Origin of the sequence: Lysinibacillus sp. OL1 (assembly GCF_004332175.1) — a bacterium.
Taxonomy (GTDB): Bacteria; Bacillota; Bacilli; order Bacillales_A; family Planococcaceae; genus Lysinibacillus; species Lysinibacillus capsici.
In genome coordinates, this window is the sequence record NZ_SJDS01000020.1 from 1 (window position 1) to 52,301 (window position 52,301).

The window sequence follows — 52,301 nt, forward strand, 5'->3', positions numbered from 1 at the left end:
TAATTAACGACTGAGCAAATGAGCTTGGTCGTTCTTTTTTTTGCGTCGAAAGTGCGTGACCCCAAGGCCACCGATTCTGACAGGCGCTTTCTGCTGTTCTGACCTTACATACAATTTTTAAACATTTGGGGGGTATAAAAGGAAAAATAAATAATAAGTAGAATAAATAGGTAGGAGGAGATGTGAATGTTATCCATTTTCAAGAAGGAGCCAGGCGGAATTATCCGTCACTTAGCGTTAGAGGATTTTTATAGTACGTTATCCGAGTCGGAAATCGAGGAAATTAAAGACTCGCTAGCTCTTCCATATCAACTATCGAACAGGCCGTATGTGCGTGATGATTTCGATAAAGGAAATCGTACTTACAGCGGAAGCGCATCACAGTTTTTAGAAAGTTTATCTGAGGGCTTATCGCCTGATCTCCGTAAACGAGTCTTAATTGAGGCTATAAAACGTGCTACAAATTCTGTGGACAAGCATTTTCCTCGAACAAAACTCGCAGAAATGGCATACAAAGCCGGAGATTTCGACGAATGTGAGCGATATTGCCTTGATGTTATTAACGAATTGGACTTAATTGCGTTTAAAGGTGCGAGAGTAGTTGCGTTTAGCAGGCTCGCTATTATGTACGAAAAGCAAGGCCGGATACAAGATGCGCTTAATATATCCGAACAGGCGTTGAAAATTGGTCAACATGACAATACTAAAGGCGGTTACGAAGGTCGCATCGAGAAACTAAAACGTAAAGCAAGTAAAATGAAATAACCTTAAACGTTATAAATTACAGAAAACGTAATTAACGCAGTAGTGACGCGGGTTTACGAGGGTTGCGTATTTTAATTAGGTGGTGTATAGTTCGTATTGTTAACGAGTAATTACCGACCATATCGCGCGCGTGTTTCGGAAGAATGGGGACACAATCTATGGATGAAAAATTAATTAATCAGACAGAATTAGCAAAGATGTTAGGTGTAAGTGTATCGACTATTGCTAGGTATAGAGAAAAATTTCAATATTTTCTTGGTACATTCTCGCAACCTATGGGGAATAGTGTTCTATTTAATGAATTGGAAGTCGATGCTATGACGTATGCTAAACATAGAGTATCCGGTACAGTTTTTATGCTAGACGCAGTTAAAAAGGCTATAAAGAAGTTTTACGGTATAGATGTTCAAGATGTGGGTTGTGAAAATTGTGCGATGTTAGAAAGTGAAATCGCTTATAAAGATGAAGTGATAAGGCAGCAACATACGTTACTTTCAACGTTAACAGCCAGGTCTATTAAATAGTTACTTGCGGTTCTAGTAAGTCTACATATATAATGTAAGAAAGTAATCTATCGTTTTAATAATACGTAAGTGTTGTAAAATACGTCGTATTCAAATACCGATAAAAAATACGTACAGTAGGCGTTCATGCTTACGAATAGTATACCGTTCAATTCACCATCGATAATCCAAATGCCATCGCATCATGTGGTTGCGGTACTTCATTTAGAACAGCAAAGCGTGAAGGTACGCCTGAGGTTTGTGAATAAAATTAAATAAATCCATTCGAATAATGGGCTAACCATAATAGGCTTCTTTGATTGATGATGTTGCAAAACATGATGAATGAAAGGAGCTTTTTTCTTTCTTTTTATTTTCCTGTTTGTAAGTAACGATGTTAAAATCATCTACTTAAATGACACTTCCAACCAATTTTTATGAACGTATTTAATGAAATTCTAGGCAGTGTATTATAGCTTCTTTCACTGAGGTTGAATGAAAGAAGCATTTTCACTGTGGATTAGCTGTAAAATTCTGAATTAATGCTTCATTCCATAGAAAGCGAGCAGGTATAATAGGTAGATAGAGGTGAAGGTTATGAAAAAAGATCGTGGGAAAATATGGTTAGGTGTATCGGGTGTTACAGTGAATGAGCTTGGGCAATGGTTGGTTGTAAAGAAGGCTTATAGTGGCTTGAAGGGGCGTTGGTCATTGCCAGCAGGTTTTGTTAATGCAGGAGAAACGGTGGATGAGGCGGTCATTCGTGAAATCAAAGAAGAAACAGGCATCGATTGTAGAGTCTCAGGCTTAATTGGATTTAGAACAGGTGTCATCCGTGATGACATCAGTGATAATATGGCCATTTTTTATTGTCGAATGCTAGATGAGCAGCAGCAGGTTTCCATTCAAGAAAAAGAAATTTTAGAAGCTAAATGGTTATACCCTCAGGAGCTAGCACAAGATGAAACAACCTCTGTGATGTTAAAGGAAATGGCTTCCAATCAATTTGAAAGACATCAATTAGAGGCGATAGAAGGGATTAATCCAGGTGATATTTTTGGTTATACCTCTTATCGTTTATTCTTTAAAAAATAATATGACTTTTAGGAGGTGACCTTTGATGGAGCTGTTTTTATTTATGTTAGAGCGAGTTGGGCTGATCATTGTGTTTGCCTTTTTAATGTCAAGATGGCGACTCTTTCGAGAAAAGCTGTTTCAGGAGCAAGGAACGAAAGAGAAAATATGGCTCATCATTATCTTTAGTAGCCTATGTATTATCAGCAGTTATACAGGGATTAAAATTGAAAGTGGGACAATCCATCCTTTAAATCAGATGATACATAGCACAATCAATGCGGAGGAGGCCATCGCTAATACGAGATTAATTGGTGTCGCTATTGCAGGAATTTTTGGTGGACCACTTGTTGGTGTATGTGTAGGAATTATTGCAGGTATTCACCGAATTACACTTGGTGGTTTTACAGCAATAGCCTGCGGTGTTTCAACGATTCTAGCTGGCTTCATTACAGGTGGTTTAAGTAAACGCTTTAAAATACGTCAAACTTTTTCTTATAAGAAAGCAGTCATTATCGGCATCTGTGCAGAAACGATTCAAATGCTGGTAATTTTAGTAGTAGCGAAGCCATTTGAGCAGGCCTTGCAGTTAGTTTCATTAATTGCAATGCCGATGATTTTAATGAATGCCTTTGGGATATTTTTATTTTTCATGATTATTAAAACGTTTATTGATGAAGAGGAGCGAACAAAGGCATTACAAACCCATCAAGCTTTTTCAATTGCCCAACAAACAATTGAGCATTTTCGAAAAGGCTTGAATGAAGAATCATGCCAAACGGTTGCAGAAATTATTAAAAGAGAAATAAAAGTAGATGCGGTCGCTATTACCGATAAAAATGGGGTGTTAGCACATGTTGGCGTTGGTGAGGATCATCATTTAATTCATCGTGAAATTATGACGGCTTTGACGAAACGGGTATTAGAGGAAGGCAAAATTTTAATGGCTACATCTGAAAAGGAAATTCAATGTCCACACGCTAGCTGCCCATTACGTGCTGCCATTGTCCTGCCCTTGAAGGTACAGCATCGAACAGTTGGAAGCTTAAAGCTTTATTTCACTAAAGCGGATTCTTTGACAGGGGTGAAGAAGGAGCTAGCAGAGGGCTTAAGTAGACTTTTCTCCTCACAGCTTGAATATGCTGAAATTGAACAGCAGCGGAAATTATTAAAGGATGCTGAAATAAAAGCATTACAAGCACAAGTCCATCCTCATTTCTTCTTTAATAGCCTTAATACTATTTCGAGCTTGATTCGAACAGATGCAGATGAGGCGAGAGCGTTGTTAATCAAGCTTAGTACATTCTTTAGAAGCAATCTGCAGGGCGCACGACAAATGCTTATTCCATTAAAAAATGAAATTGATCATGTTGAAGCCTATTTATCCATTGAGCAAACAAGATTTCCGAATCGCTATGAAGTTGAGTTTATGATGGATGAATCGCTCTTTGATGTCCAGATTCCTCCATTTACCTTACAGCCTCTTGTCGAAAATGCTATTTATCATGCCTTTAAAAATCGTAAAGAAGGCAAAATTTATGTCAAAGTACAACGCGTGAACGATAAGCTACTGCTGTTGACCGAGGATAATGGGTGTGGCATGAGGAAAGAACAGGTGAAACAACTAGGTAAACGTATTATGGAATCGGAACAAGGGACAGGCACGGCTTTATGGAATATTTATCAGCGAATTCATGAAATTTACGGTTCGGAGGCTGATTTTCATATAACAAGTACGTTAGATGTGGGCACAAAAATTATGATTCAACTGCCGTTAAAGGCGACTAGATGGGAGTAGAAAAATTTGAATGTATATATTGTGGATGATGAACCGTTAGCACGAGCGGAACTGCGTTATTTATTAGAACAAACAGCATTAGTGAATGTTTGTGGTGAATCTGAAAATCTTGAGGAGTTGTGCAAAGCGGCACAGCTTGAAGAAGTCGATTGTATATTTTTAGATATTGAATTAGGCATAAACAATGGACTTGACTTAGCTAAACAATTATTACGGAATGCACAGAGACCTGAAATTATTTTTGCTACAGCCTACGATGACTATGCTTTACAGGCATTTGAAGTCAATGCATTTGATTATATATTGAAACCCTTTGAGGCAGAAAGGGTACAAACAGCTGTGGAAAAACTGTTAGCTAAAAAAAGAGCTGCTCAGGCAAAAACAATGGAGGAGTTAAAGGTGTCGCAGCTGGATAAGCTCGATAAGTTAACAGTTTATGCAAACGATCGAATTTTATTATTGAAAATACAGGATATTTTATATTGTACCTCTGAGGATAGTAAAACGGTTGTTGTAACAGAGCAGGGACGTTTTATTGCTTCCGAATCATTGGCAGCGTTAGAAAAAAGACTTACTTTAAAAGGCTTTGTACGTGTCCATCGCGCGTATATTGTCAATTTAGAGCATATTGTGGAACTTGAGCCTTGGAGTAGTTCTAAATTTAATTTAATTGTGCACAACAGACATTCTATTCCTGTCAGTAGGCTGTATATGAAGGAGGTACGGAAAATTTTTGACCTATCAAAGTAATTGCATTTCAACGGACAAATACAACCTTTCAGCTTTAAATTCTGACATTTCAGTTATTTTATGAATAATAGGGACATTCCTTTGCTATGATGTGGAAAAAGTAAAAGGGGTGTTTACATGAATGCGATTACAATAGTGATAGGGTCTATTTGTATTTTGATGATCAGCTATCGTTTGTATGGCATTTTCTTTACAAAGAAGGTACTTAAAATAAAAGATGATACGCCCACCCCAGCCCACGCTTTGGAAGATGGTAAAGACTATGTTCCGACGAATAAGTGGGTAACCTTTGGGCATCATTTTGCAGCGATTGCAGCAGCAGGGCCTTTAGTTGGACCAATCCTAGCGGCACAATTTGGGTATTTACCTGGACTTCTATGGCTATTAATCGGGGCAGTAATTGGCGGGGCAGTTCATGATGCTGTTGTTTTATTCGCTTCCATGCGTCATGGTGGTAAATCCCTATCGGAAGTGATGAAGGAGGAGTTAGGTCCTATCGCAGGTTTCTGTACAGGCCTTGCGATGCTATTCATTATTACGATTACAATGGCAGGTCTCTCGATGGTGGTGTTAGGTGCTTTAGAGCGCAATCCATGGGGAACGTTTGCGGTAGGTATTACGATACCAATCGCCATGCTTGTGGGTATTGCCTATCGTAAAACAGGTAATTTAATTGTTACATCTACTATAGGCTTTATTTTATTAATGATTGGGGTATTTATCGGACCGCTGATTCAAGGCACAGCATTCGGTGATTTTTTAACATTTGATCGGGATACATTAGCTATCATCTTACCGATTTATGCCTTTTTCGCCGCTGCATTACCTGTGTGGCTATTATTAGCACCTCGTGATTATTTAAGTAGTTTCATGAAGATTGGGGTATTTATTGCACTAATTATTGGCGTTTTCTTTGTTAATCCTGCTATTCAATTCCCTCCATTGACAGAGTTTATTCATGGTGGTGGACCAGTAATTGCCGGTCCTGTGTGGCCGTTTGTTTCTATTACAATTGCTTGTGGTGCCATTTCTGGCTTCCATGCTTTTGTAGGCTCAGGAACAACGCCTAAGATGATTGATCGTTGGGAGGACATCCGTATTGTAGGCTTTGGTGCTATGTTAGTAGAGTCACTAGTAGGTGTAATGGCTTTAATTGCAGCTACTGCTCTTCATCCAGCCGACTATTTTGCGATTAACTCAGCACCAGCTGTGTTTGCTACATTAGGAATGGAGCCCGTTCATCTACAAGCATTGTCTCAAAGTATCGGCATGGACTTGGAAGGACGAACAGGAGGTGCTGTAACGCTAGCAGTTGGTATGACAGATATCTTTACAGGTATTCCTTGGTTCGCCGAGTTATCTTCGTACTTCTATCAATTTGTCATTATGTTTGAGGCGGTTTTCATTCTTACAGCCATTGATGCTGGAACAAGGGTAGCTCGTTATTTAATACAAGATTTTGGTGGCAATGTTTATAAACCACTGAAGCGTACCAATTGGGTACCAGGTACAATTTTTGCTAGTGCACTTGCCTGCTTTATGTGGGGCTATTTATTGTATTCAGGGGATATAAGCTCAATCTGGGTATTATTTGGTGTATCCAATCAGCTAATGGCAGCCATTGGTCTAGTATGTGGCGTGACGATGGTATTGAAGGTCGCAGATAAACGCATCTATGCATTGACATGCTTTATCCCATTGGCTTATTTATACATTACGGTCAACGTTGCAGGCTATTGGATGATTAAAAATGTATACTGGAATCCAGCCGCTGCAGGCTTTAATATGTTAAATGGGATTTTATCTGTTATCATGTTAATGCTTGGCTTCTTAATTGTGCTGACAGCATTTAAAAAATGGGCACAGCTTTGGAAATCACCAAAGTTTTTAGTAGCTCAATCAACTTCATAAAATCATAGAAACTATTGAAGATAAGCATTTGTCTTCAATAGTTTTTTGGTGAAAAAAGCATCTACGACGAAGGAGAAGCAAATACCCGCGGAAGAAGCATATACCCCTAAATTCAAAGATCAACCATAGATGATCGATTGATGATTTTCCTAAATATGACGAACAAGCGAAAACAAGGATATGTTCATTGAAAGCGGTGTCGTAATCATGTAAACTAATGAGAGGAAAACGGAGGTTATACATACATGGATGGTCCAGTTTCATTAGTACAGTTAATCATTTCTATTTTGTTATTTTTCGTCATGTTCTTTGGTATCGGATTCTTGTTAAATATGCTGTTACGAATGACATGGTTAATGGCAATTGTGTATCCAATTGTTGTCATCTTTATTGTAGATGAAGTAAGCTTCTTAGATTATATTTTTAAGCCAGGTTCTGCATTCCCAGCATTAATTGATAAATTACAGGCACTTCAGTTTGTGGATATTGCTATTTTATCAGGTGGCTTTGCAGGTTCTATTGTGGCGGGTATCGTGATGATTTATTTACGTAAAAGTGGCTATCGCATGTTCTAACATGCTTAGTATTCTTTCTTCAATTGAAGGGGGAATACTTTTTTTATACAAAAAAACACAGCCTCCTCTAGAGGATGTGTTGATGTCTGTTAGATGAAAAACTCATAGGCTATGATAGCGATAAAAATACCCGTGAGAGCCCCAAAAAATACTTCACTTCGTTTATGGCCTAATAATGTTTTTAATTCCTCCATTTTTTCTTGTCCGTCCATCTGTGGCCATTTTTTTAAATCATGAAGCAATGTTTGGAAATCCTTACGCAGTTGATTTAAAATGGCTGCATGCTGCCCTGCTTGGTAACGAACACCACTAGCATCGTACATTACGATAATGGAAAACATGGCGGCTACCGCAAAAATTGGGGATTCCAAACCCGTCTCATAGGCAATTGAGGTTGCCAAACCAGTGACAGAAGCAGAGTGAGAACTAGGCATTCCACCCGTTGAGGTAAAAAGCCCCCATTTTACTTGTCTGGTCATTAAAAAATGAATGGGAATTTTAACAAACTGTGCAAAGAGAACCGCAAAGAGGGCAATTAGTAATGGGGTATTTTGGAGTAAACTCAATCTCATCACAACCTTCGTAAATAATTGCTTTTATTATAACATTCATTATTTTCTAAAAGAAGATTTAGGCAAATATTACGCGCTTTTCAGAAACTTCGTTATAATAGTATATGGAATGGAGGAATTTACATGCATATTGTAAAAGAAGCAAAAACATTTGAAACGATTTCTACTGAACTATTAGTGGTAGGAGTCACAAAACATCGTGAACAAATGCAGGACTGGGCAAGCTTTTCAACTTTTTACGGTGAAGCCCTTGATACATGGATTAGTGCAGGGGACGTCTCAACTGAATTAAAGAAATTAACGAAATTACCATTTGTGAAAGACCATGCCAACCTGAAACGTATTGTATTCGTAGGTTTAGATGAGCGTAAAAACCTAACAGAAGGTGATATTCGCGCAGCATTTGGTTTGGTAGGAAAAGAATTAAGATCTTTAAAAGTAAAAGAGTATTCCATCTGGCTTGAATCATTTACAACAGAGTCAATTTCAACAGCAGATGTAGCATTTTTAGCGGGTGAAGGAATTGGCCTTGGCTATTATGCTGTCCCACATTATAAAACCACTTCAAACGAAGTAGATAAACGTATTGATGCTGTTCACCTTGTGACTACAGCAGAGGATTTAGATGAAGTGGTGGCAAGCTTTGAGGTAGGTGTGATTTACGCGGATGCTGTCAATGAAGCTCGTAGCTTAATTAATTTACCTCCAAATCTACTAACAGCTACGGATTTAGCTAACTATGCACAATCTCTTGCTGTGGAATACGATTTTGAAGTAGAGATATTAGATAAAGCACAATTAGAGGAACTAGGTATGGGTGGTATATTGAGTGTTAACCAAGGCTCTTATGAAGAACCACGATTAATTACCTTAAAATATAAAGCGACTGAAGATTTTGAAGATCCAATTGGCCTTGTTGGTAAGGGTGTAACGTATGATACAGGCGGCTATTCTTTAAAACCAAAGGACTCTATGGTTGGTATGAAAGGTGATATGGGTGGTGCTGCTGCTGTACTTGGTGCGATGAAAATTATCGGAGAATTACGTCCAAATAAAAATGTTGTAGCCGTTATCGGTTCTACAGATAATATGGTGTCTGATACAGCGTTTAAACCAGATGATGTGATTACGACGTACAGTGGAAAAACGGTAGAAGTATTAAATACGGATGCAGAAGGGCGTTTAGTTCTGGCAGATGCGACTACATATGCTAAACAGCAAGGGGCTACATCACTGATCGATGTTGCTACTTTAACTGGAGGCGTTATTACTGCACTAGGTATGGATAAAACAGGTGCTCTTGCAAATGATGATGCATTTTTTGAAGCATTTATGGAAGCTGCAAAAGAGACAGATGAATTTGTTTGGCGCATGCCTTTAACAGAGAATGATAAAAAAAGAATTCGAAAATCAGATGTAGCTGATTTAAATAATTCACCTGGTCGTGATGGTCATATGATTTTCGGCGGTGGCTTTGTGGGCGAATTTGTTGGTGATACACCATGGATTCACCTGGATATAGCAGGCACATCTGATGCAGTAGCTGTACATGATTTAGGACCTAAGGGTGGTACTGGTGTTATGGTCCGTACACTCGCGAATTTTGTCCAACGTTTAGGGGAAGAAAAATAATAAAGTATGTCAATCAGCGGGAGTTTATTCTCGCTGATTTTTTGTGATTTATGCACTAATCCCGATAGAATAGGCATTCTACATATGATAGATGTATCTTCCTTCATACGATAGAGTAAAAAGGGGAGGTAGCATATGCGCAATTTCGGAGGTTATCCAGGCGGAGGATTTGGAGGCTTTATTTGGCCATTTGGCGCACCGTTTTTTGGTGGTTTTTTAGGCAGTTTCCTTGGCTCTCAATTTAATCAATATCCTTACAATCCATATTATCCAAACTATCGACCATATCCACCAGGTCCATATTTTCGACCAGGTCCGCGATATCGTAGACCATGGTAAGCACATAATTACATCAGCCAGTTGTCGATCTTCATATCGACAACTGGTTTTTATTGTGCCTAACGAAGTATCAAATTTAGTGTTGACAGAATATACTAAATTATTTATTATTCTTATTATATTACTAAGAATTAAATATGTGGCTGACTAGCAAACTAGAGGCTTTTATTATTCATAGGCATTTTTGTGCCTAAGGATAATATTAGCCTTTTTTCTTTATCTTAATTCAGTAAAGGTTTTTGTACCGAAAGCAAAGTGTCAGGTATAGAAAACTCCCTATTTTGCGGAGGACCTTTATTAGCAGTTTTAATAAATCTGAAATGCCATGACAACGAGGCGTAATTGACAGAAGGAGTGAGATGAAATGGGGAAAGTTTATATTGTCGGTGCAGGTCCTGGAGATGTTGACCTCCTTACGATTAAAGGATTACGTTGCATTGAATGTGCAGATGTCATTTTATATGACAGACTCATTAATAAAGAGCTGTTAGCCTATGCCAAGAAAGACGCTAAATTAATCTTTTGCGGGAAGTTGCCTCAGCAACATGCCATGATTCAGGAGCAAATCAACCAAACGCTTGTTGATTATGCCCAACAAGGATATGTTGTCACAAGATTAAAAGGAGGAGACCCATTTGTTTTTGGTAGAGGTGCAGAGGAGGCAGATGTGCTGGCGAAGCATCAAATTCCCTTTGAAATTGTGCCTGGTATTACGTCAGGTATAGCAGCTCCAGCATATGCAGGTATTCCTGTCACACATCGTAACTTAGGTTCGAGTTTTGCTATGGTTACTGGGCATATGCAGGACGGAAAAGAAGATGCTATCCGTTGGGAAAGTCTTGCAAAAGGGATTGATACAATTGCTATTTATATGGGTGTTGGTAATCTTCCGTATATCCGTCAACAATTACTCAAATATGGCCGTGATGAAAAAACGCCTGTGGCTGTTATTCACTGGGGAACAGTTTCTACTAAGCAAAGAACTGTTACGGGTACTTTAGCTACAATTGAGGAAATTGTGCGTACAGAAAATATTCATAACCCTAGCATCATATTAGTAGGGAAGGTTGTGACCTTAAGAGAAACCATTCATTGGTTTGAGCAAAACCCAGCACAGCCAATCCAAATAACGGGATAAGGTTGTGGGATTATGCAGGCTATTTTATATATTGCACATGGCAGTCGTGTCAAGGAAGGTGTAGAGCAGGCCGTAAACTTTCTTCACGGCGTTCAACAAGAAGTGGCAGTACCTATTCAGGAAATATGCTTTCTAGAGCTGGCAACACCAACCATTGCAGAAGGCATTGCTAGCTGTATTCGGAAAGGGGCAACAGCGATTGCCGTAATGCCTATTCTCCTACTAGCTGCTCAACACGCAAAGCATGATATTCCGAAAGAAATGGCAAAAGCTCAAAAACTATATCCATATGTAAAGTTTACATATGGTGAGCCTCTTGGCATTCATGAACGATTAATTGACACGTTACAAGCTAGGATAATAGAAAAACAGCAACCTAACAGCAATGCGAGTGTTTTACTCATTGGACGGGGGAGTAGTGATCCAGCCGTTAAGAGGGATTTAGCCAAAATAGCCAAAAGGCTACGTACTAAATATCACTATAAAGCCGTTGATACATGCTTCTTATACGGAATGGGACCAACCTTTGAAGACTGGTTGCTGCAAGCTAAGGGGAAGCAACAGCAAATTTTTATTGTCCCTTATTTATTATTTACAGGGATTTTAAGACAAAGTATTGCCAAGCGATTACAAGGCTTTGACAGCCATAACATTTTGTTATGTGAAAGCTTAGGCTATGACAACAATGTGAAAAAAGTATTAGTGGAACGTATTGATGAATTACTACATTTTAAAGAGGAAGGTGTTTCGTAATGGTAGATAAAAGAACTGAAAATGTAAATCTAGCATTAGATAATGTCCGCCAAATGTTAAATACTGTGAACCACGGATCAATTACATTGATTGTTCAAAATTCCTATGTGGTTCAGATTGAGAAAAAGGAAAAAATAAGGCTTCGATAAATTAAAAAATATGAAATGAAGATGATTCGTGAGGTGGCAAAGATTGAAATTACAAGTAATAAACAGTCCATTTAATGAAGAGCAGGTGAAGTTATTAAACGAGCTTCTCCCTAAATTAACAATTGAACAAAAATTTTGGCTAAATGGTTACCTAAGTGCTCCCCAAGCAACTATTGAAGCAATTGTTGAACAGGCACCACCAGCAGCCCAGCCGATTACCAAAACAATAACAATTTTATATGGCTCCCAAACAGGCAATAGTCAAGGATTAGCTGAAAAGTATGCAGCAGCTTTAAAAGAACAGCAGGTAGATGTAACTGTCTCATCATTAGGGAAATTTAAAGCTAGTAATTTAAAGAAGATCACCAATCTATTACTTATTGTGAGTACACATGGAGAGGGAGATCCACCAGATCAAGCGATACAATTCTATGAATTTTTGCATAGCAAACGGGCGCCTAAGCTAGAGCACCTACACTATTCGGTTCTTGCTTTAGGGGATAGCTCCTATGAATTTTTCTGTAAGACAGGTAAGGACTTCGATGAGCGATTTGCGCAATTAGGTGCAACAAGAATTGTTCCTCGTATAGATTGCGATGTAGATTATGATGACGCAGCTGCACAGTGGTTCTCCGCGGTTCAACAGGAATTTCTTCAGCATACAACTTCAGCAACGTCTACTTCAGCACACACCGAAGGGGCGCAAGTACTTGAAGAATCTACATATTCAAGAAAAAATCCATTTTACGCTGAAGTACTTGAAAATATAAATCTAAATGGTCGTGGCTCCAATAAAGAGACGCGTCATCTTGAATTATCAATTGAGGGAGCTAATTTTCATTTTGAACCTGGCGATAGCATTGGCATTCTGCCAGAGAATGATGAACAATTAGTCAATGCATTGCTGACAGCACTTCAATTTGATTCGGAGACAGAAGTGACTGTTTTTGATGAAACAATAACAATAAAAGAAGCACTACAGAAAAAATTAGAAATTACGGTGTTATCTAAGCCGTTACTCGAAAAAATTGCTGCTTATACAGAGCATAAAGAATTTACTAAGCTATTTGAAGAACCAAAAGCATGGAAGGACTATGCAAAAGGAAGAGACTTACTCGATCTAGTAGAGGAATTTACACCATTTACTTGGAGTGCACAGCAGTTTGTAGAGTTACTGCGTAAAATTCCAGCTCGACTTTATTCTATTGCTAGTAGCCAAAAGGCCAATAGCGAAGAGGTTCATTTAACGATTGGCAAGGTAAGCTATGAAACAGCAGGTAGACAACGCCTTGGTGTTTGCTCTGGAAGTGTGGCAGAACGAATACAAATAGGTGATACATTACCAATCTATGTTCATAAAAATCCGAATTTCAGATTGCCAGAGAATAATGAAACGCCAATTATTATGATTGGTGCAGGCACAGGTGTTGCACCATATCGAGCTTTTCTAGAGGAGCGAGAAGAGTTAGGGATTGAGGGGAAAGCATGGCTCATCTTTGGTGATCAGCATTTTGTTACGGATTTCCTCTATCAAACGGATTGGCAACGTTGGCTAGCTGCTGGCACATTAAGTCACATGCATGTAGCCTTTTCACGTGATACAGACCAAAAAATCTATGTTCAACATAAATTGCAAGAAAATGCCGCAAGTTTTTATGAGTGGCTGGAGCAGGGGGCTGTCATTTATGTATGTGGTGACGAAAAATCAATGGCATCTGATGTGGATGCAACCATTCATCAAATTATTGAACAGCAAGGACAGAAAACACCAGAGGAAGCAAAAGCCTATGTGAATGAATTAAAACAGCAAAAACGGTACCAACGTGACGTTTATTAATGGAGTTCAACACAAATTTCTTGAAAGCCTTCCCTTATTAATGAGTTGATCTCTTTGTTAGCAAGTAAACCCTCAGGTATGCCCAATATGCTGAGGTGTAATGGATTAAAGGAGCGATAAAGAATGACTGAAAAAATAGTGTTACCTCCACAGCCTGGGAAACCAAGTGATGTAGAGCGTATTAAAACCGAAAGTAATTACCTACGTGGAACACTCGAACGTACCATGAACAATCCATTAAGCTCTGGTATTCCAGAGGACGATAATCGCCTTATGAAATTTCATGGCAGTTACTTACAGGATGATCGAGATCTTCGGAATGAACGTCAGAAACAAAAGCTAGAACCTGCCTATCAATTTATGGTACGTGTACGAACACCGGGTGGAGCAGCTACCCCAGCACAATGGCTTGTGATGGATGAAATGGCTAGAAAGTATGGCAATGGCTCTTTAAAATTAACAACACGTCAAGCATTTCAAGTACATGGCATTTTAAAATGGAATGTTAAAAAATATATGCAGGAAATCAATGAGGTGTTATTGGATTCTCTTGCGGCATGTGGAGATGTGAACCGTAATGTGATGTGTAATGTCAATCCAAACCAGTCTGCATTACATGAAGAGGTTTATAATTGGTCTGCCAAACTAAGTGAGCATTTACTGCCGCGAACACGCGCTTATCATGAATTATGGTTAGATGGAGAAAAGGTAGTAGATAGTCAGGATGAAGAAATTGAACCGATTTATGGAGCTCAATATTTGCCGCGTAAATTTAAAATTGGTATTGCGATTCCACCAAGTAATGATGTAGATGTTTTTTCACAAGATATCGGACTGATTGCCATCGTTGAAGACAATCAGCTTGTTGGTTTTAACGTAGCGGTTGGTGGAGGTATGGGCATGACACACGGTGATCATGAAACCTATCCACAGCTTGCTCGTGAAATTGGCTTTATAACGCCAGACAAATTACTAGAAACAGCAGAAAAAATAATCACGATACAGCGTGATTATGGAAATCGCTCTGTCCGTAAAAATGCACGATTTAAATACACGATTGATGCGAGAGGACTTGAATGGTTCCAAGAAGAATTAACGCGTCGTCTAGGCTGGGAAATTCAGCAGGCTCGTCCGTATACTTTTGAGCGTACAGGTGATGAATTTGGCTGGATTAAAGGGGCAGATGGTCATTGGCATTATACGTTATTTATTCAAAATGGCCGTTTAAAAGACTTTGAGGATTATCAGTTGTTAACTGGCTTACGTGAAATAGCTAAGGTGCACACAGGTGATTTTCGTTTAACACCGAACCAAAATTTAATGATTAGCAATGTAACACCCCAGAAAAAGAAACAAATAAATACGCTTATTGAACAATACAAGCTAACAGATGGTGCGCATTATTCTGCCTTACGCCGCAATTCCATTGCCTGTGTCTCATTACCGACATGTGGCTTAGCCATGGCAGAAGCAGAGCGCTATTTACCTTCTCTTATAACAAAAATTGATGCCATTATTGATGAGGCTGGCTTAAATGAAACAGAAATTGTTATTCGCATGTCTGGTTGTCCAAATGGCTGTTCACGTGCAGCAATGGGTGAAATCGGCTTTATTGGCAAAGGGCCAGGTAAATACAATATGTACCTTGGTGCAAGTTTTACAGGCAATCGCTTAAATAAAATCTATCGTGAAAATATTGGTGAAGAGGAAATTTTAGCAGAGCTACGCCCCATTCTGCTGCATTTTTCAAAGGAACGATTAGAGGGCGAACATTTTGGAGACTTTGTCATTCGTGCTGGCTATGTCACAGCAGTGTATGATGGAAGAGAATTTCATTAAAAATAAAAACCATGTAGCAAATTTTTCTTTGCTACATGGTTTTTTTATATAGAATAATCCTCAGGAATAAACACCTTTAATTGTTTCGGCTTTACAAATACCTGATCGCCCACCTTCAGTTGAAGAAGATGAAATTGTTCCTTTGATACCTCTGCTTCTAAAAATTCATCAAGATCCTCACGGCGTAGTTCGATTTGAACGATAGGTCCTAGCAAATGAATGTGGCTGATTTTAACAGGAACTGTACCTGAAATACTTGTTTTCTCAATCTGAATATCATGTGGACGTACATAGCCTATCGCATTGTCCTCTGAATGTGTTAGGGCATCAGGTACATCAAGTACAACTTCACCCTGCATGAGCTTACCATTATGTAAGCGACCTTTAAATAGATTAACATTGCCCAAGAAATCATAGACAAATGGACTTTTGGGGTTTGTATAGACCTCATCTGGACTACCAATTTGCTCGATTTTGCCATTGTTCATGACCACAATGCGATCTGCGACATCGAGAGCTTCCTCTTGGTCATGTGTCACAAAAATACTTGTAATATGAAATTCATCATGTAACTTTCGAAGCCAGCGACGTAACTCCTTACGTACTTTTGCATCGAGAGCTCCAAATGGTTCATCTAATAATAGTACCTTTGGCTCTACAGCAAGCGCTCTTGCCAGTGCGACACGTTGTCGTTGCCCACCTGAGAGCTGTGTTGGATATCGATCTGAGAAATTTTCAAGCTTCACAAGTTGCAATAATTCCATCACTTTATCGTTGATTTGTTGTTTTGAAGGTCTGCTTTTTCGAGGGCGGACCTTCAGGCCATAAGCTACATTGTCAAAGACCGTCATATGGCGAAAAAGCGCATAATGTTGAAAGACAAAGCCCACATTGCGTTCCTTTGGATGACGATCTGTGATGGATTGACCATCAAATAAAATGTTGCCGACATCCGTTGTTTCAAGCCCAGCAATCACACGTAATAATGAGGTTTTTCCTGATCCAGAAGGGCCAAGCAGTGCTACTAGTTCCCCAGACTGAATATGTACGGATATATCCTCTAGTGCCTGAAAGGACCCATATTTTTTGGATACGTTTTGAATTTGTATACTCATTGAGATCATCTCCTTTTAACTAGATTTTGATTTCCAAGCAATAATGTCTTTCACAATTAATGTAAAAATGGCCATTACGCTCATTAAGGAAGCAACTGCAAAGGCTGCTGCAAATTGATATTCATTATAGAGAATTTCAATATGAAGGGGCATCGTATTTGTCATGCCACGGATATGACCAGATACCACAGACACAGCCCCGAATTCTCCGATGGCTCGTGCATTACATAAAATCAAACCATAGAATAGTCCCCATTTAATATTGGGTAATGTGACATACCAAAAGGTTTTAAAGCCACTTGCCCCCAATGAAATGGACGCTTCTTCCTCAGATGTACCTTGGGTTTGCATCAGCGGTATTAATTCACGTGCAACAAAGGGCAATGTGATGAAAATTGTGGCAAGGACAATGCCAGGTAGTGCAAAAACAATTTTAATATCATGTGCAAACAACCAATCACCAAATAGTCCCTGTGAGCCAAACAATAAAATAAACACTAAACCTGCGATAACAGGTGAAACTGCAAAAGGTAAATCTACCATAGTAAGTAATAGATTCTTCCCCTTAAAATTAAACTTTGTAAGTGCCCAGGCAGCCATTACGCCAAAGATCGCATTGAGGGGTACAGTAATGGCTACGACGATTATAGTAAGCTTAATAGCAGCTAATGCATCTGGATGTGTAATCGCAGCGAAGTAAACGTCGGCTCCTTTTTGAAAGGCTGTAATAAAAATAGATACTAAAGGTAGTACGATAAAGAAAGCTAAAAAAGCTAAGGCAATAAATATTAACGTATAGCGAATAATACGAGGCTCCTGTAAGGCAGCAGACTGAGTAGCTGCCTTCCTTTTTTCTGTACTAGCCTGCTGAATAAAAGTTGATTGTTCCATATAGTACCTCCTAATGTACAAACCGACGATTGGCTAGCCATTGTATCAAGTTAATGGTGAACAACAAAATAAAGGATGTCACAAGCATGACAACAGCTATGGCAGTTGCCCCCGCATAATCATATTGCTCAAGCTTTGTCATAATAATTAACGGCGTAATTTCCGTTTTCATCGGCATATTTCCTGCAATAAAAACAACCGAGCCATATTCACCTAAAGCGCGCGCAAAGGCCAAGGAAAAGCCAGTTAAAATAGCTGGTACTAGCTCTGGTAAGATGACTTTACGGAAGGTTTGTAAACGATTGGCTCCAAGGCTTGCCGAAGCTTCCTCCACCTCAGCACTGATATTTTGTAAAACGGGCTGGACCGTTCGTACAACAAAGGGTAGCCCGATAAAGGTTAAAGCAATAATGATGCCAAGAGGTGTAAAGGCAATTTTAAAATCAAAAAATTGACCAATCCAACCATTTGGTGCATAAAGAGATGTTAAAGCAATTCCAGCGACAGCAGTAGGCAATGCAAAAGGTAAGTCTACAAGCCCATCAATGATTCGTTTAAAGGGAAATTGATAGCGAACGAGAACCCATGCCATAGTCGTACCGAAAAAAACATTTAGTAAGCCTGCAATCAGTGCAGTGCTGAAGCTCACTTTGTAGGAAGCAACAGCACGGGGATCTGTAATGATATCGATAAATGCTGACCAGCTTAAGGACATGGTATGAATGAAAATCATGGAAAGTGGTAGTAACACTAGTAAACTTACGTAAAGCATTGTATAACCAAGAGATAAATGAAAGCCTGGAATAATTCGACGCGATTTTTTAGGAATGATTAAACTGCTCATCAAAACGCTCCTTATTGTGGTACGTATATTTCATCAAAGGTACCACCATCTTTAAAATGGGTTGCTTGTGCTTGTGACCAACCACCAAAATCATCGATGGAAACAAGTTCAAGCTGAGGGAATTGATCTTTATACTTTGCTAGAATCGTTTCACTACGTGGTCGATAATAATTTTTCGCCGCAATTTCTTGCCCTGTATCACTATATAAATGCTGTAAGTAAGCTTCAGCGACTTCACGTGTCCCTTTTTTATCTACGATTTTGTCTACAATTGCAACTGGTGGCTCTGCTAAAATACTTAATGAAGGCGTGATGATTTCAAATTCATCCTTACCTAATTCATTAAGAGAGAGGTATGCTTCATTTTCCCACGCAATTAAGACATCTCCAATTTTACGTTCTACGAATGTTGTTGTAGCTCCACGAGCGCCAGAATCAAGTACTTCTACATTGCTGTAAAGTGATTTCATAAATTCTTTTATTTTTGTCTCATCATTGTTATATAACTTTCCGGCATAAGCCCAAGCAGCTAGGTAGTTCCAACGTGCACCTCCAGAGGTTTTGGGATTAGGTGTAATGACAGCTACATCATCTTGAATCAAATCATCCCAATCTTGTATGTTTTTTGGATTGCCCTTGCGAACTAAAAAAACAATTGTAGATGTATAGGGAGTCGAATTATGATCAAATTCGGTTTGCCAATCTTTATTCAGCAGCTCACGCGTTTGAGCAATTTCATCAATATCGTAAGCGAGTGCGAGTGTCACAACGTCGGCTTCAAGACCATCAATCACTGCACGCCCCTGTTTGCCAGATCCACCATGTGATTGATTGATTGTGACGTCTTGGCCAGTATCATCCTTCCATTTTTTTATAAAATCTTTGTTGAACTCATCGTAAAGCTCCCGTGTTGGATCATAGGAAACATTTAGTAGCTCTACAGACTTCTTGTCTTCCTGACCGCTTGCTTTTTCATCTGAGTTAGCACTTCCACAGCCAGTTAAACTAAGCGTTAGAATAGTTAATAATGCCAATGATTGGAGAACATAGCTCTTTTTTTTCATAGTAAATCCGCCCCTTTTCTGTCTTAAGAATGCAAAAAGCCATCACCCACAATGACATGACAACATTGGGTAGATGGCCTTCAGATCCTCTGATCAGCGTTTTTTTTTAGGTCAAAGCTTTAGTAATACATTAAACATATATTTCCTATTAGTCAACAAGGAATTATAAAAAAGATTATTTATTTTGAAAATTAATAAAAGTGTCCTTAGATACCACTCATCATATGCAGCAAAGAGCAAAAAAAATGGGTGTATGGAAAAGATATTTAAAAAACCTAGTTGACTGCTTGGTGTACTTTAGTATATATTTGGTAATAAGAAGAATGATTGTAGTACGAGGTAACAACTACTAGTGAACAATCATTAAATATAGAGCTGGCTAGTCAAACTAGAGGCGTTTTAACAAAGACCTGTTTTTCCTATGTCTTTTGTTAAAACGCCTTTTTTGCTATGAGGGGGATTCGATGTTAACTTACGAAAATTGGCAAGAACCGATCATTGATTTTCAGGTTGATGATATGTATAAGGCTGCACTAGAGGTTTTACAGTGGAGCTATCAAGAATATGGAGATGAAATCGTCTATGCATGTAGCTTTGGTATTGAGGGCATTGTCTTAATTGATCTCATTTCAAAGGTAAAGCCTAACGCTACGATTGTATTTTTAGATACAGATGTACACTTTAAAGAAACATATGAAACCATTCATAAAGTCAAAGAAAAATATCCACAACTCAACATTGTCATGAAAAAGCCAACCCTTACACTTGAGCAACAAGCGACACAACATGGTGACGAACTATGGAAAACCAACCCAAATAAGTGCTGTGATATTCGTAAGATAAAACCTTTACACGAAGCCTTATCAGGTAAAAAGGCTTGGATATCAGGTTTACGTCGTGAGCAATCACCAACACGTCAACAAACAAACTTTTTAAATCGTGACGATAAATTTAAATCGATTAAAGTTTGTCCATTGATTCATTGGACTTGGAAGGATGTCTGGCGTTATGTTTCAAAGTACAGTTTGCCATATAATCCGTTACACGATCAAGGCTATCCAAGCATCGGCTGTGAGCATTGTACGAAACCAGCATTTACAATGGAGGATTTACGTTCAGGTAGATGGCAAGGCTCTGGTAAAACCGAGTGCGGGTTACATGAATAAAGGAGTTCTGCCATGCTTGAATATTTTGCAATAGCTATTAGTTTATTTTTTGCGATGAACATAGGAGCAAGTGGTGCAGCAGCCTCAATGGGTGTTGCTTATGGGGCAGGTGCCATCAAAAAAGCGTGGCAAGCATTGCTTTTATGCGCGATAGGCGTCTACAGTGGAGCTGTATTAGGCGGAGGAGAGGTAGTTAAAACGATAAGCTCAGGCATTATGCCCCAGGAATATATTACGGTAAAGGTTGTTATCATTATCTTGATTTCTGCGACAAGCTCGTTATTTTTCGCCAATCTTTTAGGCATTCCCTTATCAACGAGTGAAGTAACAGTGGGTGCTGTCGTGGGTGTAGGAATTGCCTATAAAGTACTATTCGTCAATTCGCTGCTTGTCATTATATCATTTTGGGTGATTGTACCGCTTGTTGCCTTTGTCATTGCTCTTGTCTGTGGAAAGTTATTATATAAGTTACAAAACACAGGGTTGCTGAAAGATCGACCAATTTTAACTGTTCTTCTCGTTTTAGCAGGATTTTTCGAAGCATTTTCAGCGGGGATGAATAATGTTGCCAATGCAGTTGGGCCGTTGGTGGGAGCAGGAATGATAGATGTGACAACGGGCATTGTGCTTGGCGGTGCATTTGTCGCAATAGGTGCTCTGCTACTTGGTAAACGAGTGCTTGAAACAAACGGTAAAAAAATAGTGCGCTTTCAAAAGGCAGAGGGCATTCTCATTTCAAGTACAGGTGCACTGCTTGTTGGCGTAAGCTCAATTTTTGGGCTTCCAGTACCCTTAACACAAGTCACTTCTTCATCCATCATTGGTATGGGGATGGCGAAAAACGGAAAGCAAATCTTCCATAAGCATATTGTGAAAAAAATTATACGTATTTGGGTTGTATCACCCATCTTTTCATTAGTCATTTCTTATTTTTTAGTGCAGTTATTTTTAGAAAAAGACCTTTATGCCATTATTTTAAATGGCAGCATTATTGTTGGGACGCTAGGGGTCATTAGTCTGATGCGTACGATGCGTGAAGAAGAGCAGTCTATCTATGATGCAGGGGAAGGCATTTAAATTGAATCATATCATCACTATCTTTTGACTACAAAACTTAGTATTTAACTAGAATTAGGAGGAGATTTTTATGAGTCTACAACCACATGGTGGACTACTTGTGCAAGCATTTAATCCGGAAAAAAAAATCACAACTATTCATAAGGAAATTGAGTTGGATGCAATTTCGTTGAGTGATTTAGAGCTAATTGCTATAGGGGGGTATAGCCCAATTGAAGGTTTTTTAACACAAGTAGACTATGAGTCAGTCGTGGCACAAAGTCGTTTAGCATCAGGTGTAGTATGGAGTATTCCGATTACATTACCTGTTACAAAAGAGAAAGCGTCCATTTTACAGCCTGGTGACGAGGTGAAGCTGGTTTATGGTGATGAAGTATATGGCGTTATTGAAGTAGCAGATATTTATGAGCCGAATAAACGAAAAGAGGCTTTACTTGTCTATGGAACAGAGGATTTAGCACATCCGGGCGTTCAAAAGCTTTTTGATCGTCCTGCCATTTATGTTGGAGGAAAAATTACGTTAATTAAACGTCTTACACAAAAGTTCCCTGCTTATTCATTTGACCCAATAGAAACGCAACAATTATTTGCTGACAAGGGATGGAAAACTATTGTTGGCTTCCAAACACGTAATCCAGTCCATAGGGCGCATGAATATATTCAAAAGGCAGCACTTGAAACGATTGATGGGTTATTTCTAAATCCACTTGTTGGAGAAACAAAGTCAGATGATGTGTCAGCTGCTATACGTATGGAGAGCTATGAGGTTTTATTAGAAAACTATTATCCTGAAAGTCGTGTACAATTAGGTATTTTCCCAGCCGCTATGCGGTATGCAGGACCAAGGGAAGCTATTTTTCATGCACTTGTTAGAAAAAATTATGGCTGTACGCATTTTATTGTTGGTCGTGATCATGCAGGTGTTGGTGATTATTATGGCACATATGATGCACAAAAGATTTTTGAGCAGTTTACTGAAGATGAATTAGGAATTGTCCCACTGAAATTTGAGCATAGCTTTTATTGCCAGCAATGTGAAGGCATGGCGACGACAAAGACGTGTCCACATGATAGCTCTGCCCATGTCATTCTATCAGGAACGAAGGTACGTGAGATGCTACGAAATGGAGAAGTACCACCAAGTACATTCAGTCGTAAAGAAGTCGTAGACATTTTAATTAAAGGTATGAGTAAGGAGGTAGTGAAATGAGTTCAAACATTGTTTGGCATGAAGCCTCCATTACAAAAGAAGAACGCCGTTCAAAAAATAAACATCAAAGCTTTATTTTATGGTTTACGGGTTTATCTGCTTCAGGGAAATCATCAGTGGCCAATGCATTTGCCCGTCGATTATTTGAAAGGAGCAATCAAGCCTTCGTATTAGATGGTGATAATGTGCGTCATGGCTTAAATAGTGACTTAGGATTCGATGAGGTAGGGCGCAAAGAAAATATTCGTCGAATAGGTGAAGTCTCAAAGTTATTTATAGAGAGCGGTCAAATTGTGCTAACGGCTTTTATTTCACCTTATCGCGAAGATCGTCAGGTAGTCCGTGAACTTGTAGAGGATGGTGAATTTTTAGAGGTCTATGTAAAGTGTTCAGTAGAAACATGTGAAAAAAGAGATCCTAAAGGTTTGTATAAAAAAGCAAGGAATGCTGAAATTACTAATTTTACAGGGATTAGCGCTCCATATGAAGAACCAATTAACCCAGAAGTTATTTTGGATACAGAACAGCATTCCATAGAAGAATGTGTGGTGCAACTGACAAATATTTTAACTGCCAAGGGATATATTTAACTAAAAAAATCTGCTCGATTTAGTAATCGGGCAGATTTTTACGTTTATTTTACACCTTGTTCCTTTTTCATTTTGTCAATTTCAGGACCTAGTTCATCACGTACGGTACCTTTCCATGGCTTAACACCAGCAATATAGGAAGAACGTGTCATAATGTGTCCACCAACAGGACCAGTAATAAAGAGGAAGAGTATCCCCAGTAAAATACGAGGGTTGAAATGATCTTCAATCAGCCAAAAGTGAAAGAATACACCAATTAGTACACACATGACGCCAAGTGTTGCACTTTTTGAAGCGGCATGTGCACGTGTATACAAATCGGGTAAGCGGACAAGTCCGATAGCTGTCACGACAATAAAGAGTACTCCAACAGTAATGAAAAAGATAACTAAGCTATTAGCGAGAATTGTCACGTTTGATGATATCTCCTTTCTCTATGAATTTAGAGAAAGCCATCGTACCGATAAACGATAAAATTGCTAGCAATAAAATGATTTCAAGAAAGAAGCTTGTTTCCACTAAAATCGAAAATAGTCCGATTAGGGAAATGAGTGAAACACCTAGTGAATCCAAAGCTACAACACGATCGGATGAGGAAGGACCTTTTACCATTCGATAAATGACCGCTATCATTGATAAGCAAATCACTACGATTACAGCAATAATAAATGTTGTCATGATTTACTCACCTCCAAAATCGCTTTTTCAAATGAATCTCGAATGGAAGCAATGGCTTCATCCACATCGTTAATATCAATGGCATGTACATACAATGTTTTCGCATCATCCGAAACATGCACTACCACTGTTCCTGGTGTTAAAGTAATAAGACTTGATAATAACGTAATTTCCCAGTCTTGTGTTAAAACAGTTGGATAAGCAAAAAAGGCTGGTTGCATGTCCAGTTTAGGCTTCAACACTACTTTCAACACTTGAACATTTGCTAAAATTAATTCTTTAAAGAACAACAACGTTAATTTTAGCAGAGCCCATAATCGATAGACATAAAGACGAGACTTGAAAAACCTCCGCATGAGAATAAGTAAAAGTATGCCCATTATGAATCCTATGATAAAACCAGTTGCTGTGTAATTAGAGGAAAGGAACATCCAGACAAAGGCAAGTACAAAATTTAAAATCATTTGAAATGCCATAGTGCTAATCCTCCTTCATCACAGCATCTATATAGATAGATGGATCATTTAATAGTTTTGCAGCATCATCCATAAATGGCGTAATCCATTCAGAACCCACACCATATGCGACTGTAATAAGTACTAAAAAGGCAGTAGGCATAAACAGCATTTTATAGGTAGATTTGTCGACGGTACCTTGTGTTTCTTTTTCCTCACCCCAAAAGGCATAAAGGAAAATACGAATCACGGATAGTAAAACAAGCAATGAAGATGCTAAAATGAAAATACTGCTCCACATACTTCCAGCCTCAAAGCCTCCCTGAACAATTAACAGCTTTCCAACAAACCCGCTAAGTGGTGGAATTCCAGCTAAGCCAAACGCTGCTATTAAATAACACCAACCCAGTGCAGGGTATTTTTGCATAAGTCCACCCATTTTACGCAAGTCAGATGTACCAGTAATGTAGATGACAATGCCGATTAACATAAAGAGTGCTGCCTTAATTAGCATATCGTGAATTAAATAAAACATAGCTCCTTTTAAAGAAGCCTCATTCATTTGAGAGACACCAAATAAAATGACACCTACTGCAATGACAATGTTATAGATAATAATGAGCTTTACATCAAAATAAGCGAGCGCCCCAATACAACCAGCCACAATTGTTGCAATAGCTAATGCCATTAGTAAATCATGCGTATAGGATAAATCATGTACAAAAAATAGTGTATAGGTACGTGTAATGGCATATACCCCAACCTTTGTGAGCAGTGCGCCGAATAGAGTTAAGACAGGTATCGGTGCTGCTGCATACGAAGTAGGAAGCCAAAAATATAATGGGAAAATAGCTGCTTTAAGTCCAAATACCATTAAAAATAGTACGGCAATAACAGTAATAATTCCTGGTTGATTAATTTCAGCAATTTTTACCGCAATATCAGCCATGTTTAATGTTCCTACTACAGAATATAAATAGGCAACGGTTATGACAAATAAGGCCGAAGAAATAACATTGATTAAAATATATTTAATAGACCCTTTCAGTTGCCCCTTCTCACCACCTAAAACAATGAGTAAATAGGAAGCCATTAACAATACTTCAAAGAACACAAATAAGTTAAAAATATCTCCTGTTGTAAAGGCACCATTGACCCCAGTTAAAATAAACATAATACCAGGGTAATAAAAGAAGCGTTCGCGTTCCTTCGTGATGGAACCGAAGCCATACCAAACAACAAATAGCGCAATGAGCAATGTCGTTGTAACGAGCAATGCAGACACCATATCAGATACCATTGTAATACCGTAAGGAACAGGCCAATTTCCAAATGTGACCTTTTGAATACCATCTTCTTTCACTGTTAAAAGCAGAGAGAGGGCAGAGAGGAGGGCTAGTCCAATCCCAAGTAATGAAAATGATCGCTGATAAGTTAGATTTTTTTGTCCAAACATTAAAATCATACCGAAGAAAAACGGGATGATAATGGGTAATAGTAGGAAGTTATTCATCCTCATCACTTCCTCTCATTAAGCTAATATCATCCGTGTTAAGCTCTTGATAGGAACGGTAGGCAAGTACAAGGAAGAATGCTGTCACCCCAAAGCTTATAACAATTGCAGTTAAAATAAGTGCTTGGGGTAAGGGATCAGCAAATGTTTTGGCTCCTTCGTTTAAGACGGGTGGAGCTTCACCACCAAGACCACCCATTGTTAAGATGAGTAGATGAGCACCATGACTTAACAGACCTGTTCCAATAATAATTCGCAATAAACTTTTTGATAAGATTAAATAGACCGCTGCCATAAAGAGAAAGCCGATCACAAAGGCCATAATTATTTCCATTATTCATCCTCTCCAATCGTTTGAATAATGGTCATCGTAACGCCGACAACAACCAAATAGACCCCGCTATCAAAAAGCATAGCCGTGTGTAATGACTGTTTGCCTAGAAGCGGTAAATCGAAATAATCAAAGAAATGTGTGAAAAACGGTTTGCCCACAAACATTGGGTATGCCGCAGTAGCAAGGGCTAATAGTAAGCCAATGGCTGTTAAATACGTGTAATTAATAGGTAGAATATGGCGGACTGTGTTGATATCATAGGCTAACACTAAAAGAACAAGTGCACTTGATGTTAACAGCCCCCCAACAAAGCCTCCACCAGGCGTATAGTGACCAGCTAAAAAAATATGAATGGAGAAGAAGAAAATAATGAAAAATACAATTTTAGCTGTAAATTGTATTATCACATCATTTGTTTTCATGAGTGTTCTCCTTTCTATTCATACGTAACTTAATCATAGCTAAGATGCCCATGCCAGCTATGCCGAGTACTGTAATTTCAAACAATGTATCGAAACCACGATAGTCTACTAAAATTACGTTTACAATATTTCCACCACCAGCTAATGAATAGACGGTTTCCTCGTAGTACTTAGCAATAGAGGGAATTAGTTTTTGAGAATGAGCTGATAGCGCAACAAGTGTTACCATCACACCAACTGCAACTGAAACAATGGCACGATTTAACTGGAACCTCATTCGCTCCTCTCGTTTACCAAGCTTAGGTAGATGGTAAAATGCTAATAAAAATAGTGCAACTGAAATCGTTTCAATAACGAGCTGGGTCAGCGCTAAATCAGGTGCGTTAAAAATGACAAAGAATAAGGCGACTGTATAGCCAACAGTACCAAGCCCAATAATGGCCGTTAATCGCGATTTTGCCAAGATGGTGATGCCAGTACCAATTAATAAGACAATGATCAAGATAATTTCGTATAGATTAATTGGGGAGGCTCCTTGGAATGAAATATTAAATGCATCTTTCACGAATAGAGAGCCGATAACAATAATAGTAATTCCGCTAAACATATAGAGTAAATAGTGACGCATAGAACCTGTCATATAGCGTCGAGATATACGATTTAAGCCAACATCTAATCCCTGCATGATTTTGTCATAGGCATTGTTTAATGTTAACGCTTGCGGGAATCGTTGATACATCCCTTGCCATTTTGGTAAGGCAACAAATAACAATACCCCTACAATTATAATTCCAATAGTCATCAGTAGCTCAGGAGTGATCTTACCATGCCAAGCTGATACATGAATATCAACAGCTTGAGGCGAATCATACAAAAATGGCTGTATCGCTTGAACGGCTGGTTTTACAAAGATATTACCGATAATGTTTGGAATAAAGAAGATTGTCACAACTAAAGTCCCTAAAAGAATAGGTGAAATTAGCATACCAATCGGCGCCTCATGTGGTTTATGAGGTAACTGCTCTGGTTTGTAATTCCCATTAAATGTTCGGAAAACAAAATAGAAGCTATAGATAAATGTAAAAATACTAGCAATCCACGCAACAATAGGGAAGAGTGCTCCCCATGTTTCAAAGCCAAATAATTCAAACTTCTGAAGTGCAAGCATGGCTGTTAAAAACATTTCTTTACTTAAGAAGCCATTAAATGGCGGAAGACCAGCCATTGATAAACTTCCTATTGCAGCCACGGTAAAACTAATTGGCATAATACTCATTAAGCCACCGAGTTTACGAATATCTCTAGTTCCTGTTTCATGATCCACAATGCCTGCAATCATGAAGAGACTACCTTTAAATGTGGCATGATTAATAAGGTGGAAAATGGCAGCAAATGCAGCAAACTTAATGGTATCGACTGAGCCATTTGCATGAAAAGCAACAGCACTTGCCCCAAGTAGTGACATAATAAGCCCAAGCTGACTGACTGTAGAGAATGCTAGAATGCCTTTTAAATCAGTTTGCTTCACTGCAAAGAAGGAACCCCAGAATAAAGTTAAGATACCTACACCTGTTACAAGCCACACCCAAAGCTCAGAGGCTGCAAAAATCGGCGTAAATCGTGCAACTAAATAGATACCTGCTTTGACCATTGTTGCTGAGTGAAGGTATGCACTTACTGGTGTTGGCGCCTCCATGGCATCTGGTAACCAAATGTAGAATGGGAATTGCGCGGATTTTGTAAATGCTCCCAAGAGTAATAGGACAAGTGACCAAGTGAATAAAGGCTGATCTACTAAATTTGGTGCCATGACAATCAATTCTCGAATAGAATAGGTTCCTCCCATTAAATAAAGAAGAACGAAGCCACCTAGCATCATTAAGCCGCCGCCAACTGTAATCATCATAGACTTTAATGCGCCGAAGCGTGAGGCATCCCGATTATACCAATAGCCGATGAGTAAAAATGATGATATGGATGTTAGCTCCCAGAAGAAATAGAGTGTAATTAAATGATCTGACTGTACTACTCCCAGCATGGCTGACATAAATAACAGTAGGTAAACATAAAAGTTATGTAATTTTTCTTTATGTTTATCTAAGTAAAAAATGGAGTAAAGCACAACTAACGAGCCAATTCCAGTAATGAGTAATGAGAATAATAAGCTAAGTCCATCTAAATATGAGATGATGGAAATATCAAGCGATGGAATCCAAGGTAGCTCTGCAGTAAATACTTCACCTTTAGCAACTTGAGCAATATATGTTGCATAAATAACAGCAAGCGTAACAGGTACAGCAAGAACAAACCAACCTGTGTGAATATTATTCATGCGTTTATATAAAAATGGCACTAATATTGCAACAAGCATTGGAATAAAAATATAAAGTACTTGTAACAAAAAAACCCTCCTTTATGCAGGTAAGTAAATCAATTATAACGTACTTTAATTGGGAATGCATATGTACTATTGGGATTTAGCTTGCGGTCGTTGGAGAATTTTCGTTATATTATAAATAGGAAGTTATCAATAAAAATAGAGGAAAAAAATTTTTTATGAAGAACCCATATATCTATGGTTATCTACCATTAATTACAATTTTATTGTTTAGTTTGACATTTGGGATGTATGCTGTTGGTAAATCATTACAGATTTTTCAAGCCATCGGTGTATATTCAGGAATGCGAGAGTTTTTATCAGATTTTGAATTACGTGTATTTCTACTCATCGTCTTTGCCATTGTTTTTTTTATGTTATTTTCTGCCCTTAAACTTGTAGGCGAAACCATTCATGAGGTAGGAATGCTGTTCTTTTCAAAGGACAACGAAGGAGCCACAGTTAGTCAGGCTCGAGGTGGCTATATTATTTTATTTGTAGGTGCTATGTGTTCTGCATTTGCCATCCAATTTATTTATGTTTTAATAGGTATTTTTGTCATAACGATATTTACCTACTTTGTTTATCTGATTTATAAAATGAGTCATTTTATATCAATGGGCGGCACAATCGGTCTATTAATCTTTGAGCTTTTTATGTGGACGATTCTTTTAACATTAGTTGTTTATGTCGTATTAAAGCTATATAATGGCATTTTGGCAAGTCTGCCGTTTGCAAATTAATACATACTATTAAAATGGTGATGTTAATAGTAGAAAAAGCGAGGGATTGATTTCCGTTCCGCCAGCGTCCCATCTGTGACGCTAAATCCCTAGGAGTGAAGCTGGCTCCTCTCCAATCAACCAGGTGCAAAATTGCCTTTTCCTTATTTTTTACTAGCTGCATAAACAAAATAACCCATTTTTTGTATAATTAGAGAGAGGATAGGCTCTTATTTTCAATGTTGAGAAGCGATGAGTGAGACCCACCCTCCATAGAGAATAGTGAACACTTTCACTTTATTTGAAAACTGTTGCTAAAAAGCTAACCTTTTTAAGGGTTAGAGTAGAAGGCTTTTGATGCTCGCCCATAGGAAAGCAAGTAGCCTGAAACGGAAAACCATTTACATCTTTCATAAAAATTTTATGGATGGTTTTGTTTTTTAACACGTTGAAAAGGTAGTAGTCGATTGAGACTACTACCTTTTGCATGTTTCACTACTCAAGCAAAACATTAAATAATTGGTGATGGATTTTGTACTCTTCTAATTGCTGCATCGATTGAGGTTTATCATACCCTAGCCATACAGCAGCAGTATATTCATTATTGAGTCCAGCAAGCCAGTAGTCACGATAGTCATTCGTTGTCCCTGTTTTTGCACCAACGTAGCTGCTGTTACTATAGACACCTTGACCCGTACCGTTTGCTACAACATCTGCAAGGAGTTCACGCATGTATTTTACTGTTTTCGGAGACCAAATTTGATCACGCTGTGTATCCCAACTATAAAGCTCTGTTCCATCTAATGCTGTGACTTTGCGAATACTATGAGCAAGTACATAAGAGCCATCAATAAAGCTAGTATAAGCATCTGCTAGTTCTAATGCTGTTACACCATAGGTTAGTCCTCCTAATGATGCGGCATAATTATAATCTTTCTCTACAATCGAGCGGAAGTGAAAGCGATTAAGATAATGAAAGGCTGTCTCGACGCCAACGGTTTGAAAGAGACGAAGTGCAGATGTATTATAGCTATGTCGAAAAGCAGTACGAATTGACACATCACCATACGTATAGCCCCCATAGTTTTGTGGGCAAAACGAGCCCACACAATAACGCCCACCATTGACAATCGAATCAGGTGTATGAGATGTTGTTTCGAAGAATGGTGCATAGACTGCCAGAGGCTTAAAAGCTGAACCTGGCTGACGTGTTCCTTGGAATGCACGATGGAAATCAAATTTTTCATAATTCTTTCCTGCATACAGACTGACTATTTCTCTTGATTGGTTTTCAATGGCTGCACCTGCTGCTTGGAATGGGCTAGTACCTAAAATAGCTGACATTTTTTCCTCATCATGCTGCTGTTTAGTAGGATCAAGCGCTGTGTGAATGATGAGTCCATTTTGAAATAATGTATTGAGTCGATTGTCTAATTGTGCTTTAATTTTTTTCTTTTCTTCCTCATTCTCTGTTAAGCTTAGTCGATCCGCATAACCTTCTTTTTCTGCAATAAGCCATTTTAGCTCTTGAAGAACATAAGTGCTATACATTGGATAACTTTGAATTTTATCTTTCACATTTAATGTAATGGGATCAGCCTTATAGTTTTTTGCCTCTTCCTCTGTAATAGCTTCATTTGCTGCAAGGGTATCTAACAAACGCTCCTGCCTTGCTTTAGTTTGATCATAATTCTTTAAAGGATTATAAAGGGAAGGGTTATTTGGGATGGCAGCAATGAAAGCTATTTCAGCTATGGATAATTCTTGGAGTGGCTTTTGAAAATAATAGGTGGCTGCTCCGCCAATGCCATAAACTTGATTGCTGAAATAGGACTCATTTAGGTACATCGTTAAAATGGCTTCTTTATCAAATTCTTTTTCTAATTCATAGGCATAAAAAAGCTCTGTTAATTTCCGTTCATATGTTTTTTCCTCAGATAAATAACGCATCCGGACAAGCTGCTGCGTAATTGTACTACCTCCTTGAGAGGTTGTGTTGCTATTTGAATTGGCTACAACTGCACGAATAATAGCACTTAAATCAAAGCCAATATGCGTATAAAAATCAGCATCCTCACTGGTAATGAATATTTCCTGGGCAATTTGTGGAATTTCTTGTAAACTTAGTGGCTGCCGCCATTCGACATATTCCTCACTAAATGTTTGCCCATTTCGATCAATAAGGGTAACAGGTAGTTGGGCCTCTACCTCGGGTAAATGTATTGCATTAGTCATTTGTTCCTCATGTGCTTGTGCAATATTGAATTCTGTTTTAATGTTTGTGCTAATCCACCATAAAGCAGGAAGGGATAGAACGATAATAAAAAAACCAAAAGCCTTTTTCATGTGTGCCTCCACTCTTTCTATAAATCCTTCATCAGAATAACATATTTTGGATTGATTCCAAATACTCGCTCAGACCTATTTACATAGTTTTAAACATGAATAGTAAAAGTGCAAAAATCGTCAATACTTAGAGGGAGAAAACCAGTAGGAAGTATGTTAGACTAAAATGAGGTCAGAAAAGATGCAAGGGCATCTTTTTCATTGAAACTGAAATTTATCATTAAAGGAGAGACTTCCATGTTTCCACAGTTAACAACAGACGTACAAGCAGGCGAAGTGCTTGTAGAAATGAACACAACATTAGGTGCTATCAAAATTAAATTATTTCCTGAGCACGCACCGAAAACGGTTGAGAATTTTTTAGGTCATGCTAAATCAGGCTACTATAACGGCATTATTTTCCACCGTGTTATTCAAGACTTCATGATTCAAGGTGGCGACCCAACTGGTACTGGTATGGGCGGAGAATCAATTTGGGGTAATTCCTTTGAAGATGAGTTCTCAGAGCAATTGTTTAACCTACGTGGAGCGCTTTCAATGGCAAATGCAGGACCAAACACAAATGGTTCTCAATTCTTTATTGTACAAATGAAGCACCTTCCAAGTGATATGCTTCGTCAATTACAAGGGGCGGGCTTCCCTGAAGAGATCATCGAAGCTTATGCTCAAAACGGTGGTACACCTTGGTTAGACCATAAACACACAGTATTCGGTCATGTAGTAGAAGGTATGGACATTGTGGATAAAATTGCAGATGTGGAAAAAGATTTCCGTGACAAACCATTAGAAGATGTGAAAATTGAGTCAATTACAGTCTTTGAATAATACGTATAAGGACGTGTAGAACATGCAGAACTTTATGTATCAATTTTTATATTTCCCAGAAGACAAATCAGGTTATATTCCAGCAGCATTTGAATTTTTAATTATGCTTATTTTATGTATTATCGTGTTTACGCTTTTTAGAAAAATTTCTAAGAAACAAGAATTAAAATCAAAAGAAATTGAAGCACGTATTTTAGCAGAAAAGAAAAACACAAACAATCAACAGAATGTCTAATAAAAAGAATCCGCTTGCCATAGAGGGCGAGCAGATTCTTTTTTATTGTATCAATTTTTTTTAAAGCGTCGAATAGTATTTTGCAGGGCCTTGATGGCAGTGAAACAAACCAGTACAAGTGACAAGCCAATCCCACTCAATGCAGTAATAAAGGCTACCCATTCAAAGAGTGTATAACTACCGATGCTATCGAAATCACTGCTATCTTTCCACCCTTCAATGACTAAGTTCATCCCATAAATGCCCGATACCACAGTAAAGACTGTTAAAATAAATAGTAAATTATTACTTCGATTATCGGATTGATCTTCCTGTGTTCGATACAAACTATTCAATGTTTCTTTCGTTTCTACATAATGTTCATTTATACGGAAGAACTTTCGTAGCAATTGAGCAATTTCTCTGCCTTCTGTTCGTACGATGACTTCTTCAAAATAATAGCGTGCAGAAAACTTTGTAATCAGCTCGATTAGTTCATTGACAACCTGTTTATCTTTGCCCCACTTTATTTCACTATACTCATAGGAAAGCTTTAAGAGCATCATTTTATAAAAATAATGAATGAACAAATTGTAATAGTGCGTACCCATAAATTCTTGAATACTATGTGTACATTTGGCAAACGGCCTATTTGTAATCGTTATTTGTGCTTGTGAGGAGGTGATAATATAACTGTTAGGAGCCCAGCGTGTATGGGCATGCTCTTGTACATAATTAGAGATATATGAAGGATTAGTGCTAGAAATAAAGGGTTTGCCAGCAGGTGTCCTACCGTCTACTTGTCCTAAGCGAAATAAATGCTCAGGTATAATTTTAGCTTCTTCCTCTGCAATTAAATAAGCTGAGGCAAACATTCTCTCATCTTCAAAGAAAGGTAAGCCTTCATAGCTATGGTCTTGTTGATGTAATAGAAAGGGTTTTAAATAAGGTATAAAATACTTAAATAATAATTCACTCGTAGAAGAACAATGACCAAATGAAAAATGATGACTTGCACCTTTTTCCTCTCTTAGTTTAGCCTCTAATACTCTAAAATAGTGGATAAAATTTAAGATATCACTTAGATCATGCGATTGATCTGTAATATTTGTTCTGACTGTTATAATCCCATTCCCAAAAGGACATAATGTCACATCAATACTCATCACTTCGTAATCATAATTGATTTGACTTTCTTGCAGATGTAAGGTGCCTTGTGTATAAAAAGCTTTCGAAAAACGAATAAAGTCAGGGTTATTCATTTTGTTTGGAAATAATTTATCCTCCAAAAAAGGATAGAAAAATTGGGCAAGTTCCTCATGTATAATCGTCATATCACCATAAAAAGCGTCTTCAAGAGATGTATTGTTTAAGGTGAAAAAGGAAAAGCCCTCGTTTAGTAGTATATCACTGATTTTTTGACGATTTTTTTCGGAATAGGCGAAGGGAAATAGGAATGTCATATAAGCACGTTTAATCGTTAATGGGACAATGTCCATGTAAAATCACCTCTGTATAAATCCGATTGATAAGAACCTTTTCCACAAAATTTTGTTTTTAAACATAGAAAAAGGATAGCTCTAAGGGGAGAGATATCCTTTCAACCATTTTATTGCGCAAAGACCTTTTTAAAACGCTCGACTCCATCTTTCACAGTATCAAATGAACAAGCAACATTCATACGTAGGAAGCCACGACCTTCTTCTCCGTATTTTGTCCCTGGTTCTAGAGCAAGCTTTCCGATTTCAAGTAAGCGGTTCATGATCTCCTTCTCTTCAAGCGCTAGTTCTCGGTAATCAATCCAGATTAAATAAGTGGATTGAGGAATCGTAACACGAATACCTGGAATCTGCTCTAACTCCGTTTTCACATAATCCATGTTGGCAGAAATATAAGGAAGTAATTCATCTAACCAAGGAGCCCCTTCTGTGTATGCTGCATGAAGGGCAACAGAGGCAAATGTATTTAATGAGCCTTGACCACTTGCCATATTGATGGCCTCTAGCTTCAAGCGTTTTTTCTTATCTGTTACGATCATATATGAAACTTGAATTCCTGCTAAGTTAAATGTTTTAGTAGGAGCCATACACGTAACAATGCGATTGATTTCATCACCTGCAACTTTAGCTAAAGGAATATGTTTATCCCCATTAATCATTAAATCAGCATGGATTTCATCAGAAATAATGATGACATCATATTTAGCGCAAAGTCGTACAATTTCCTTTAAAGTAGCTTCATCCCATACATAGCCTCCTGGATTATGCGGGTTACATAGTATGTAGGCTTTCACATCTTGAGCTAAAGATTGCTCGAAGGCTTCAAAATCATAGACAAACAATCCGTCTTTTTCAATTAATGGGCAGCTCACAACTTCACGACCATTACTTTTTGGTATGTTAAAGAATGGCGGATAAACTGGAGGTGAAATGAGTACTTTGTCCCCAGGGTTAGTTAGGGCAACAATGCTGTTAGCTAATGCAGCCACAACACCATTACAGAATAGGATGGCTTCTTTCTCTATGTGCCAGTCATGGCGAGTACTTTGCCAGTCTACAATGGATTGTATCGCTTCTTCACTCATATAACTATAGCCAAAAATAGTATGTTCAGCATGTTGTTGTAAAGCCTTTGAAACGGCTATTGGAGCAGGAAAATCCATATCGGCTACCCACATTGGTAAGATATCTGAGGCATCGTTTAGGCCATAAACCTTTTCCATTGCGTCCCATTTTACTGAGTTTGTACATCGACGTTTGATAGTTTGATCAAAAATAGACAAGCAAATCACTCTTTTCTTTTTTTTTTACTATGGTATCATACGAGTATGATCAAAGGATAATAGGTGAGTATTTTGGAAAATATAAAAATGAATCAAGCAGCTGTCCATCTGCTAGAGGAGTGGGATCCATTCCACTTAGGTCCAGACCATTATGATACAGAAACAGCAGATGTAGTTGCAGCATTGCAAGGGATTGATGATCCATCAACACTTGCAAAAGTTATTCAAGAAACATATGAGCATTCGTTTGAGCAATGGATACCGTTTGAAGATTGTGTAGCCATTTCTTACAAACTAATTGCCATTAAATTTGAAGCGAAATGTATTATTTAAAATATTTTGCATATTCCTTATAAAAAAAGGGGTTGTCAATGGACAACCTCTTTTTTAATGCATCATGAGGCTATTACTTATTTAAATAAAGGCAAAATCCCCTGAATGAAAATAATAAAAATGGCGAGTGGGGAGACGTAGCGAATTAAAATGTACCAAATATTAAACATGAAGCTAGACGCAGCTAATTCTTTACGTGAAATATCCCTTGTATAATAATAACCTGCAAAAATTGAAATCAACAAAGCTCCAATCGGCATTCCGATGCTATTAGTCATAAAATCCACAAAGTCAAAAATAGAGCGATCTACTATTTTTACATCTGCTAATATGCCAAATGAAAGGGCACTTGGAATACCAAAGATGAAAATAATGATTCCACCAATCCAAGCAATTTTTCTACGTTTTTCTGGTTTATCACCAATAGCAATTGCCACGACTATTTCTAACATGGAAATGGAAGAAGTGACTGTAGCAAAAAGCAATAGAATGAAGAAAATAGTTAAGAATAAGCCACCAAGAGGTAACTGCTCGAATACAGCTGGCAAAATAATGAATACTAAGCCTGGCCCTTGATCAGGCGTATAACCAAGCGCAAATACTGCTGGGAAAATAACAAGTCCTGCAAGTAAAGAGATAATAATATTCATAGATGCTACATTAATCGCAGAGTTACCAATCTTCTCTGTTTTAGATAAATAGGAAGCATATGTAATCATAACCGCAATACCTACACTTAATGAGAAGAATGCTTGTCCTAAGGCCATTAAAAATGTTTCAGCATTTAAATAGGACCAATCAGGTACAAACATAAATTTAACGCCTTCCATAGCCCCGTCTAAAGTTAAAGAGCGAATAACTAGGACAATAAAGAAAATAAAGAGGAGAGGCATCATCCATGTGCTGGCTTTTTCAATTCCGCCCTTAATACCTGCTGACACAATGACTACTGTTAATAACATAAATAGTCCCTGTACAAGTACTGCTTCAAAAGGGCTTGAAATAATATCGCCAAATAAATCAGCGTAGTTGATGTCAGAGCCAGCATTCGTTAGCTTAAATGTAAAGGCACGACCTAAATAGCTTAAAATCCATCCACCAACAACGCTGTAGAATGATAAGATAAGGCCTGCAATTACCATACCGCCCCAGCCAATCAAATACCATGGCTTTCCTGGTGCTTGTTCCTTAAAGGAAGTGACGGCATCCTTTTGACCTCGACGACCTATCATGAACTCAGCAATGAGGACGGGTAAGCCAATAAAGAAAGTACATAAAATAAATAATAAAATAAAGACACTACCGCCATTCGTACCCGCCATATAGGGGAATTTCCAAATGGCTCCTAACCCTATAGCACTTCCTGCGGCAGCTAAAATAAACCCAATTTTTGTTGTAAATTGATCCCTCGATGACACGAAAATAAATCCTCCTTATACTAAAGTATTATTTTACCTCAATATTCTCATAACACAAGCAAATATCAGAAAATTGATGATAGCAAGAAAGACATTTGATGGAGTAAAAATATAGAGAGATGACATATGAGGAAAGACATTTAAATTATGTAACAATTAGGTAGAATACTTCGTTTCATTATCAAAAAGGGGGGAGAGCTATGACGGAGGTTGAACTAATAGCAAGGGCGCAGCAAGGAGATAAAGAAGCCTATATCGAGCTTATCCGCATACATCAGCAAACCGTTGAAAAGTTTGCCTTTCAATGTGGCGTACATACAAATGATTTAGCTGATGTTTCACAGGAGGTATTTGTTAAACTTTATCGCTTTTTACACCAATTTAAACAGGATCGATTTACCACGTGGCTCTATAAAATCACATTAAATGCTACGCGTGATTATTATCGTAAGGAACAACGGCAGCAGGCTAAAGAGGACAAGCTACAAGCCCAACAGCAGAAGACTCATTCATCTGCTGAAGAGGATGTTCTTTTGTTTGAAGAGGACAGGCATCTACATCGTGCTATTCAGGCACTTGACGAAAAATACCGTTATCCTCTCGTGTTGTATTATTTCCACGAATTAAAATACGAAGAAATCGCTGAAGTTTTAAATATTTCGTTATCGACGGTGAAAGTGCGATTATTACGAGCGAAGGAAAAGCTAAAGGCAGCATTAATGCAAGATGGGAGTGTTGAAAATGGATGATAAGCAATTTGACCAACGTATGGCACTACTGAAAAAATCCTATGAACGAATGGAAGCGAAGCTTGATCCTGATACTGTCTTTAAACAAATTGAAGAAGAGGATATATCCAAGGAATTATCTTTTGAAATTATCAATAAAGGTCATCAGCGCCCCTCAAGATGGCAAAAGTCGGTTGTTTGGTTTGTAAGTATTGCGAGCGTGTTATTAGTGGGTTTATTAGGAACTTCATATATGATTAGACAGCCTGAAACATACAATAACAGTGATAAACAGATTTCCCAAGAAAATGATGACAAAACGATAGGGACGTATGAAAAATGGGTAGAGCGAATCACCAAGAAATATAAGAGAGTGAAAGAAGATATAAGTAGAGAGTTGAAAGTTTCAGTAGAAGAATTGAATACTTTTTCATATATTCAAAATGCAGATTCCATGTTGGCCTTCTATACGAGTTACGAACGTCCGATAGAAGAGGATTGGGAATTGCAAATAATGGAGAAAGAAATTTTAGACGGATTAATGACCCCAAGACGAGCCTTAGAGACAATCAAAGGATATGGGCCATTATCCTTTAATGAATCTTACGGAATCTTTAGCTTATATAAGCAATCGCTTAATGACATAGAAATGTATTTTAATTCTTTACTTGAACCTTATGAACAGTTTTTCAAGAAAAAGATAGATCGTAGTCAGTATCCATCAGATTTAAAAGCAATCATTGAAACAGCAAGCAAGCAATATATGGAACTTCATTTGGATACGGATGGTTCCTATTATTTTAAAGCTAATCCCATCGATGGGGAATTTGCTTTTGAACCTATAAAATACATGCACCCTGATATTTTTGGTTACTTTGAGTTTTTACAAAAAGGATTTTTAGTAGGAGAAGAAGGCTTGAGGTATACACGAGAAGAAACAGCTGAATCCTTGAAAATTATGGAGCGTTCATTGCTGTTTGATATCAATACGGCGAATGTTACTTATAAGGAATTAAAGGCAGTATTTGAAAATACTTGGTTAGCTCTAATGAAAGGATCCACTAATTATCAAGTGTATGCTGAAAAGGGAATCGTTAATAAAGAATACCTGAATTTTTTACAAAAAGTTGCTAATGGAAAGTATGGGGAGGTAATGACAAAGAATGCGGCAACTATTTTAAATGAATTACACCAATATAACAACTCAGAAACGTTAGTAGGGCTGTCAATACAAGATATTTCAGCGGCCATTTTGCAAGTTAGGAAAGATACGGCAGTTGAAGAATTTAATATTGTAGACATCGATGATGCAGAGATTGCACAAATTAAGAGAATTTATGATCAGTATTTGAAAAGTGACCCTGAACCATTTATTAATCAGCTCAGTCCTTTAAATATGGTATCCCTTTATTTATATGCAATTTCTATTGGAGATGAATCATTGCAAGAGAAAGTAATCCTATCAAATGTAGAAATAGAGTCTGATTTTTTAAACAAAGTAAAAGGATTATCCATAATTAGCCAAATATCACAATACAATGGAATTTATCCAATGGTGGCTGTACGACTTGATGAAGAACATCAAAAAGAGTATGGCAAGCAAATTTTGTTTAGATTATCTCAAAATGAAGATGGTTTTTACCGTATAATTGGTATCATGGATTGATGAGATGATTTTTTGCCCCGTTTTTACACGTATGTTATAATTTAAGCGATATATACGTAGCAAACAAAAGAAAGTGGGCAAAGGTTATGGTAAAAAAATATGAATTAGGAGACGTGTTGACCGGAAAAGTTACAGGTATTCAACCATACGGTGCATTTGTTGCACTAGATGACAATACGCAAGGCCTTGTGCATATTTCGGAAATAACATACGGCTTTGTGAAGGACGTTAGTGAATTTTTAGCTGTTGGGCAAGAAGTTGAAGTCAAGATTCTTGAAATCGATGAAGAGGCCGAAAAAATTAGTTTATCGATGAGAGCGCTACAGGATCGCCCAGCAACAGTAAGAAAAAAAGATGCACCACCACGTAAATCATTGCAGGACCGTGTAGATGAATCGGATGCAAATGGTTTTAATTCCTTAAAAGATAAATTGCAGGACTGGATTGAACAATCTGGTCAATAAAGAAACGAGGATGCTTTCGAATGAAAGTATCCTCGTTTTTTCTATTGCTTTTTTATTTTGCGGATTCGATATTGCAGGTTTTGTCTGCTCATACCAAGTGCATTCGCTGCCTTTGTAATATTGCCCTCATATAAATTTAAGACATTTTGCACATAATATGATTCGGCTTCACGCAAATAGGCATCGAGTGGCATGACATTGTGATTTTGATGGAACATAAAAAATTCTGGTTCACGATTATTTGTATCTTGCTGCTGCACTTTGAAGCGGAAATGTAAAGGTAATAAATCTGAAGTAACAGTGGATTCCGTTGTCATAAATGAAACAATTTCATCCAGTAGTAGCTCAAGCTCTTTTAGATTTCCTGGCCAATCATATTGTAAAAATAATTCCTGTACATCTGGTGCAAGTTCAGTGACTTGTGAAGCAAATCGTTCTCGATGTCGACTAAAATAATCTTCTACAAATGGAAGAATGTCTTCTTTTCGATCCGTTAAATTAGGAATGGTAATGGCCATTGTAGCAAAGAAATAATATAGAGATTTTGACAGCTTCTTTTCGGCAATCAATGTAATGGGATCACTGCCCACACTGCCAATTAGCATATATTTGGACTGTGGAAGTGAATGTAGTATATCCAAAAGTTGCTCTTGAATGTCTAAGCTTAAAAAATCTATACGTTCGAAGAAGAAGGTGTAATCTTTATCTTCTTCTAATAATTGCTGTAATTTATCAAGCACCGATTGAGCTGAACGGCGACTAACGAGTGTCACAAAGGCATCAGGATCAGGTGAAGCGGCGTGGTGAATGCCCTCTGCTACTAAGTCTTTCCCTGTGCCAGATTCGCCAATTAATAATACTGGTAATTTTACAGCAGCTGCTTTTTTAGCGTTGTCGATAACCTGCTTCATGGATTCAGAATCAGCTTTAATCATATCAAATGTTAATGGTTCATCGTAACGACGAAGGGGTTGATAAACAAGCTTTTCCAGAGAGGTAATATCACGTGCAAATTCAATTGCGCCAATCAGTTTGCCTTCAACAAAAAGTGGAAAAGTATCATTGATTGTTGTAATTTCATGACCATTTTTATTCCAGTAGGATTGTTTAACGTTAATTTCTTTTTTTCCCGTTTGTAAAACACGCATTAACGTACTTTCATGTTGACGGAAGGAAAACATTTCAATAATGGAACGATCCGCAAGTTCATCAAAATGAAATCCTTCAATTTCTTTCATTTTCGTATTGTAAATAATCGTTTTGCCAGATAGGTCTACTGCATGAATACCAACGGATACATTTGTTGCAATAAACTCATAAAAAGGTAGTAAAGGTTCAGAATTTTTCATAAAAATGTGCACCTCAAAAATTTTTTACTTGAAATATGCAACGAAATTTTGCATTATAATAAGTGTAAGAATATTTTATACGCAAAGATATTTTGCGTCAATGTTTTTTGCATACCCAAACACATCTCACAAGGGAGGATTAAGTATGATTCCATACAAACACGAACCATTCACAGATTTTTCACAAGAGGCAAACTACAATGCTTATGTAGAGGCTTTAAATAAAGTTGAAGGTTACTTAGGTCAAGACTACCCACTAATTATTGGTGGCGAGCGCATTACAACAGAAGATAAAATCGTTTCGTACAATCCTGCAAAGAAAACAGAAGTCATTGGTCGCGTTTCGAAAGCAAGCAAAGATTTAGCTGAAAAAGCGATGCAAGCGGCAGATGAAACATTCAAAACATGGAAAAAAGTTGATCCAGCCATTCGTGCGGACGTTCTTTTCAAAGCGGCAGCGATTATCCGTCGTCGTAAACATGAATTCTCAGCTTTATTAACAAAAGAAGCCGGGAAACCATGGGCAGAGGCTGATGCAGATACAGCGGAAGCAATCGACTTCATGGAATACTATGGTCGCCAAATGCTACGCATTAAAAACGGTCAGCCAGTCGAAAGCCGTCCAGGTGAATACAATCGTTATGACTACATTCCATTAGGAATCGGTATTGTCATTTCTCCTTGGAACTTCCCATTTGCAATCATGGCTGGTACAACAGTAGCTGCTTTAGTAACAGGGAATACAGTGTTATTAAAACCAGCTTCAACAACGCCAGTTATAGCGTATAAATTTATCGAAGTATTAGAAGAAGCTGGTCTTCCAGCAGGTGCGGTGAATTTCGTACCAGGTTCTGGTGCTGAAGTAGGTGACTACTTAGTCGATCATCCAAAAACACGCTTCATCAGCTTCACAGGTTCACGTGATGTTGGCTTACGTATCAACCAACGTGCATCTGTATTAAACGAAGGCCAAATTTGGATTAAACGTGTCATCGCTGAAATGGGCGGTAAAGATACAATCGTAGTGGATAAAGAAGCAGATTTAGAATTAGCTGCACAATCCATCGTGAAATCAGCATTTGGTTTCTCAGGTCAAAAATGTTCAGCATGTTCTCGTGCTGTCATCGTAGAAGATGTGTATGAGCAAGTGGTAAATCGCGTAGAAGAGTTAACAAACGCTTTAACAGTGGGTGACCCAACTGATTACAGCAACTTCATGGCAACAGTAATTGACCAAGCAGCATTCAATAAAATTACAGAGTACATCGAAATCGGTAAAGGCGAAGGTCGTTTAGTAGCTGGTGGTACAGCAGATGATTCAGTCGGCTACTTCGTACAACCAACTGTATTCGCGGACGTAGATCCTTCTGCTCGTATTATGAAGGAAGAAATCTTCGGACCAGTGGTAGCCATTGCAAAAGCAAAAGATTTCGACCATGCGATTGAAATTGCAAACGATACAGAATACGGTTTAACAGGCGCTGTTATCACAACAAACCGTATGAACCTAGAAAAAGCACGTGAAGAATTCCATGTAGGAAACCTTTACTTCAACCGTGGCTGTACAGGTGCTATCGTAGGTTACCAACCATTTGGTGGCTTCAACATGTCAGGTACAGATTCAAAAGCAGGTGGCCCAGACTACCTACAACTGCATATGCAAGCAAAAACAACTTCAGAAATGCTTTAATTTTCACATTGACGTGAGGGCTGTTCAAAGTAGGTAGAAATTGAGGCATTTTGAATGAATTTGTGACACTTCTCCAGGTAACGCTACCCTGGCTAAAACCGTAGACTTTCATGACGTAGTTTACCTTGGAGAAGTTAGCAAATTTACTGTTTGAATTGTTGCTATATTCTTAATCATTCTACTTATAGTGATACATAGTCCCTTTCTTTTATAAAGTTTTTCAACATGATTAGTAAGGAGAGAATAGGATATGACAAAAACTCAACAAGTTATTGAACAAACACAAAATTTTGGTGCAGCAAACTATCATCCACTGCCAATCGTTATTTCAGAGGCTGAGGGTGCTTGGGTTAAAGATCCAGAAGGTAACAAATATTTAGATATGTTATCTGCTTATTCAGCAGTAAACCAAGGACACCGTCACCCAAAAATTATCGCTGCTTTAAAAGAGCAAGCTGATAAAGTAACGTTAACTTCACGTGCTTTTTACAGTGAAAACCTTGGTGAATGGTATGAGCTAGTAGGGAAATTAACAAATAAAGAAATGGTATTACCAATGAATACTGGTGCTGAAGCAGTAGAAACTGCGTTTAAAGCAGCTCGTCGTTGGGCATATGATGTAAAAGGCGTAGAAGAGGGTAAAGCTGAAGTTATTGCATGTAATGGTAACTTCCATGGTCGTACAATGCTAGCTGTTTCTTTATCTTCTGATGAAGAATACCGTCGTGGTTTTGGTCCAATGCTACCAAATGTTAAATTAGTAGATTATGGTAATCTTGAAGCTTTAAAAGCGGCTATTACACCAAACACTGCTGCATTTTTAATTGAGCCAATTCAAGGTGAAGCGGGTATCGTCATTCCAACAGAAGGCTTCTTAAAAGCAGCTCGTGAACTTTGCCGTGAAAACAATGTACTTTTCATTGCTGACGAAATTCAAGCTGGTTTAGCACGTACAGGTAAAATGTTTGCTTGTGATTGGGAAGAAGTAGAACCAGATATGTATATCTTGGGTAAAGCTCTAGGTGGCGGCGTATTCCCAATTTCTTGTGTGGCTGCAAACCGTAGTATTTTAGGTGTATTCAACCCGGGTTCACATGGTTCAACTTTTGGCGGTAATCCTTTAGCTTGTGCAGTTTCAATTGCATCAATTAAAGTATTATTAGATGAAAAATTAGCAGAGCGTTCACACGAACTTGGCGAATACTTCAAAGGTAAATTAAAAGAAATTAACAACCCAGTTATTAAGGAAGTACGTGGTCGTGGTTTATTTATCGGTATGGAGCTAACAGAAGCAGCTCGTCCATACTGTGAAAAACTTAAAGAATTAGGTCTATTATGTAAAGAAACACATGATACAGTAATTCGTTTTGCCCCACCACTGGTTATTTCTCAAGAGGATTTAGATTGGTCAATTGAACAAATTGAAAAAGTATTTAAACTTTAACAAAATGTTCACATTTTAATTCGGAAGTATGTTACAATGATGCCGATAACTATCATTAAAAAAAACAAAGAGGCGATTTAATAATGTCTGAAAACTTAAATCTTTTCACATCAACACAAGATGTCATTCAAGATGCTCTAAATAAACTTGGCTATGATGAAGCAATGTATGAATTACTAAAAGAACCGCTTCGCATGCTACAAGTACGTATCCCAGTGAAAATGGATGATGGTACAACAAAAGTATTTACTGGTTACCGTGCACAACATAATGATGCTGTAGGACCAACTAAAGGTGGGGTTCGTTTCCACCCACAAGTGTCTGAGGAGGAAGTTAAAGCGCTTTCAATGTGGATGACATTGAAATGTGGTATTGTCGATCTACCGTACGGCGGTGGTAAAGGCGGTGTCATTTGTGATCCTCGTCAAATGTCAATGGGCGAAATCGAACGTTTAAGCCGTGGCTATGTTCGTGCGGTAAGTCAAATCGTAGGACCAACAAAAGATATTCCTGCGCCAGACGTATTTACAAATGCACAAATTATGGCATGGATGATGGATGAATATAGCCGAATGGATGAGTTCAACTCTCCTGGCTTCATCACTGGTAAGCCACTAGTACTTGGTGGGTCTCAAGGTCGTGACCGTGCGACTGCACAAGGTGTTACAATCGTAATCGAAGAAGCAGCAAAAAAACGTGGTATTGATATTAAAGGTGCTCGTGTTGTTATTCAAGGATTTGGTAACGCAGGAAGCTTCCTTGCAAAATTCATGCATGATTTAGGTGCGAAAGTAATCGGTATTTCAGATGCTTATGGTGCACTTCATGATCCTGAAGGTTTAGATATCGACTATTTATTAGATCGTCGCGATAGCTTCGGAACAGTAACTACTTTATTTGAAAACACAATTTCAAACAAAGAATTGTTAGAGCTTGATTGTGATATTTTAGTACCAGCTGCTATTGAAAATCAAATTACTGCTGACAATGCACATAATGTGAAAGCAAATATCGTAGTAGAAGCAGCAAATGGTCCAACAACAGCTGAAGCAACTAAAATCTTAACAGAGCGTGGCATTTTACTTGTACCAGACGTATTAGCCTCTGCAGGTGGAGTTACAGTTTCTTACTTTGAATGGGTGCAAAATAACCAAGGTTATTATTGGACAGAAGAAGAAGTGGAAGAACGTCTATACAAAAAAATGGTCGAAGCATTTGATAATGTATATACAACAGCAACAACACGTAACATCAACATGCGCTTAGCAGCTTACATGGTAGGTGTTCGCCGTACTGCAGAAGCTTCTCGCTTCCGTGGTTGGGTTTAAGTAAAAAGAAGATAATGAGTCATTCCTATATTATTGGGATGACTCATTTTTTTCGTTTTTATTTGATTGAAGAAGGTGGTCTAGGCGCTGCTCTAATAGCATCTTTTTTTCGTTCCTTATTTTTTTGATTTTAAAAAATCTTAGCAGAAAAAAGCTCAAAATTATGGTTACGACAACAATTACAATAATAAGCATGTGCAAAAATTCCTTTTATTTTATGTAATGAGTAGTACTATACAACTATTGTCTGAACAAAATCTGAACAGTTTGAAAAAACGCTTTCGAAATAGCAAAGTGTTGACAGCGTTTAATCTTTGCTTTCTCTAGCGTAATTATGAGAAAATCCAACTAGAAAGGGGCGAATTAGATGGATTCATTTACTTTTTTTAACCCAGTGAAACTACATTTTGGTGAGGATGCACTTGAAAAATTGCCGAAAGAATTAGAGCAATTTGGAAACAAGGTATTAGTTGTATATGGTGGCGGAAGTATTAAATCGAATGGTGTATACGATGCTGTTATAGAAAAATTACAACAGGCGGATAAAACCGTATTTGAATTAGGTGGTGTAGAGCCAAATCCACGAGTAGAAACAGCTAGACGAGGTATTGAGATATGCAAAACTGAAGGAATTGACTTAGTTCTTGCTGTGGGTGGTGGTTCAGTAATCGATTGTTCTAAATTAATTGTTGCTGGCGCTAAGTATGATGGCGATGCTTGGGATATCGTGAAACGTAAAGTGTTTGTAGAACAAGCTATACCACTAGGTACGGTATTAACACTTGCTGCTACAGGCTCAGAAATGAATGCTGGATCTGTGATAACGAATGCTGCTACAGAAGAAAAACTAAGTTGGGGTAGTCCAGCAGCCTTCCCGAAATTTTCGATACTAAACCCTGCATATACAGTGACTGTACCTAAAAATCACACTGTGTATGGAATAGTGGATATGATGTCGCATGTATTTGAGCAATATTTCCACAATACAACGAATACTCCTATCACAGATGAAATGTGTGAAGGGGTATTGCGAACGGTTATTACGACAGCTCCAAAATTATTAGAGGACCTAGAAAATACGAAGTTACGCGAAACTATTCTATTAGCAGGGACAATTGGTTTAAATGGGTTCCTATCAATTGGTTCACGAGGGGATTGGGCATCTCATAATATTGAACATGCAGTATCTGCTGTATATGACATTCCACATGCAGGTGGTTTAGCCATTCTTCAACCGCATTGGATGCGTTTAAATGTACCAGTAAATCCTGAGCGTTTTGCAGGTATAGCAACACGTGTGTTTGGAGTCGAGGCAACAGGCAAAACAGTAGAAGAGGTTGCTTATGAGGGGATTGATCGTTTATCTGCATTTTGGACATCATTAGGGGCACCTAGTCGTTTGGCAGATTACGATATTGATGATTCGAAATTCCAGCAAATTGTAGATCATGCTATGCAAAATGGCCCTTTTGGCAACTTTAATCGATTGCAAGAGGAAGATGTAAGAACCATTTTACGAAATTCTCTTTAATACTTTAAGTATGAGGCTATGCTTATAGCCTCATACTTTTTTTATTGCAAGGTTAAGAAAAATTAACGATTAATGTAGAATTTTGTCGTAGAAGTTTCTTTAGTCCTGCAATATAATAAAATAGATACATAATAGAAGGAATATAAATGTATTTTTCTTTATTTTAAGTGAGGAAAGTCATGTTTTTAACTGAGTCATTCAACCTATGTTGTAGATTATTTTACTATAAGGTGATTTATGGAATGACAGAAAAGGATAGTTTTTTGTCGTAATCAGTCAATTCGTGTGTCAATGTTCAGAAGTTGTTCAGCCACCTTTACTAAAATAATTACAATATTAAACAAAGAGGAGAGGGATCAAATGTTGAAACAATTGCTACAGGATCGTATTGTTACATTAAGTTGTATAGAAATGCCATTTCAGCAACATGTATATAAAATGCAAAATTGTGTAGAGGTATTGGGGATTGAAGCGAAATCATTGCAAATTGAAAATGATAAAATTATCACTGGATACATTGTAGATCAAAGTATATTTTTTAAAAGCGTGCGTTTTGGGCGAACGAATGTTATTTTTTCGGATGGTGTAAATAAAGCAATTGTACAATTATTTGTTCGTCCTTCTGGAGAAATTGTTGTAGAAGTTAAGCCGTATTTGGGGGAGGCTGAGATTGTTCCTGTTTATTATCGAACAATTTTAGCAGATACAGCTATTGCAATTGATTTAAAAGGTGCTTTAAAACATTATTTGGTAGCCCATCAATTTATGAATATAGAAGATTCAATTGCTGAAGTACATTATCAATCCATGCATCCGAATGTATTAAAGGATTCTTTTTTAGGAAATTTCGTGTTGGGTTGTCATGTGGATGGCAGAAATATTCTCAATGCAGAAGAATATGCATTAGCTAATCGTCAAGCCTCCTTACTATTTTCAAAAATCGTTATTCAGCAGAATGGTAAAAGACAAATGATTGCTTGTAATAAATTACTTACTTTTATGATTACAAACCATGTTTATGTAGGTTATGAGGATATTCCTAATTTAAAATTAGTCTAACAAATAGCCAACTGCCTGAAATACGGCAATTGGCTATTTGTTTTTATAAAGTATTAAATGGAGTTGTTTGGTTTTTCACCAACGTGTATCCAGCTTGTTTTCCCATCATCTTCGTCGAATAATATAGCTACTTTAGATACTCCTTTTTGGCTTAGGATTACCTCTGTTAAATGATCCCGAACATCATCTAAAAAGGCTAACGATAAAAGCGGATCAGCTTCAGCCACTAATTCTACATGTAAAAACTCTCCTTCTTTAATCACTTCAAGACGCACAATATCTTTGATATTTGGATCATCCATTACGAGGTGAGCGATATGGTTTAACATCTCTTCATCAGTTTCACCAATGACACCACGTGCGTTATCAAGGAATACCTTACCTACAACATAAAACATCATGACCCCAATTATCATTGAAACTAGTCCTTCTATTCGACCCCAACCTGTAAAATAAGCAATTAAAATAGCAGCAAAGGCTAAGAAGTTGCCCCCAGTAGCAACTAAATCTTCCATAAAAACTAATTTTGTTGCCGGTTTTGCTCTATTCAAGTATGTGAATGCTTTCGGAATAGATGCGATACCTGCTTTTTCTTGACCTGATTCATGTAGCACTTCTGCAGCCGCTTTAGCTAGCACTGTCCCTTCTAAAACAATCCCGATGAATAATACTCCTAGGGCAATCAATATCCCGCTAGACTCTCCTGTGGGATGAATAAAATGATGCCAACCTTCTTTTATTGTTTCATAAGAAAGGATAGCTACAATTATTACGGCGAAAAGGCATACTAAATTGACAATACGACCAAAGCCACCGGGAAATTGTTTTGTAGGTGCCTTTTTAGAGAGTGCTGAACCTATATACACAAATAATTGGTTTGCTGCATCGCCTAGAGAGTGCATCATTTCTGCAAACATCGCAACGTTACCTGTAAAGAAAAAGGCGATTCCTTTAATAATTCCTAAAAATGCATTTACACATGCAGCCATTAGAGAGGGTTTGTTACCGTCTTTTAGTAGTTTTAATAGTTCTGCCATAAAAAATCCTCCAACTAGTTTAAAATTTCCATTTCGATTTTTTCTATATAAGATAGTGCTCGTAATGAACGATAAAATGACAACAAATTATCCGAGACGATTAAGGAAAGACGTAAATCTAACTCATGTAAAACACTATCGTTTTTTAAGTGCACATCTTTAATGCGTATATTTTCAATGATAATGTTGTTGTCCTTTAAAAATAATAGAAATGATTCTGTATGGTTGTCATCATCAATTTGGACTTTTAACAAAATTTCCCGCATACGAATTCGCTTTGGTCCGATTTTCATAAGAAAAGGTGATAGTACTTCAATTCCAAAAACAATGATCACAACAGCTAGTGTTGCATCCATGTAAAAACCTGCACCAACCGCAATACCAATACCAGCGGCTCCCCAAATCATAGCAGCGGTTGTTAAACCCGTAATGCTGTCATTCCCGCGTCTTAGAATGACTCCTGCACCAAGAAAGCCAATTCCACTAACAATTTGTGCGGCTAAACGAAGAGGGTCCATCGTAATATTAATATCTTCTCTAGCGGGGGTTGAGTAGGCAGTTTCGATGGAGATAATCGTTAATAAGCAGCTGAAAGTAGCAATAACTAAACTTGTTTTTAATCCAACTGGTTTTTTCTTTAATTCCCTTTCGATACCGATTACTAAACTTAATGTGGCTGCAATAACTAATTTTATGCCAACTTCATATGTAATCATATTTTCGAATAATGTTTCCATACACAACCCTCCATTGATATTTCGTATTGCTAAGAGATATGCAAACTGTCATTATTATATGTGCATCACTTTTTTGTATTGTACAACATGAAGTAAGGACATATAAGTATTTTTTTAGGAAGGTGGGGTTTTTTGGAGCAGCCAAAAATCCATCCATACATCCCGATTGTGATTGGTGTAATTTCAGTATCGATGTCAGCTATTTTTGTGAAATTAGCATCGGCGGAAGCGGGGATTATAGCATTTTATCGCATGCTATTTTCCGTTTTAATCATGGCGCCATGGTTTTTAAGGGGATATACAAAGGAGTTAACGACTTTAAAAAGACGTGATTGGCTATTTTCTTCAGTTGCAGGGATTTTTTTAGCTTTTCATTTTATATTATGGTTTGAATCACTCAACTATACTTCAGTAGCAAGTTCAACAGTTTTAGTAACACTACAACCTTTGTTTGCGTTTGTGGGCACTTACTTTTTCTTTAAAGAGAAAATTACGATGAAAACAATCGTAGCAGGATCAATTGCAATAATAGGAAGTGTTTTAATTAGTTGGGGCGATTTTAAAGTAAGTGGAACAGCCTTATATGGAGATGTACTGGCGCTCGTTGCTTGTGCACTAGCGACAGCTTATTTTCTATTAGGACAGGATGTACGTAAGAGATTATCACTTGTAACCTATACAATGGTTGTATATGTTGTAAGTACCATCACTTTATTTATATATGTAATGGTTAAAGGGGAATCTTTTGGTCCATATTCTTCTATGGAGTGGTTATGGTTTATCTTATTAGCGTTAATACCAAATTTACTTGGTCATACTTTGTTTAATTGGTCAATTAAATACGTCAGTACGAATGTTGTTTCAATTGCTATATTATTTGAGCCTGTAGGAGCTGCTCTTTTAGCTTTGGTGATATTTAAAGAGTATTTAATCATGACACAAATCATCGGTGGATTGATTGTATTAGCAGGAATTCTATTGTTTGTAATAGATATTAAAAAGATTTTTAATTTTTTTAAGAAAAATGCTTGATTTTTAAAATGCTATATTATATATTATTACTTGTCCTTAACAAGAAGGAACGCTAAGAAGGAACGCTTGAAAATAAAGTTTTGAAAAGTTGTTGACTTTTAGTTGGGGATGAGATAAGATAATAAAGTCGCTGAAAACGACTTAAATAAAATGAACCTTGAAAACTGAACAAGCAAAACGTAATCAATAAAGTTTTAAGTAGCTAGTTTTGCTAGTGAACGAAAC

General features: G+C 37.7%; 50 protein-coding genes and 1 pseudogene. 32 read left to right on the forward strand and 19 right to left on the reverse strand.

What is annotated here, in order from left to right:
• Nucleotides 1–186 precede the first annotated feature (186 nt).
• From EW028_RS22785 to EW028_RS22820, 8 genes and pseudogenes are all read left to right on the forward strand, one after another.
• A complete protein-coding gene (locus tag EW028_RS22785; protein ID WP_131522538.1) occupies nt 187–765 on the forward strand; it encodes a tetratricopeptide repeat protein in 579 nt (192 codons plus the stop codon).
• 158 nt (nt 766–923) lie between these two features.
• Nucleotides 924–1,289 (forward strand): helix-turn-helix transcriptional regulator, encoded by a 366-nt coding sequence (locus tag EW028_RS22790; RefSeq protein ID WP_089934043.1) that lies wholly within the window; start codon nt 924–926, stop codon nt 1,287–1,289.
• Nucleotides 1,290–1,441: 152 nt separating this feature from the next.
• Nucleotides 1,442–1,537 (forward strand): annotated as a pseudogene (locus EW028_RS22795) (iron-sulfur cluster assembly accessory protein); the annotation flags it as partial.
• Nucleotides 1,538–1,865: 328 nt separating this feature from the next.
• Nucleotides 1,866–2,363 carry an NUDIX hydrolase gene (locus EW028_RS22800; protein ID WP_131522539.1) on the forward strand — a complete coding sequence of 166 codons (498 nt, stop codon included), beginning with the start codon at nt 1,866–1,868 and terminating at the stop codon, nt 2,361–2,363.
• 25 nt (nt 2,364–2,388) lie between these two features.
• Nucleotides 2,389–4,140, forward strand: coding sequence for a sensor histidine kinase (locus EW028_RS22805; protein ID WP_131522540.1), 1,752 nt, complete (start codon nt 2,389–2,391; stop codon nt 4,138–4,140).
• Nucleotides 4,141–4,146: 6 nt separating this feature from the next.
• Entirely contained in the window at nt 4,147–4,890 is a 744-nt protein-coding gene (locus tag EW028_RS22810) for a LytR/AlgR family response regulator transcription factor (RefSeq protein ID WP_131522541.1), read from the forward strand.
• A gap of 117 nt (nt 4,891–5,007) precedes the next feature.
• Nucleotides 5,008–6,801 carry a carbon starvation CstA family protein gene (locus EW028_RS22815; protein WP_004228334.1) on the forward strand — a complete coding sequence of 598 codons (1,794 nt, stop codon included), beginning with the start codon at nt 5,008–5,010 and terminating at the stop codon, nt 6,799–6,801.
• Between the two features lie 245 nt (nt 6,802–7,046).
• Nucleotides 7,047–7,376 (forward strand): YuiB family protein, encoded by a 330-nt coding sequence (locus EW028_RS22820; protein ID WP_004228336.1) that lies wholly within the window; start codon nt 7,047–7,049, stop codon nt 7,374–7,376.
• A gap of 89 nt (nt 7,377–7,465) precedes the next feature.
• On the opposite strand, the gene EW028_RS22825 is transcribed toward EW028_RS22820, so the two are convergent.
• Nucleotides 7,466–7,948: a divergent PAP2 family protein gene (locus EW028_RS22825; RefSeq protein WP_131522542.1), complete on the reverse strand. Its 483-nt coding sequence runs from the start codon at nt 7,946–7,948 to the stop codon at nt 7,466–7,468.
• Nucleotides 7,949–8,071: 123 nt separating this feature from the next.
• On the opposite strand from EW028_RS22825, the gene EW028_RS22830 reads away from it, so the two are divergent.
• The 7 genes from EW028_RS22830 to cysI all read left to right on the forward strand — a co-directional run bounded on the left by EW028_RS22830 (nt 8,072) and on the right by cysI (nt 15,635).
• On the forward strand, nt 8,072–9,580 hold the full coding sequence (locus EW028_RS22830; RefSeq protein WP_131522543.1) for a leucyl aminopeptidase: 1,509 nt from the start codon (nt 8,072–8,074) through the stop codon (nt 9,578–9,580).
• Nucleotides 9,581–9,715: 135 nt separating this feature from the next.
• On the forward strand, nt 9,716–9,919 hold the full coding sequence (locus EW028_RS22835) for a hypothetical protein (RefSeq protein WP_016991509.1): 204 nt from the start codon (nt 9,716–9,718) through the stop codon (nt 9,917–9,919).
• A gap of 364 nt (nt 9,920–10,283) precedes the next feature.
• Nucleotides 10,284–11,057 (forward strand): uroporphyrinogen-III C-methyltransferase, encoded by a 774-nt coding sequence (gene cobA / locus EW028_RS22840; RefSeq protein WP_054549436.1) that lies wholly within the window; start codon nt 10,284–10,286, stop codon nt 11,055–11,057.
• Nucleotides 11,058–11,069: 12 nt separating this feature from the next.
• The gene (locus EW028_RS22845) at nt 11,070–11,810 is read left to right on the forward strand and encodes a sirohydrochlorin chelatase (RefSeq protein ID WP_131522544.1); all 741 of its coding nucleotides are present in this window, start codon (nt 11,070–11,072) and stop codon (nt 11,808–11,810) included.
• On the forward strand, nt 11,810–11,959 hold the full coding sequence (locus tag EW028_RS22850) for a YezD family protein (protein WP_004228347.1): 150 nt from the start codon (nt 11,810–11,812) through the stop codon (nt 11,957–11,959). The genes EW028_RS22845 and EW028_RS22850 overlap by 1 nt, the downstream gene beginning before the upstream one ends.
• Before the next feature lie 43 nt (nt 11,960–12,002).
• Entirely contained in the window at nt 12,003–13,796 is a 1,794-nt protein-coding gene (locus EW028_RS22855) for an assimilatory sulfite reductase (NADPH) flavoprotein subunit (RefSeq protein WP_131522545.1), read from the forward strand.
• Between the two features lie 123 nt (nt 13,797–13,919).
• The gene (cysI, locus tag EW028_RS22860; RefSeq protein WP_131522546.1) at nt 13,920–15,635 is read left to right on the forward strand and encodes an assimilatory sulfite reductase (NADPH) hemoprotein subunit; all 1,716 of its coding nucleotides are present in this window, start codon (nt 13,920–13,922) and stop codon (nt 15,633–15,635) included.
• A gap of 44 nt (nt 15,636–15,679) precedes the next feature.
• Here the strand turns inward: cysI and EW028_RS22865 are convergent, their stop codons facing one another.
• Genes EW028_RS22865 through EW028_RS22880 form a run of 4 tightly spaced genes read right to left on the reverse strand, consistent with a single transcriptional unit; the run spans nt 15,680 to nt 19,549 of the window.
• Nucleotides 15,680–16,750, reverse strand: coding sequence for a sulfate/molybdate ABC transporter ATP-binding protein (locus EW028_RS22865; RefSeq protein WP_131522547.1), 1,071 nt, complete (start codon nt 16,748–16,750; stop codon nt 15,680–15,682).
• A gap of 15 nt (nt 16,751–16,765) precedes the next feature.
• Nucleotides 16,766–17,641, reverse strand: a complete 876-nt coding sequence (gene cysW, locus EW028_RS22870; RefSeq protein ID WP_131522548.1) for a sulfate ABC transporter permease subunit CysW — start codon at nt 17,639–17,641, stop codon at nt 16,766–16,768.
• A gap of 10 nt (nt 17,642–17,651) precedes the next feature.
• Nucleotides 17,652–18,485, reverse strand: a complete 834-nt coding sequence (cysT, locus tag EW028_RS22875; protein WP_131522549.1) for a sulfate ABC transporter permease subunit CysT — start codon at nt 18,483–18,485, stop codon at nt 17,652–17,654.
• Nucleotides 18,486–18,496: 11 nt separating this feature from the next.
• Complete coding sequence (locus EW028_RS22880) at nt 18,497–19,549, reverse strand: sulfate ABC transporter substrate-binding protein (protein ID WP_131522550.1); 1,053 nt, start codon at nt 19,547–19,549, stop codon at nt 18,497–18,499.
• 464 nt (nt 19,550–20,013) lie between these two features.
• Between EW028_RS22880 and EW028_RS22885 the strand changes: the two genes are divergently transcribed.
• The 4 genes from EW028_RS22885 to cysC all read left to right on the forward strand — a co-directional run bounded on the left by EW028_RS22885 (nt 20,014) and on the right by cysC (nt 23,592).
• Entirely contained in the window at nt 20,014–20,715 is a 702-nt protein-coding gene (locus EW028_RS22885; protein WP_131522551.1) for a phosphoadenylyl-sulfate reductase, read from the forward strand.
• Nucleotides 20,716–20,727: 12 nt separating this feature from the next.
• On the forward strand, nt 20,728–21,792 hold the full coding sequence (locus tag EW028_RS22890; protein ID WP_131522552.1) for a sulfate permease: 1,065 nt from the start codon (nt 20,728–20,730) through the stop codon (nt 21,790–21,792).
• A 70-nt stretch (nt 21,793–21,862) separates the two neighbouring features.
• Nucleotides 21,863–23,002: a sulfate adenylyltransferase gene (gene sat, locus EW028_RS22895; RefSeq protein ID WP_131522553.1), complete on the forward strand. Its 1,140-nt coding sequence runs from the start codon at nt 21,863–21,865 to the stop codon at nt 23,000–23,002.
• Nucleotides 22,999–23,592: an adenylyl-sulfate kinase gene (gene cysC, locus EW028_RS22900; RefSeq protein WP_131522554.1), complete on the forward strand. Its 594-nt coding sequence runs from the start codon at nt 22,999–23,001 to the stop codon at nt 23,590–23,592. Before sat ends, cysC begins: the two co-directional genes overlap by 4 nt.
• Nucleotides 23,593–23,636: 44 nt before the next feature.
• On the opposite strand, the gene mnhG is transcribed toward cysC, so the two are convergent.
• Genes mnhG through EW028_RS22935 form a run of 7 tightly spaced genes read right to left on the reverse strand, consistent with a single transcriptional unit; the run spans nt 23,637 to nt 29,395 of the window.
• Nucleotides 23,637–24,005: a monovalent cation/H(+) antiporter subunit G gene (mnhG, locus tag EW028_RS22905; protein WP_131522555.1), complete on the reverse strand. Its 369-nt coding sequence runs from the start codon at nt 24,003–24,005 to the stop codon at nt 23,637–23,639.
• Nucleotides 23,989–24,270: a Na(+)/H(+) antiporter subunit F1 gene (locus tag EW028_RS22910; RefSeq protein WP_131522556.1), complete on the reverse strand. Its 282-nt coding sequence runs from the start codon at nt 24,268–24,270 to the stop codon at nt 23,989–23,991. Before EW028_RS22910 ends, mnhG begins: the two co-directional genes overlap by 17 nt.
• Complete coding sequence (locus EW028_RS22915; protein ID WP_131522557.1) at nt 24,267–24,746, reverse strand: Na+/H+ antiporter subunit E; 480 nt, start codon at nt 24,744–24,746, stop codon at nt 24,267–24,269. Before EW028_RS22915 ends, EW028_RS22910 begins: the two co-directional genes overlap by 4 nt.
• A gap of 4 nt (nt 24,747–24,750) precedes the next feature.
• Complete coding sequence (locus EW028_RS22920; protein ID WP_131522558.1) at nt 24,751–26,238, reverse strand: Na+/H+ antiporter subunit D; 1,488 nt, start codon at nt 26,236–26,238, stop codon at nt 24,751–24,753.
• On the reverse strand, nt 26,231–26,572 hold the full coding sequence (locus EW028_RS22925) for a Na(+)/H(+) antiporter subunit C (protein ID WP_004228379.1): 342 nt from the start codon (nt 26,570–26,572) through the stop codon (nt 26,231–26,233). The genes EW028_RS22920 and EW028_RS22925 overlap by 8 nt, the downstream gene beginning before the upstream one ends.
• Complete coding sequence (locus EW028_RS22930) at nt 26,572–26,994, reverse strand: Na(+)/H(+) antiporter subunit B (RefSeq protein WP_004228380.1); 423 nt, start codon at nt 26,992–26,994, stop codon at nt 26,572–26,574. The genes EW028_RS22925 and EW028_RS22930 overlap by 1 nt, the downstream gene beginning before the upstream one ends.
• Entirely contained in the window at nt 26,981–29,395 is a 2,415-nt protein-coding gene (locus EW028_RS22935) for a Na+/H+ antiporter subunit A (protein WP_131522559.1), read from the reverse strand. The genes EW028_RS22930 and EW028_RS22935 overlap by 14 nt, the downstream gene beginning before the upstream one ends.
• Before the next feature lie 155 nt (nt 29,396–29,550).
• Here EW028_RS22935 and EW028_RS22940 point away from each other — a divergent pair, with 155 nt between their 5' ends.
• Nucleotides 29,551–30,114, forward strand: coding sequence for a DUF5366 family protein (locus EW028_RS22940; protein WP_131522560.1), 564 nt, complete (start codon nt 29,551–29,553; stop codon nt 30,112–30,114).
• A gap of 474 nt (nt 30,115–30,588) precedes the next feature.
• On the opposite strand, the gene EW028_RS22950 is transcribed toward EW028_RS22940, so the two are convergent.
• Nucleotides 30,589–32,439, reverse strand: a complete 1,851-nt coding sequence (locus tag EW028_RS22950) for a transglycosylase domain-containing protein (protein ID WP_131522562.1) — start codon at nt 32,437–32,439, stop codon at nt 30,589–30,591.
• A 237-nt stretch (nt 32,440–32,676) separates the two neighbouring features.
• Here EW028_RS22950 and EW028_RS22955 point away from each other — a divergent pair, with 237 nt between their 5' ends.
• On the forward strand, nt 32,677–33,264 hold the full coding sequence (locus tag EW028_RS22955) for a peptidylprolyl isomerase (RefSeq protein WP_004228389.1): 588 nt from the start codon (nt 32,677–32,679) through the stop codon (nt 33,262–33,264).
• A 22-nt stretch (nt 33,265–33,286) separates the two neighbouring features.
• The gene (locus tag EW028_RS22960; protein WP_066038174.1) at nt 33,287–33,499 is read left to right on the forward strand and encodes a hypothetical protein; all 213 of its coding nucleotides are present in this window, start codon (nt 33,287–33,289) and stop codon (nt 33,497–33,499) included.
• 50 nt (nt 33,500–33,549) lie between these two features.
• Here the strand turns inward: EW028_RS22960 and EW028_RS22965 are convergent, their stop codons facing one another.
• Nucleotides 33,550–34,977, reverse strand: a complete 1,428-nt coding sequence (locus tag EW028_RS22965; protein ID WP_131522563.1) for a magnesium transporter CorA family protein — start codon at nt 34,975–34,977, stop codon at nt 33,550–33,552.
• Nucleotides 34,978–35,087: 110 nt separating this feature from the next.
• Nucleotides 35,088–36,260 carry a MalY/PatB family protein gene (locus tag EW028_RS22970; RefSeq protein ID WP_048394465.1) on the reverse strand — a complete coding sequence of 391 codons (1,173 nt, stop codon included), beginning with the start codon at nt 36,258–36,260 and terminating at the stop codon, nt 35,088–35,090.
• Nucleotides 36,261–36,332: 72 nt separating this feature from the next.
• Here EW028_RS22970 and EW028_RS22975 point away from each other — a divergent pair, with 72 nt between their 5' ends.
• Nucleotides 36,333–36,593 (forward strand): DUF1871 family protein, encoded by a 261-nt coding sequence (locus EW028_RS22975; protein ID WP_004228396.1) that lies wholly within the window; start codon nt 36,333–36,335, stop codon nt 36,591–36,593.
• A gap of 77 nt (nt 36,594–36,670) precedes the next feature.
• Here the strand turns inward: EW028_RS22975 and EW028_RS22980 are convergent, their stop codons facing one another.
• Complete coding sequence (locus tag EW028_RS22980) at nt 36,671–38,011, reverse strand: sodium-dependent transporter (protein ID WP_054549427.1); 1,341 nt, start codon at nt 38,009–38,011, stop codon at nt 36,671–36,673.
• Nucleotides 38,012–38,211: 200 nt separating this feature from the next.
• Here EW028_RS22980 and EW028_RS22985 point away from each other — a divergent pair, with 200 nt between their 5' ends.
• The 3 genes from EW028_RS22985 to yugI all read left to right on the forward strand — a co-directional run bounded on the left by EW028_RS22985 (nt 38,212) and on the right by yugI (nt 40,869).
• Complete coding sequence (locus tag EW028_RS22985) at nt 38,212–38,760, forward strand: RNA polymerase sigma factor (RefSeq protein WP_048394469.1); 549 nt, start codon at nt 38,212–38,214, stop codon at nt 38,758–38,760.
• The gene (locus EW028_RS22990; protein WP_131522564.1) at nt 38,747–40,405 is read left to right on the forward strand and encodes a hypothetical protein; all 1,659 of its coding nucleotides are present in this window, start codon (nt 38,747–38,749) and stop codon (nt 40,403–40,405) included. The genes EW028_RS22985 and EW028_RS22990 overlap by 14 nt, the downstream gene beginning before the upstream one ends.
• 86 nt (nt 40,406–40,491) lie before the next feature.
• Nucleotides 40,492–40,869: a S1 domain-containing post-transcriptional regulator GSP13 gene (gene yugI / locus EW028_RS22995; protein WP_004228409.1), complete on the forward strand. Its 378-nt coding sequence runs from the start codon at nt 40,492–40,494 to the stop codon at nt 40,867–40,869.
• A gap of 41 nt (nt 40,870–40,910) precedes the next feature.
• Here the strand turns inward: yugI and EW028_RS23000 are convergent, their stop codons facing one another.
• On the reverse strand, nt 40,911–42,218 hold the full coding sequence (locus EW028_RS23000) for an AAA-type ATPase lid domain-containing protein (RefSeq protein ID WP_103118704.1): 1,308 nt from the start codon (nt 42,216–42,218) through the stop codon (nt 40,911–40,913).
• A gap of 145 nt (nt 42,219–42,363) precedes the next feature.
• Here EW028_RS23000 and pruA point away from each other — a divergent pair, with 145 nt between their 5' ends.
• The 5 genes from pruA to EW028_RS23025 all read left to right on the forward strand — a co-directional run bounded on the left by pruA (nt 42,364) and on the right by EW028_RS23025 (nt 49,270).
• Nucleotides 42,364–43,908 (forward strand): L-glutamate gamma-semialdehyde dehydrogenase, encoded by a 1,545-nt coding sequence (gene pruA, locus EW028_RS23005; RefSeq protein WP_103118703.1) that lies wholly within the window; start codon nt 42,364–42,366, stop codon nt 43,906–43,908.
• Nucleotides 43,909–44,158: 250 nt separating this feature from the next.
• Nucleotides 44,159–45,352 carry an ornithine--oxo-acid transaminase gene (locus EW028_RS23010; protein ID WP_004233780.1) on the forward strand — a complete coding sequence of 398 codons (1,194 nt, stop codon included), beginning with the start codon at nt 44,159–44,161 and terminating at the stop codon, nt 45,350–45,352.
• Between the two features lie 83 nt (nt 45,353–45,435).
• Nucleotides 45,436–46,680 (forward strand): Glu/Leu/Phe/Val family dehydrogenase, encoded by a 1,245-nt coding sequence (locus EW028_RS23015; RefSeq protein WP_004233781.1) that lies wholly within the window; start codon nt 45,436–45,438, stop codon nt 46,678–46,680.
• A 367-nt stretch (nt 46,681–47,047) separates the two neighbouring features.
• Nucleotides 47,048–48,211 (forward strand): iron-containing alcohol dehydrogenase, encoded by a 1,164-nt coding sequence (locus EW028_RS23020; RefSeq protein ID WP_131522565.1) that lies wholly within the window; start codon nt 47,048–47,050, stop codon nt 48,209–48,211.
• A 360-nt stretch (nt 48,212–48,571) separates the two neighbouring features.
• The gene (locus EW028_RS23025) at nt 48,572–49,270 is read left to right on the forward strand and encodes a hypothetical protein (protein WP_131522566.1); all 699 of its coding nucleotides are present in this window, start codon (nt 48,572–48,574) and stop codon (nt 49,268–49,270) included.
• Nucleotides 49,271–49,323: 53 nt separating this feature from the next.
• Here EW028_RS23025 and EW028_RS23030 read toward each other — a convergent pair whose 3' ends face one another.
• On the reverse strand, nt 49,324–50,307 hold the full coding sequence (locus tag EW028_RS23030; protein WP_048395811.1) for a cation diffusion facilitator family transporter: 984 nt from the start codon (nt 50,305–50,307) through the stop codon (nt 49,324–49,326).
• Nucleotides 50,308–50,321: 14 nt separating this feature from the next.
• The gene (locus EW028_RS23035; protein ID WP_004233792.1) at nt 50,322–51,044 is read right to left on the reverse strand and encodes an MgtC/SapB family protein; all 723 of its coding nucleotides are present in this window, start codon (nt 51,042–51,044) and stop codon (nt 50,322–50,324) included.
• 132 nt (nt 51,045–51,176) lie between these two features.
• Between EW028_RS23035 and EW028_RS23040 the strand changes: the two genes are divergently transcribed.
• Nucleotides 51,177–52,076 carry a DMT family transporter gene (locus tag EW028_RS23040; RefSeq protein WP_131522567.1) on the forward strand — a complete coding sequence of 300 codons (900 nt, stop codon included), beginning with the start codon at nt 51,177–51,179 and terminating at the stop codon, nt 52,074–52,076.
• Nucleotides 52,077–52,301 lie beyond the last annotated feature (225 nt).

Bases quoted from the DNA above. Each gene is read 5' to 3' on its own strand.
- EW028_RS23030 (WP_048395811.1), bottom strand. From the start codon at position 50,307: ATGGCAGAACTATTAAAACTACTAAAAGACGGTAACAAACCCTCTCTA.
- EW028_RS23015 (WP_004233781.1), top strand. From the start codon at position 45,436: ATGTCTGAAAACTTAAATCTTTTCACATCAACACAAGATGTCATTCAA.
- cysC (WP_131522554.1), top strand. From the start codon at position 22,999: ATGAGTTCAAACATTGTTTGGCATGAAGCCTCCATTACAAAAGAAGAA.
- EW028_RS22930 (WP_004228380.1), bottom strand. From the start codon at position 26,994: ATGAAAACAAATGATGTGATAATACAATTTACAGCTAAAATTGTATTT.
- cysI (WP_131522546.1), top strand. From the start codon at position 13,920: ATGACTGAAAAAATAGTGTTACCTCCACAGCCTGGGAAACCAAGTGAT.
- EW028_RS23020 (WP_131522565.1), top strand. From the start codon at position 47,048: ATGGATTCATTTACTTTTTTTAACCCAGTGAAACTACATTTTGGTGAG.
- EW028_RS22790 (WP_089934043.1), top strand. From the start codon at position 924: ATGGATGAAAAATTAATTAATCAGACAGAATTAGCAAAGATGTTAGGT.
- EW028_RS22885 (WP_131522551.1), top strand. From the start codon at position 20,014: ATGTTAACTTACGAAAATTGGCAAGAACCGATCATTGATTTTCAGGTT.
- EW028_RS22925 (WP_004228379.1), bottom strand. From the start codon at position 26,572: ATGGAAATAATTATGGCCTTTGTGATCGGCTTTCTCTTTATGGCAGCG.
- EW028_RS22850 (WP_004228347.1), top strand. From the start codon at position 11,810: ATGGTAGATAAAAGAACTGAAAATGTAAATCTAGCATTAGATAATGTC.
- cysW (WP_131522548.1), bottom strand. From the start codon at position 17,641: ATGGAACAATCAACTTTTATTCAGCAGGCTAGTACAGAAAAAAGGAAG.
- sat (WP_131522553.1), top strand. From the start codon at position 21,863: ATGAGTCTACAACCACATGGTGGACTACTTGTGCAAGCATTTAATCCG.
- EW028_RS22830 (WP_131522543.1), top strand. From the start codon at position 8,072: ATGCATATTGTAAAAGAAGCAAAAACATTTGAAACGATTTCTACTGAA.
- EW028_RS23025 (WP_131522566.1), top strand. From the start codon at position 48,572: ATGTTGAAACAATTGCTACAGGATCGTATTGTTACATTAAGTTGTATA.
- EW028_RS22825 (WP_131522542.1), bottom strand. From the start codon at position 7,948: ATGAGATTGAGTTTACTCCAAAATACCCCATTACTAATTGCCCTCTTT.
- cysT (WP_131522549.1), bottom strand. From the start codon at position 18,485: ATGAGCAGTTTAATCATTCCTAAAAAATCGCGTCGAATTATTCCAGGC.
- EW028_RS22845 (WP_131522544.1), top strand. From the start codon at position 11,070: ATGCAGGCTATTTTATATATTGCACATGGCAGTCGTGTCAAGGAAGGT.
- EW028_RS22865 (WP_131522547.1), bottom strand. From the start codon at position 16,750: ATGAGTATACAAATTCAAAACGTATCCAAAAAATATGGGTCCTTTCAG.
- EW028_RS22950 (WP_131522562.1), bottom strand. From the start codon at position 32,439: ATGAAAAAGGCTTTTGGTTTTTTTATTATCGTTCTATCCCTTCCTGCT.
- EW028_RS22920 (WP_131522558.1), bottom strand. From the start codon at position 26,238: ATGAATAACTTCCTACTATTACCCATTATCATCCCGTTTTTCTTCGGT.
- EW028_RS22815 (WP_004228334.1), top strand. From the start codon at position 5,008: ATGAATGCGATTACAATAGTGATAGGGTCTATTTGTATTTTGATGATC.
- EW028_RS22820 (WP_004228336.1), top strand. From the start codon at position 7,047: ATGGATGGTCCAGTTTCATTAGTACAGTTAATCATTTCTATTTTGTTA.
- EW028_RS22985 (WP_048394469.1), top strand. From the start codon at position 38,212: ATGACGGAGGTTGAACTAATAGCAAGGGCGCAGCAAGGAGATAAAGAA.
- EW028_RS22800 (WP_131522539.1), top strand. From the start codon at position 1,866: ATGAAAAAAGATCGTGGGAAAATATGGTTAGGTGTATCGGGTGTTACA.
- cobA (WP_054549436.1), top strand. From the start codon at position 10,284: ATGGGGAAAGTTTATATTGTCGGTGCAGGTCCTGGAGATGTTGACCTC.
- pruA (WP_103118703.1), top strand. From the start codon at position 42,364: ATGATTCCATACAAACACGAACCATTCACAGATTTTTCACAAGAGGCA.
- EW028_RS23000 (WP_103118704.1), bottom strand. From the start codon at position 42,218: ATGAAAAATTCTGAACCTTTACTACCTTTTTATGAGTTTATTGCAACA.
- EW028_RS22940 (WP_131522560.1), top strand. From the start codon at position 29,551: ATGAAGAACCCATATATCTATGGTTATCTACCATTAATTACAATTTTA.
- EW028_RS22960 (WP_066038174.1), top strand. From the start codon at position 33,287: ATGCAGAACTTTATGTATCAATTTTTATATTTCCCAGAAGACAAATCA.
- EW028_RS22805 (WP_131522540.1), top strand. From the start codon at position 2,389: ATGGAGCTGTTTTTATTTATGTTAGAGCGAGTTGGGCTGATCATTGTG.
- EW028_RS23010 (WP_004233780.1), top strand. From the start codon at position 44,159: ATGACAAAAACTCAACAAGTTATTGAACAAACACAAAATTTTGGTGCA.
- EW028_RS22910 (WP_131522556.1), bottom strand. From the start codon at position 24,270: ATGACAACATTTATTATTGCTGTAATCGTAGTGATTTGCTTATCAATG.
- yugI (WP_004228409.1), top strand. From the start codon at position 40,492: ATGGTAAAAAAATATGAATTAGGAGACGTGTTGACCGGAAAAGTTACA.
- EW028_RS22880 (WP_131522550.1), bottom strand. From the start codon at position 19,549: ATGAAAAAAAAGAGCTATGTTCTCCAATCATTGGCATTATTAACTATT.
- EW028_RS22915 (WP_131522557.1), bottom strand. From the start codon at position 24,746: ATGGCATTTCAAATGATTTTAAATTTTGTACTTGCCTTTGTCTGGATG.
- EW028_RS22890 (WP_131522552.1), top strand. From the start codon at position 20,728: ATGCTTGAATATTTTGCAATAGCTATTAGTTTATTTTTTGCGATGAAC.
- EW028_RS22785 (WP_131522538.1), top strand. From the start codon at position 187: ATGTTATCCATTTTCAAGAAGGAGCCAGGCGGAATTATCCGTCACTTA.
- EW028_RS23035 (WP_004233792.1), bottom strand. From the start codon at position 51,044: ATGGAAACATTATTCGAAAATATGATTACATATGAAGTTGGCATAAAA.
- EW028_RS22835 (WP_016991509.1), top strand. From the start codon at position 9,716: ATGCGCAATTTCGGAGGTTATCCAGGCGGAGGATTTGGAGGCTTTATT.
- EW028_RS22965 (WP_131522563.1), bottom strand. From the start codon at position 34,977: ATGGACATTGTCCCATTAACGATTAAACGTGCTTATATGACATTCCTA.
- EW028_RS22955 (WP_004228389.1), top strand. From the start codon at position 32,677: ATGTTTCCACAGTTAACAACAGACGTACAAGCAGGCGAAGTGCTTGTA.